This is a genomic window from Frankia torreyi (genome assembly GCF_000948395.1).
GTDB classification, from domain to species: domain Bacteria; phylum Actinomycetota; class Actinomycetes; order Frankiales; family Frankiaceae; genus Frankia; species Frankia torreyi.
Genome location: NZ_JYFN01000050.1, coordinates 1 through 47902 on the forward strand (window position 1 = coordinate 1; position 47902 = coordinate 47902).

Below are 47902 nucleotides of genomic sequence, written 5' to 3' on the forward strand. Positions count from 1 at the left end.
CCGCTGCATCTTCTGCGGCCCGGACTCACGGCTGAACTCCGCCAGCGTCCACCCGTTCTTCCGCTCGGTCCGAGACAACAACCCCGCCACATACGCCCGCGCCTGCGCCCGGGGCTGATCAGACCGGAAACAGCCTTCCACCCGGCCGAACAGCTCCTCCAGCCCNGCCTCCCACATCGCNACATCCACCTCGGATACACTCTGAGCCGCGGCCACCGCGGTCTCTCCCTTTGTTCTCACAAAACATGGAGAAACACACGGTGGCCGCTCTTCCGTCCACNCCACNCCGCACTCGAAGCAAGAGATCACACACCGACCACTGTCGCTGTAGTACTAGCGTCCGGACCATGACGACGGACCACATCGCGGGGCATCTGCGGGCCGGCGGTCACCCGCCCGGCGGCGTGCGCGACAGCGCTGACGTGCGGGTGGAGCAGCACCGCCTGCCGCAGACGTACGCGGCGTTCGCCGCGCTGCGCGACGCGACCGGCGAACAGACCGCGGCGGTGCTGCAGGTTCTCGCGCTCTACGGCCACGCGGTCGACAACGGCGACCCGGACCTCCTGGCGCGGGTGTTCGTCGACCCGCCGGCCCTCGACGGTGCGACGTCCCCCTCGCACCACACCGTCAACACGGAAGTGAAGCAGGTCCCCGGCGGCCTGGCCGCGTGGAGCCGGCTGGTGACCATCGCCGGCGACGGCAGCGTCGCGAGCGCCGACGTCGTCGACGTGCTCACCGAGACGCCCGCCGGCTGGCGCGTGGCCCGACGGACCGTCCACCCGCGCCACGGCGGCCCGGTCGTCGTCACCGACGGGGAGGCCCCGTGGGCGTGAGGATCGTGCCGGTCGACGCGGCCACCTACGCCGAGGTGTGCAGCCTGCTCGCCAAGCATCCGTACCTGTTCGACAACATCGCGCTGGAAACCGCACCGGCGGCGTACACCGACGATGCGACCATGGGCGGCACGCCGCTGGCGCAGGCCGCGAGCGGCCTCCCGTACGGGCGGGTGATGTTCCCGCACCACACCACCGACATCGCCGTCCACCGGATCGACGACGACACGCTGCGGGTGTGGGCGAAGTACTTCGTGATACGCGGCGACGGCACCGCGGGATCGGGCGACTACCAGGACACCGTGGTCCGTACGCCGCACGGCTGGCGGATCGCCGAACGGTCCGTCACCCGCGGCAACCGGCCCGACAACGACCCCGACGGCCCCTCGGCACGGACCCTGACCACCACCACCTGGCTGCCGACCGAGGACTGACCGACGCCGTGGTGGTCGGCGCTGGTCAGCACACACGGATCGTCGTTGCCGAGGATCCGTCGCTGGTCGGCGTGGATGGCCGTGGTGGCGGTGCCTGAACGCGCCGCTCAGGTAACCGATGTTCGCCGGGGTGCGCTTCTCGACGCCACGCCTAGACAAAGTCGACATGACGGGCTACCTTCGTCCAGGTCAGTCACCTGACTGAAGATCACAACTGTCACGAGTGCCAACGTCCAGCCCCGGCTTGTTGGCCGGCAACCCTCCACCGCGAAGGGGTGCCCCGGGTGAGGACACGGCCGCATCCAGTGGATGCGGCAAAGCGCGGGCCCGGTCTCCTGGGCCTCGGCCGAGGGAGCAACGACATGCTGGGAGCGACTCGCCGCGCGGGTGGCCGCTCCACGACCGCAGGTCGCGTCCCGGGCACGAACACCGTGCCCGGCCCGCGGGCCCCCCGGTCACCACAGGTACGGCTTACCCGCCGCCTGTCGATCGACCTGCGTCGTTCGTCCAGCTGTCTCTGTCCGACGACCTGACTCCCGCTGCCGGCCGGCCCGGCCGGCCGGCTCCCGCGGTTCCGCCGCCTCCGTCGCCCCACCCGCCCGAGTTCACCCGACTGTCGCCGTCCGTCGGCTGAGTGCCCGGACGGGGCTGCTCGGCTGCCCGGGTTCGGTCAGGCCGGCAGCCTCGTTCAGGTCGCGTCCCGGGCCGGCCGGCTCATCCAGCAGGCCTGCCGGAATCCCGATACCGAGCGCGGCAGGAAGCGCCGCCGGGCCGCCGGGCCGCCGGGCCGTCGGGCCGTCGGGCCGTCGGACCGCCGGGCCGTCGGACCGCCGGACCGCCGGGCCGGTTTCCGATCGCCACGACCAACGCGGCTCGGTCCCGACGCGCCTCCACGACCAACCCCAACCCCGTCGACCACTCGATCAGGAGAACGGAAACCCGATGTCCAGCAACGTCTTCGGCGTCAGTAAACGAGTCTCGCTGACGCTCGCCGCCGGATCCGCAGCGCTCGCGCTCGCGGCCTGCGGCTCCAGTGGCGGCTCCGCGGGCAGCTCTGCCGGCTCGACCGGCACCCCGGTTCGGGGCGGGACGTTGACGTTCGCGATCAACTCCGACGGCACCTGCCTCGACCCGCACCAGAGCCCGGCCGACGTCGACGGGTTCTTTGCCCGGTCGATCGTCGACTCGCTCGTGGCCCTGAGCGACGACGGCACGATCTCCCCCTGGCTCGCCACGAGCTGGACCGTCTCGCCGGACCAGAAGACGTACTCGTTCGTCCTGCGCGACGACGTCACCTTCAGCAACGGCGAGAAGTTCGACGGCGCGGCCGTCAAGGCCAACCTCGACCACATCGTCGCCCCGGCGACCAAGTCGCAGCTGGCGGCCGGCACCATCGCGACCTACACCGGAACCACGGTGACGGACCCGACCCACGTCGAGGTCCACTTCAGCGCGCCGAACTCGGCGTTCCTGCCCTCGCTGGCCACGGCCTACCTGGGCATCGAGGCGCCGAGCACGTTGACGAAGCCGCCGTCCGAACTCTGCTCGAAGATCGTCGGCAGCGGTCCGTTCATCAGCTCGGGCGGCTACGTCAAGGGCAAGGGCATCGACTACGTCCGCAACGCGAAGTACAACTGGGCGCCGAAGAACGCCAAGCACACCGGCCCGGCCTACCTCGACGCGTTGTCGATCCGCAGCCTCCCCGAGGACTCCTCCCGGTACGGCGCACTGACCAGCGGGCAGATCGACGCGATCGCGAGCGTCCCGCCGGTGAACGTGGCGCAGCTCAAGTCGACATCGGGCTTCCGGATCCAGACCGCGTCCGCGCCGGGCGGCAACTACAACTACTACCCGAACACCGCCAAGGGGCCCTTCGCGGACGTCAAGGTCCGGGAGGCGTTCCGGGCGGGCATCGACTGGGCGACGATCGTCGACAAGCTGTACTTCGGCGTCTTCCCGCCCGGCAAGGGCCCGCTGTCCCCGTCGACCGTCGGCTACGACACGTCGATCGAATCCGCCTACCGCTACGACGCCGCCAAGGCGAACCGGCTGCTCGACCAGGCCGGTTGGACGGGTCGGGACGCGCAGGGCTACCGCACCAAGGACGGTAAGCGGCTCACCATCGTCCATCCCTTCCTCAAGCAGTTCGCCCGGGAACAGCGCGACGTCGTCGCCGACCAGGTCCAGGCCGCGGCGAAGCAGATCGGCATCGAGGTCAGGACCACGAACCCCGAGTACACCTCGTACATCAAGGACGTCGCGGCCGGCAACTACGACCTCATCGACTTCAGCTGGCAGCGGGCCTCGCCCGACGCGCTGCGCACCCTGTTCGGCAGCGCGGCCATCCCGAAGGACGGCTTCGGCACCAACGGCTCGCGGCTGTCCGACCCGGCCCTCGACAAGGACTTCACCGACGCCCTGGGCACCACCGACCTGACGAAGCAGGGCGCGCTCTACGGCGACGCGCAGCAGCGGATCACCTCGGCCGCCGCGGTGTTCCCGATCTACGTGTTCAACTACGTCCTCGGATCGAGCACGAAGGTGCAGGGGCTGCGGTTCGAGCCGCAGGCGTTCCCGCTGTTCTACGACGCCTGGACGAGCAAGTGACCATCGCCCTCGCGGCGGACGAGCGGCGCGGAGGGGGCCGTGCGGCCTCCTCCGCCCGCTCGATCGGGCTCGCCGTCCTGCGGCGGGTCGGGTACGCGGTGGGTGTGCTCTGGGGTGCGGTCACCGTCACCTTCGCGGCCCTGCACCTGAAGTCCGGCGGCATCATCGATGCGATCATCGGGCAGGCGGCCGTCTCCCCCGAGGTCAGGGCGCAGATCATCTCCGACTACGCCCTGGACAGGCCCTGGCTGGTCCAGTATTTCGACTACCTCGGGCACCTGCTGCGCGGTGATCTCGGCCATTCCTACAACCAGGGGATGGACGTCACGACCGCCATCGGCGACCAGCTTGCGCCGTCGTTCGAGCTGATGGCCGCCGGCGTCGTGCTCGCGCTGGTCGGGGCGATCGTGGTCGCGCTGCTGACCGCCAACCGGCCCCGCTGGATCCGCGGCCCGTTCGCCTTCCTGGAGATCGTCGGCGTCTCCGTGCCGGCGTTCTGGTTCGCGATCCTGCTGCTCACCGTCTTCTCCTTCCAGCTCCACTGGTTCCCGGCCATCGGATCGAACAGCTTCCGGGGACTGGTGCTGCCGGCGATCGCCCTGGCCGTGGCCCCGGGCGGGACTCTCGCCCAGGTGCTGCGGGACGGTCTGGAACGCGCGCTCGACGAGCCGTTCGTGACGACCGCCCGCAGCCGCGGCATCCGTGAGACAGCCGTGCTGGTGCGGCACGCCCTGCGGCACGCCCTGATGCCGGCCATCACCATCGCCGGCTGGCTCGCGGGCGCGTTCCTCGGTGGCGCGATCGTGATCGAGAACGTGTTCTCCCGGCAGGGGCTCGGGACGCTGACGGTCGGCGGACTCGGCCGCCGGGACTTCCCGCTCGTCTCCGGGGTCGTGCTCGTCGCGGCGGCGTTCTACGTCGTCATCAACCTGCTCATCGACGCCGTCTACCCGCTGCTGGATCCCCGGCTGCGTCCCGTCGCCCCGACCACAGCCGGGCCCGTGAACGCGGCCGCCGCCGGCATCACCTCGACAGCGAGCCCGTCCGTCTCCGCGACCGGGGCTGACCAGAAGGGCGAAGGATGACCGTCACACCGGTCGATCCGACCGGGCTCCCGCCCGGCGGCGCATCACCGGGCACGCCGGTCGGGGCCTCGGCCTCGACCTCGACCTCGACCCGCGGACGTTGGCCCTGGCTGCGCGTGTCGCGGCCGGGGGTGGTCCTGAGCTTCGCCTTTCTCCTGGTGTTGGTCCTGGCCTCGTTCTGGCCGCACCTGTTCACCGGCACCGATCCGAACGCCGCCGACATCTCGCAGACGTTGCGGGGACCGGGTTCCGGCCACCTGCTGGGCACGGATCAGAACGGCCGGGACATCTACGCCCGGATCGTCCATGGCACCCGGCTCTCCCTCTGGATCGGTCTGAGTGCGTCGGCGCTCGCGCTCGTGGTGGGAGCGGCCGTCGGCGTCGCGGCGGCGCAGGGCGGGCGCGTGCTCGGAGCGGTGACAGACTGGCTGCTGAGCGTGTTCCTCAGCATTCCGGGGCTGCTGCTCGCGCTCCTGGTCATCGCCATGCTCGGCCCCGGCACCCGCAACTCGATCATCGGTCTGAGCCTCATCTTCACCCCGGGCTTCGCCCGGGTGGTCCGCGGCGAGGTGATGCGCATCCGCGCCTCGGTCTATCTGGAGGCCGCGCGGGCGCTCGGCTGGCCGAAGCGGCAGGTGATCATCCGACACCTGGTGCCGAACGCGTTGGGTCCGGTCCTGATCCTGGCCACGATCAACGTGGGCGGGGCGATCAGTCTCGGCTCCACCCTGAGCTTCCTCGGGCTCGGCCCGCAGCCGCCCACCGCCGAGTGGGGCGCGATGCTGTCCAGCAGTCGCACCTACTTCTCGGTCGCCTGGTGGCCCGCGATCTTCCCCGGGATCGCGATCACGCTCGCCGTCCTGGCCATCACGGTCGCCGGACAGTTCCTCCAGGCACGACTCGAAGGTCGGAACGCACGATGACATCCGACAGCGACCCGACGACCGACAGCGACCCGACGACCGGTGACCCGACCACCGGCGACCCGGCCATCGGTGATCCGACCATCGGTGATCCGACGGCGCCGGACCCGGCGACGCAGCCCGGCGATCCCCGAACCCTCGTCGACGTGGCGAACCTGCGCGTGCGGTTTCGGCTGGGTCGACGCTCGGTGGACGCCGTGCGCGGCGTGTCGTTCCGGATCGACGCCGGTCAGAGCATCGCCGTCGTCGGAGAGTCGGGCTCGGGGAAGAGCGTCACCGCCCGCAGCCTCGTCGGGCTGGCGGGACGCGGGGCCGAGGTGCGGGCCGACCGCCTGGTCATCGCCGGCACGGACACCCGGACGCTGCCGGAACGCCGATGGCGGACCCTGCGCGGCCGGCATATCGGCTTCGTCCTGCAGGACGCGCTCGTCTCACTCGACCCGGCCCGCCGGGTCGGCGCCGAGATCGCCGAGACGCTGCGGGCCCATCGGGTGGTTCCTCGGGCGGAGGTCGACGCGCGGGTGGTCGAGCTGTTGCGGGAGGTCGGCGTACCGGAGCCGGAGGCCCGCGCGGGCCAGTACCCGCATCAGCTCTCCGGCGGGCTGCGGCAGCGGGCCCTGATCGCTTCGGCGATCGCGGCCGACCCGGAGCTGCTCATCGCCGACGAGCCGACCACCGCGCTGGACGTCACGGTACAGGCCCAGATCCTCGAGATGCTCGCCGCGCGCAAGCGGGCCGGGACGGCGCTGCTGCTCATCAGCCACGACCTGGCCGTCGTGTCCCAGGTCGCCGACCACGTCTTCGTCATGAAGGACGGGATCTTCGTCGAGCACGGCCCGACCCGGCAGGTGCTCGACGACCCGCGGCACCCCTACACCCGCCAGCTCCTCGCCGCCGTGCCGGTCGCGCACGCCCGCGGCACCCGACTGTCACCGCAGCCCGGTGGCCCGGTCGCGCAGCCTCGGGCGGTCGTCGGCGACGGGGTCGTGCTGGCGGCCAGGGACCTGGTCAAGACGTTCGCCCTGGACGGGCGCCGCATCCTGACCGCCGTGGACGATGTGTCGTTGGAGCTGCGGGCCGGGGAGACGCTCGGCATCGTCGGCGAGTCCGGTTCCGGCAAGACCACGACCGCCCGGCTGCTGCTGGACCTGGAGCGGGCGGACTCCGGCGCGGTCGAGGTCGACGGCACGGCCTGGGGCGAGATCGACGCCCGGACGGGTGCGCGGCTGCGCCAGCACATCCAGGTGATCTACCAGGACCCGCTCAGCTCGTTCGATCCGCGATACCCGGTTCGGAAGATCATTGCCGAGCCGCTGGCCGTGGCCCGGGTCTCCCGCGCCGAGCGCCGGACCCGGGTGCTGGAGCTGCTCGACCAGGTCGGGCTGGCGCGCGACGTGCTGGACCGGCGACCGCGCCAGCTCTCCGGCGGGCAGCGCCAGCGGGTGGCGATCGCCCGGGCGCTGGCCCCCCGGCCTCGCGTCATCGTCTGCGACGAGCCGGTCTCGGCCCTCGACGTCTCCATCCAGGCCCAGATCCTCGACCTGCTCGCCGATCTCCAGGCCCGGCTCGGCATCGCCTACGTGTTCATCTCCCATCATCTCGGCGTGATCTACCACGTCAGCGACCGTGTGCTGGTCATGAAGGACGGCCGGATCGTCGAGTCCGGCGATGTCGAGCAGGTCTTCCGGGAGCCGCGCCACGACTACACCCGCGGTCTGCTCGCCGCGGTGCCGACCCTCGACGGCGCCGCGCTGCGCCCCCCGGCGGAACCACGGGCGACGACCGTGCCGGAAAGCGAAGGAGCGGTGGCATGACCGTCCACAAGGTCGACGTCGTCGTGCTCGGCGGCGGGGCGATGGGGTCGGCGGCGGCCTGGCAGCTGGCCCGCCGCGGCGTCGACGTCGTGCTGCTCGAACGGTTCGCGGCCGGACACGTCCGGGGGGCCTCCCACGGCGCGTCCCGGATCTTCCGGCTCGCCTACCCGGACCTCGGCTACATCCGCCTCGCCCAGCAGGCCCGGGTGCTGTGGCGGGAGCTGGAGGATCTCACCGGCACCGCGCTGCTCACCGTCACCGGGGGGCTGGAGCACGGCGGCGACCCCGTGTTGGACCAGGTCGCCGACGCCACCGCCGCGGCTGGCGTGGCGTCGGAGTGGTTGACGCCGCGCCAGGCCGCGCGGCGCTGGCCCGGCCTGCGCTTCGACACCCGGGTGCTGGTCCACCCGGACTCCGGGCGCCTGCACGCCGACAACGCCGTCACCGCGTTGCAGGAGAGCACGGTCAAGCACGGCGGGGTGGTCCGGCACGAGGTGCCGGTGCGCTCCCTCGCGGTGCGCGGGGACGACGCCGTCGAGATCCACACCGACGACGACCGCTACCTCGCCCGCCGCGTCGTCGTCGCCGCCGGGGCCTGGACGGAGAAGCTGCTCGGCGGCCTCGTGCCACTGCCGGCCCTGCGGGTCACCCAGGAGCAGCCGGCGCACTTCGCGCCGGTCGGCCTCGGCACGTCCGCCGGAGCGGATCAGGACCGTTGGCCCAGCTTCGTGCACCTGCTGACAGCCGGAACCCAGGAGGCCATCGCCTTCCACGGCGGGGTCTACGGGCTGGAGACCCCCGGCGAGGGCGTCAAGGTCGGCTTCCACGGGGTCGGGCCGGTGGTCGACCCGGACAGGCGCGACTTCGCTGCGGTGCCGGCCCAGCTCGCGGCGTTGCGGGAATACGTGCGGCGCTGGATCCCCGGCGTGGACCCGGACCGCTTCGCCCCGATCAGCTGCACCTACACCACGACCCCGGACTGGCACTTCGTCCTGGACCGGCACGGCCCGGTGGTCGTGGCGGCGGGATTCTCCGGCCACGGCTTCAAGTTCGTGCCCGCCATCGGACGCATCCTCGCGGACCTGGCCGTCGACGGCACCCGTCCCGACCCCCGCTTCGCCTCCACCCGCTGACCACGACATCCATCCGCCGACCATGACGTCCACTCGCCGACCATGACGTCCACTCGCCGACCACGACGTCCACCCGCCGACCACGACATCGTGCCGTCGCCCTCGATGGCGCAGGAAGGGCCTGCACATGACCAGTCCACGCAAACAGATCATCCTGGGTCACTACATCGGCGGGGTCAATCACACCACGGTGTGGTCGGATCCGGCCGCCGGCAGCCAGATCGCGTTCTCGTCGTTCCAGCACGCCGCCCAGGCGGCGGAGCGCGGGAAGTTCGACTTCTTCTTCCTCGCCGAGGGGCTGATCCTGCGCGAGCGGCTCGGACAGATCTTCGACCAGGACATCGTCGGGCGCCCGGACACCCTGCCGGTGCTCGCCTCGCTGGCCGCCGTCACCGAGCATCTCGGGCTCGTCGGCACCCTGAACGCCACCTTCAACGAGCCGTACGAGCTGGCCCGCCAGCTCGCCTCGCTGGACCATCTCTCCGGCGGACGGGCCGGCTGGAACGTGGTGACCTCNTTCGACGCCTTCACCGGGCAGAACTTCCGCCGGGGCGGCTTCCTGCACCGCGACGACCGGTACGTGCGGGCCAAGGAGTTCGTCGCCCTCGCCCGCCAGCTGTGGGACTCCTGGGCCGCCGACGCGATCGTCGCCGACGCCGAGCACGGCCGGTTCCTGCGCGACGCGGCGGTCGGGACGTTCCGCCACTCCGGTCGCCAGTTCGACGTGGCCGGTCAGTTCACCGTGCCGCGCAGCCCGCAGGGGCGGCCGGTGATCCTGCAGGCCGGGGTCTCCCCGCAGGGCCGTGACTTCGCCGCCGCCACCGCCGACGCGATCTTCTCGCCCTACCGCGAGCTCGGGCCGGCCCAGGAGTACTACCGCGACATCCAGGCCCGAGTCGTCCGGGCGGGCCGGCCGCCGGGCTCGGTGAAGCTGCTACCCGGCGGGGCGTTCGTCCTCGGCGACACCGCGGCCGACGCCGTCGAGCGGCAGCGGGAGGTCGCCCGCGCCCAGGTCAGCGGGCGGACCGCGCAGATCCTGCTGGAGACCGTCTGGAACCGGGACCTGTCCGGCTACGATCCGGACGGCCCGCTGCCCGACGTCGATCCGGACCCGACCGGCCCGCCGGTGATCCAGGGCCGTGCCCGGATCGCCGAGGACCCGTTCGAGACCGTGCGGACGTGGCGGGCGCTGGCCGAGGCCAACCGGTACTCGCTGCGCGACCTCGCCATCCGCGTGTTCAGCCACACCGAGTTCGTGGGCACGCCGACCCAGATCGCCGACCGGCTCGACCACTTCGTCCAGAACGACGGCTCGGACGGCTTCATCCTGGGCTCGCACGTGACCCCCGGGGGAATCGACGAGTTCGTCGACAAGGTCGTCCCGTTGTTGCAGGAACGCGGCTCGCTGCGCGCCGAGTACAGCGGGACGACGCTGCGGGACAACTTCGGCCTCCCCCGGGACTCGGCCGCCCCGGACCGGACCCCCCAGGGTGCCCCGACGTGACCGAACGCCATCCGCTCGACAACCCGGCGCTCGCCTCGCTGCTGGGACCGCACGCGCACCTCGCCGTGCGGCAGGGGAGCGTGCTGCGCTACCCCGAGGACGTCGCACCGTTCATCGCCCTGCCGGACGATCCCGACGCCGGCACCTGGCGGGACGCCGCGACGCTGCTCGGCCCCGGGGCGATCCTGCCCCTCGCCGGCTTCGACGACGTGCTGCCGACCGGATGGGAGGTGGTCGGACACGGTGCCGGCGTGCAGCTCGTGGACGAGGGTGTCGCCGCGGCGCCCGACGACGAGGCCGTCCGGCTCGAGCCGGACGACGTCGAGGACATCCTCGCGCTGATCGACCGCGCCCGGCCCGGGCCGTTCCGGTCCCGGACCATCGAGCTCGGCACCTACCTCGGCATCCGGCGCGGCGGCGTGCTCGTCGCGATGGCCGGGGAACGGCTGCACCCGCCGGGCTGGACGGAGATCAGCGCGGTGTGCACCGAGGAGGCCTACCGCGGGCAGGGACTGGCCACCCGGCTCGTGCACGCCGTCGCCGCGATCATCCGGGCCCGGGGGGAGACGCCGTTCCTGCACGCCTCGGCGGACAACACCGGCGCGATCAGGCTCTACGAACAGCTCGGTTTCCGCCTTCGCCGGCGGGTGACGTTCACCGCCATCCGGGTGCCCGGCGAGCCGGCGGGCGGCGTGCCCGCCCCGAACCCGTTCGCCGCCGCGGCCACACCCACCGCCGCGGCCGCACCAACACCCGCGCCGCGAAGCGGTTCGGCGACCGAAGCCGCGAGCGGAGGTCCGGTCGGGTGACCGACGTCGTCGCCGAGCAGTCAACGCATGGCCGACCAGATCCAGATCACGGCGGTTCCCGGCGCCGACCAGGCGCACGTGATCGCCCACGGGGTAGGACGATCGCCCATGGGGTAGGAGGCAGGGAATATCAGTCCGGGGCTCCGAACTCGCGCGCGGCACGGCGGCCGATGCGGCGGTCAGGGACGATCCAGATCAGCGCGACGACGGTGTAGCAGCCGGTTGCGATAATGACGCCGACCTTGCCGTGGGTGTCCACGAACTGCGCGGACAGTATTCCGGCGAGATAGAACAGCGGCGAGATCCTGCCCTCCACCGTCATGCGCGCAGCCGCACGCCTCACCCCTGTCCCCATGCCGTCATCAGACCATCCCCCGGCCAGGAGCCGCGGCGTCGCACCGGAGGTGTATCTACGCCGGTGCGGGAACGCCGCGCCGAGACCGGGATGCCCGCCGCGGCGCGCTCCGCCTCAGTGGCCGGGCCGTCCCCGGCCGTCGTGGATCACTGCCCACCGCCGTCTCGGCCTGGCCGCGGGCAGGTAGGCATGGCGTGCAGGTGGTCCCAGTAGTAGGCGGCGGCGGAGGGATGGAGCTGGACGGCACAGTAGAGCTTGTTGTCCTGGATTTCGGTCTTCAGATCGAGAAAATGCCGGTTGTGCGGGTCGTTCTTCCACAGGGCGGCTTCGAACTCGCTGCGGTCGTCAACCAGCAAGCCGGCGACGAAGGTGACCAGGTCACCGTCAGCCTTGGCGTTCGCCAGCACGACGTTCGACGACGCGATCGTGTCCGTCGCGTCGATCCGTGTGTAGTCGTCACGTCGGAGCGTCCACTTCCGATAGTCTCCGCCGTGCAGAAAGGGATACTTGGCATCCCATTCGGACTGCATTCTCACGAGATAGTCCGTGCCGAGCGGCAGCAGCGTCAGCGTGGCCCCTTCCGGGTCCTTCAGCGCATCCGCGATGGTCGGCGTCGGTGCTCCTCCCGACCACAGGAGGGCGTCGGCACGGTGGCTGCGGACGGCGTCCACCGCGTCGGCCAGCGTACTGTGCGCCATCGTCGGGTTGCAGTCCGGGATCTGGGCCCGGAGCTGGCGAAGGAGAATCGTGCCGGTGCGTTCCGTCCCCGACTCGACCAGCCCCGTCTCCAGGGTCCGGTTCTGCTGGCAGAGATCACCGAGCGCGGTAACCGGCCGGTCGTCCGGACTGCCCGGGTTCGGCGCCCGGACGACCACCTGGATGAAGTCCAGCCACAGCGGGCCGATGGTCCGCACCGTGGTCACGGGCCGCCCCTCGAACTGGTAGACGGCCTCGTGCGCGTCCACCGCCGTGCTCAGGCCACTGATGGACAGCCAGCAGGTGGCGGCCTTCGGGTCGGCCAGCACCCCGACGTTGAAGGCGCTCCCCTGTGTCGCCACGACGTTCACGACCGACCCGGGAAACCGCTGCGTAATGTTTCTGCTGATGACATCCGCATACTCGTCATAAGGCGTGGTCGTCGAATCATGCGCGGCGCCGCCCTGCCCGGCGAAAATGTCGATGACCGGGCACCTGCCGAGCACTCGCGGAGCGGCCGGCCGCGTTCGCGCACCGAGGACGGCGGCCAGCATGCCCACGACGACAACCGCTACGCCAATGGCCAGGTAAACACCGCGTTCACCCCGCGAGAATGACCCCGCACTGGACACAGAGCAACAGCCCCCCACCATGCTCCACGCCGTCCGGATAGACGGCAGGCGGCTATGTTACCCGTCCCGGTTCGTCGCCTTCGGAAGCGGCCGTGGAATATCCCGGCGGCGGGCATTCCTGCTGACGCCACGCGAGCGCGTACACCAGCATTCCGGCGATCCCGGCCTGCAGAGCCACCGCGCCCGCCGAATGGTCCGCCGAGACGAAGGTCGCGACCTCGGCCCCGCAGGCCGCCCCGAGCAGGGCCAGCACGACGGTCCGGGCCAGCTCACCCGCGGTCGGCCGCCACCTGGTCGCGAGCAGACAGCGGATCACGGCGGTACTCGCAACGCCCACCGCGACGACGCCCAAGGCGACCCCGGCGAGACCACCGCCCCCCGAGGACTGCCACGCGATGCCGCCGGCCTCGAGGCCCAGCCCGGCCAGGACGGCGACGCCCAGGGCGACCGGCCGCGCGGATGCGGAGAACCCGGGCATAGGAAGCCCGGGCGTTCGGCGCCGATCCCGCGGGCGGCCCCGATCCCGCGGGCGGCCCCGATCCCGCGGGCGGCCCCGATCCCGCGGGCGGCCCCGATCCCGCGGGCGGCGCCGATCCCGCGGGCGGCGCCGATCCTGCGAAGCCTCGGGTGGTCGCGCCGGTTCACCCTGCTGACCGTCCGGGCGGGCGATCGGCGCCGGTGGGCGCGCGCTGGGCAGGGGCGGTGGTTGGGACGGTCGAGGCACCCTGCGGACCGGGGACGGCGGTGGCTGCGCCGCCACCGCGCTGCCGTCGGCGGCCGGCTCCCGGCGTCGGGTCGGGTAGTCGGGGGCGGTCCGCGGCCGGTTCTGGCCCGCCAGCGCGGCCCTGACCTGCGTGACCAGCTCCACCCGGGCGGCGCCAGCCGCCAGCCCGAACAGGTCGATGAAGACGACGGACCCCAGCGGGTCGGGAGGCCGGCAGTCGGCGACCCGGATCGGAATGAGCTTCCGGTCGGTGCCCGCGAGATCGGCTCCCCACGCGGCCCGCCAGTCCGTGCCGCCCTGACCCGAACGCAGGTAGGCGCTGGAAACAATGGCTATCGTCCGGGCGGAGCCGACGATACCGTTCTCGAAGAACGCCTGCCGGTTCATGCCTGGGACGAGATACCAGTCCTCCAGGAGCACCCGGTAGCCGGCCTCCTCCAAGTGCCAACCGACCCAGATGGCCCACTCCCTGTCCACCGGGGCACGGGAGATGAAGAAATCCCACCGGGGGCCGGTGACCTCATCCGCGTTCTCCGCGGCATCGAGCATGAACCGATCATCGCACGGAGCCGCCGCCGGTCGGAAAGCCCTCGACGTCGCCACCGACCACGCGCACCTTGCAGGGCAGCCCCGAGCACCGCACCCGCCGAGGGCAGGCCGACCTACTCCGGGATGCAGGCTCGCGGCGGTAGAGGCGCCCCCCTCCCTGTCAGACTCGTGTGAGACACCCCAGCGGGCTTCCCGGTCCTTCGCGTCCGGCGTGCCGATCACCGTCACCGGCTCACGCAGACGCTTCCACTTCAGGCCGGTCGTGATCGCCTCAACCCCGCGGATTGCGCCGGTCGTGTCGGAGTTGCCGTGAACGTAGAGGGCCTATGGGCGACCAATGGTCGCTTCAATCACGGGATAGTAGATCTGGTCGCACAACTTGCGGAAAGTTGCATACGTTGCGCAACCACGCTACGTGTGCACGGATCGGGCCGCCATGGCAGGGCGGGCCAGGAGACGGCCGGCGCGGCCCTGCCAGCTCGACACCCAGACGTCGAGGATTTGCTAAACTTTTCGCTGTGGACGAGTGGGAGGTCCGCGTCACCGACGAGTTTCTGGCCTGGGTCGACGGGCTCGATCCGAGATCGAAGGCGCTCGTGGTCGACGCGATAGACCGGCTGGCCGACGCCGGGCCAGGCCTGGGGCGGCCACTGGTCGACCGCCTGGTCGGCTCGGAGATCCACAACCTCAAGGAACTCAGGCCAGGTTCCGCGGGTTCCTCGGAGATCCGCGTCCTGTTCGTCTTCGATCCCTGGCGCTGCGCGATTCTGCTGGTGGGGGGCGACAAGTCGGGCGACTGGTCCGGCTGGTACCGCACAGCGATCCCACGGGCGGAGACGCTGTACGTCGAGTACGTGAAGGAACGGGAAGCCGAGGAAGGCAGCTCATGACCAGATTTCCCCGGTGGAACGACGTCCGCGCCGGCCTGGTCGCCGACGCCGGCGGCGAGGAGGCCCTGGCCGAGGCCCACAGGCGCAACCAGGCCTACATCGACGGCCACCGGCTCGCCGATCGCCGCAGACTCCTCGGCCTGACGCAGACCGATGTCGCCGAACACATGGGCGTCAGCAAGAGTCGGGTCTCCCAGATCGAACGCGGCGAAGTCTCCACCGTGGACGTCATCGCCCGCTACGTCCGAGCCCTCGGCGGCCAGCTCCAGATCACCGCCGTCTTCGGCGACGACCTGTACATCCTGCGCGGCACCGACACGCCTGCCGCGTGACGAGGCAGTTCCCGCCGCTGGGTGCTCGATCTCCGCGAGATCGACCTTGGTGGCCGTCGAGGTACCGAGGGGCGGAACGGCAGTCGAGGTACCGAGGGGCGGAACGCGCGAGACGGGCGCCCCCGGCCCGGCAGGCCCGCGTCCCTGGGCCGAGGCCCGCCCGCGACACTCGCACCGACTCGCCCGCGGTCCCGCGATGCTCGCCCAGCGGCCAGCGCACAGAGCATCCGCCCCCACTGCCGCGTCGACAGCGCCGGGTCAACCACCTCCTGGATCACCGTCCTCACGCGTCGCCCACCACGGCGTCGACGTGCGCCTGCAGGTGCGTGAAGAAATCGACGATCGCGCCGGCAACACCGCCGCGCGATCATCTCGACACGGTCCTGGCGGCGCTCAATCTCTCCGCGATGCCCTGGGCACAGGGCGATCATGAGGCAGCCTGCGGCCTGGCCGCCGCCCACATAGCCTGGCGTTCCAAGCGGATGACCTGCGCGACACACTGGGCGCGCAGTACTCGCCGCCGAGGCATCCGGGCACTCCCGTTCGTCGGCCTGATCGAGATCGCCGGCCAGTTCCGGCCCGCCCAGATACTTTCGCGACCGTCGCCCCGAGCTCCCAGCAGGCCTCTCGGTCGGCGGCTGACAGGTCACCAGGGACGGTAAACGGGTCGCGCAGACGTTTCCATTTCAGACCCGTCGTGATGGTCTCGACTCCGCGGACCGCGCCGGTCGTATCGCTGTTGCCGTGGACGTACAGCGCATACGGCCGGCCAACGGTCGCGTCGAGACACGGATAGTAGATCTGGTCGCAGAACTTGCAGAAAGTCGCGTCCGTCGCGCGATCACACTACGTGGTTCTCGGAACGCTGTGGTCCGCGGCCTCAAGAACCGCGGGGCGTCCTGACGCCACACTTCCCGGCCGGCCTCCGGCAGGCAGGACGAGAGAAATCCGCCCGTACCTGCTACCGCGTGACGATGACCGTCGCGCGGTGTCCGGCAGCGTTCTTGAGCTTGGTGTCGCCTGTGAGCAGATTGCAGCCGAGTGCTTCGGCGAGCGCGATGTAGGCGGCGTCGTAAGCACCGAGGTTGTGCCGCAGCTCCCACATCCGGGGGTGGTAGGGCCAGACCGGATGACGGGTAATCCGCAGGCGCGCGTAGTCAGCCAACATCTGCTCGCCACGATGAGCAGTGATCTTCTTTCCGGCGGCAAGCCGACGGACTGTTGACGCGACCTCGACGTCGAGATGGTGCGGGGCGTGCAGTGTCCGCGGGGCGGACAGGCGCTGCCGGAGCACCTCGTCGCCATCGCGGACCGACAGCACATCGATGACGAGCGAGCAGTCGACCACGTACGTGAGGGTCAACGCCGCCCCTCGTCGCGCGCCGCGAGGATGTCGTCCATGGTGAGCCCCACAGGTTCCCTGTCGCGGACCATGCGGGCGATGACCTCGGCGTTGGTCTCCGTGGCCGCATCGGCATCCATCAGGTCCCGCAGGTACCCGGACAGCGACTGACCGAGCGATCTGGCCCGCTCGCGGAGGACCGCGAGCGTCGTCGGATCGACATCGCGCACCTGGATGATGCCCCCGTCGGCAGACTCGCTCATCTGTCCACGCTACCATGATTCATGCATCACGCATGAATCCTTGCGTCAACCTCGCCAGGAGCGTTCGTGGGCACCTCACGACACCTCCGCCGCTCGCGCGCTGTCCCGCCGGAACATCGCCGTGAGCCGGCCACCAGCAACGCGGCAACGGTGGCGCCGAGCTCCCAGCAGGCCTCGCGTGTCGCAGTATCCATCTCGCCGACGATCGACAGCGGCTCTCGCAGTCGCTTCCACTTCAGGCTGGTGGCGATGGTCTCGACCCCCGGATCGCGCCCGGTCGTGTCGCTGCCACCGTGCACATACAGCGCGTACAGCCGTCCTACCGAGGCTTCGAGCACGGGACAGTAGATCTGGTCGAAGGACCTGCGGAGAGTCGCGTGCGTCGGGCGATCACACCGAGTGTCGACCAGGCTTTCTGTCGTGGTGATGCCGGGATGCGCACGCAGCCGGGCCTCCGGACACCCAGTGAGCGCTACGGACCGTAGTGGACGAAGGATGCCCAGGCGGACGGTCGGTCGGGATCTCGGGCGCGGGCGGCGAGGGTGGCGTCGTACAGCGCCTGCGCCGAGGCGGCGGCAGGGCCTAGGGCCGAATCCGCCTCGGCGTCTCGCAACTGGCGGTACACCGAGCGGGCGACCCGCAGCGCCGCGAGATCCCACACCGTCCACAGGGTGGCGATCACATGGCGGTAGCCCGCGGCTTGGAAGGCCGAGGCGAGATGGATCGACTCGTCGAGCAGCCGGACGCTGGGCTCGGCGGTGCCACATGCCGACAGGTACGCCAGGCCACTGACGTCAACCCGTCGCCGGACGATGTCGGCCACCGTCAGCGGCTGATGTTGGTGGTCGTAGACGAGGAGCGCGCTGTTTGACGGCTCGTCGATGTCCGTCACTCCGTGACACGCCAGATGGATCCAGGGCCGGGCGACCATCGCGGCCAGAACACGTTCCCGCGACGCCTGCGGACCGGTCAGGGTCTGAACGCGGCCGGGAAATGCCTCGGCGATCATGGACGCTTCCCGAGTCGCGTTGGGCAGGGGCTTGCGTTCCGGTGTTTTCGGTAGGGCTACCGCGGTGATCTCGGGCGCCCACGACCCGGAAGCCGCCGAGCCGACCGCCCCATTTGGCGGCCGGCGGGAATCCAGCAGTGCGCGGATGGTCGGCGTGTAGCTGGAGACGACTCGGTCCAGCACGGTCCGGGGCTGCCCGCCAACGGCGTCCGTCGCCGGGTCGGCGATCTGGTGACCGGCGGCGTGCAGCGGCAGGAACGCCAGCACCCCGGTCGGGCACCACCACAGACGTCGTACGCCGCCGTACTGGTCCCAGACCCGGCGCTGGTCCAGCAACGAGAGAACCGGTTCCGCGATGCTGTCCCACAGCCACCGCAGCACCGCGTTGATCCGCTCCTCCGCCGCGGTGCGCAGATTGAGATCCACGGTGGAATCAGTGGCCGTCGCGACGGCAGCCGTCAGCGCCAGCACCTGGTCGCCGGCGGTGGCCGCGGACAGGTGCGCCAGCCTCACCTGGTGGACGCCCGCTCGGGTCAGTACGAGCGCGTCGCAGCGGATGCGGTGCGGGTTGATGATGACGACCGGGCCGGCCCCGGCAGCGTCACGCATCTGGCTGAGGTCCGGCGGGAGCAGGAAGCGGGCGTAGCCGGGCAGCTGACGGGCCTCAGCCAGCAGGGCTTCGAACTGAGCGGCAAGGTCACGTCGATGTTGCTGAAGCTGAGCGTCGTCCACATGGAGCCGGCGGGGCGCGCCGGCCTCACGCGCCAGGTCGTCGGTGGGCGCGTCGAGCGCACGGCGTACCGCCTCGATCCGCCCGGCCAGGTCCGGATTGGTCTGTGCGAGCTGCCCTACGTCCGTTCGCAGTTCGCCGATCCGCCCGAGCAGAACGCCCCGGGCCTGATCCAGCAGCTCCACGGCCCGCTCGGGCATGCCGTCGGCCAGGGCGCAGGCCGCGACCAGGGATCCCAGTCCCTGTACCGACGTGAGCCGCCGTTGCTGGTCCGGCCGAGTCAGCCCACGTCCCACTGTGCGCGACAGCATCTCGATCGCCAGTTCACCGGCCTGCGTGGCCGTCGACCAGTCGGACATCTCAGCCGCGCCGATCGCCCAGGCGCGAGCGGCACCCGCTCGGGCCGTCGGGGTCGCCGTGTCCAGCCGGGCCGCGGTGGCGTAGGCCGTCTGCGCCGCCGCCTGATCGGCCTGTTCGCCGGTCCTCACGAACCGGGCGTATCGCGCCCGCCCCAGGTTGGACAGGTACACCGCCAGGTCGGGATGGCCGGGTGGAGTCAGCTCCACCGCGCGTTCGACGAGGGCGAGGGATTCGTCCAGATCAGCCATCGCCCCTGTACGTTCGAACAGCTGGAGCAGCAGGCCCGCCTCGTTGGACAGGCGTCCGAGGTAGGACGGGCTGGCCGGCGACGTGACCTGCACGGCCTCGCCGACCAGTTCTCGCGCCTCCCGGAGAACGGCCGCCTCCGCCCGCGCCTCGGCGCGCAGCCCGGTGCGCCCCGAATAGGGGACGCTGTCTGCTGGCTGGTCGGTCGCGCCGCCGAGTGAGGCGGTCAACGCCAGGCTGAGTTTGGTCAGATAGGAAGCGCGATCGACGTGGTGGGCCGGGATGGCTGTGAGTGCGGCCCGCGCCGACGCGACGGCGGCGTCGGCGTCGGCGCGACGAGCGCCGATGAGGTAGCGGGCGCGCAGGGCTCCGGAGAGATTCGCCAGCCGACCCGCCCGCCGGGTGTCGCTGGCGGCCGTGGCATCCACCGAGGCCTCCAGCACCTCCACCGCCGCGTCGAGATCAACCGCCGCCCCGGTCAGCTCGAACCGGGTGTGCAGGACCCCTCCGTGGTTGGACAGATGCCGGGCCCGGTCCGCACGCCAAGTCGGGCTCTCGTCGACGGCGGCTCCCAACTGGCGCGCGGCCTCATCGAGGTCCGCCGTCCGGCCGGTCAGCTCGTATCGGGTCGCCAGCGCCAGGCCAAGGGCGGAACTCGCCTCCGAACGCAGCGGGCGCCCCGGGACGAGCAGGTCGCGGGCCTCACTGGCCCACCGCACCGCGTCGTTGACGTCGGTCAGTGCGGCACGGCGTTCCGCGCGGGCCCGTGCCACCACCGACAGGTTGACCAGCCGGGACGCACGGAGCTCGCCGGGCCGCGGAGTGGCGTCGACGGCATCGCGCGCGTAGCCAACCATCTCGTCCGACAGCCCGGAATCGCCAGAGGTCTCGACCTGGAGCCGGATCGCGCTGACCAGAGCCGACACAAGACGGGGATATGCCAGGTCACCGCGAGAGGTCATCATCACGGCCTCACGGGCGCATTCCGCGCCCCGCTCCAGATCCGACTCCTGGCCGCCATACTCGTACCGGGCCTGGAGGGACGCGCTCAGGTTGGCCAGGGCACTCGCGGTGGAGGCGCCAGCCCGGGTCACCCGCAGGAGATCTACCGCCGTCTGGCTGGCGCACACCGCCCGCTCCACATCCTCTGGATGCCCTTGGCGGTCAAAGCGCAGCCGCAGCGCGACGCCGAGACCGTTGTGCAGCAGCCCCAGGTGCGGATGCCCCGGCGGCAGGGCGTCTATCGCCTCCGCCACCAGCGCGGTAGCTTCGTCGAAGCCATCCGCCGAGTCGGTAGCCTCCGCCTGTGTTTGCAGCGCGTTTGACAGCGCAAGCAGAGCTCCTGACCTGGCCGGATGCCCTTTCGGGGCAGCGGCGAGAGCTCCCCGCGCGGCTTCGATGCCGAAGGTGAGGTCGGTGGGGTCGCCGGTCGCCTCGAAGCGCAGTATCAGGCAGCCGGCGAGACACGCCAGCAGCGCCACGGGATTGCGACTCGCGGAGGGCAGCGTGGCCGCCCGCGCGGCCAGGTTCAGCGCCCGTTCGAGATGGGCCAACTCGCCGGTGCGTTCATACAGGTCGGACAACATCGAAGCCACGTTCGACAGCCGCCCGGCGGCGTTGCCGTCGTCCTCGGTCAACGCCGCGGTCAGGGCGACGCACTCCTCGCCGGCCTCGACGGCCGCGAGGAGATCGTCGAGGTTTCCGGTGGCACCGTGGCGCTGCTGCCGCGCGGTACTGAGGTTGGACAGTACCGCCGCGCGCTGCGGGTGCCCGGCCGCCGCCAGTGATGCGCCGCGTTGACCGATGGTGATCGCCTCGTTGAGGCTGGTCCGGCTGCCCGTCCTCTCCCAGTGCTGTCGCAGCGCGCTGCACATGTTCGACAGCCGGCCCGGCAGTCTGGGGTCGACCGGTTCGGTGACGTCGAGAATCCGCCGGCCCTCCGTGATCGCCGCCACGAGGTCGTCGAGATCGTGACGCAGCTCGTAGCGGGTGGTGAGTGCGGCGGCGAGGTTGCTCGCGTGGATGGCGAGGTGCGGGTCATCCGCGGTGGTCACCGCCAGCGCACGCCGGCCGAACGCCACCGACTCGTCCAGATCCGCCTCGCCACCCCAACGGTTGTGACGCTGATGGAGTGCCCCCGCCAGGTTCGAAAGCCGTCCGGCCAGGTCAGGACTCGACTCGGACGTCATCTCGACCGCGTCGCGTAACAGCCGAACCGCGTGATTCACCTGCTCGGAGTCCGCCATCGCGGCAGGTTCCTGCAGGATCGCCACGGCGGCACGGGTCCACTGCGTCACGTCGGCCTCATCCCCGGAACTCTCCGGCTGTGGACCTGGACCGCGCGCTCTTCGGCCGTGTGCCCGCCACACGCCGACCGCGGCTGGGTCCTCCTTGCGGCGCGCGGTCCCGACTACGGACGTCCACCAGCGCCCAAACACGGCTAATCCGGCCTATTTGCCGAGTTTGTGAATGGTGTCGGTCAGCCGTTCACGAACGACGCCCGTTGCCTTCGTCCCCGAATCCTTACCCGCGTCGTTGCCACGGCCGGAGTCGAGCCGAAGGTCTTCCAGCACCCGCGTCAACTCCTTGACCGCGCCCGAGTCCTCGGCGTCCACAGCCAACTGAAGCGACTGGAGAGTGCGAGAGACACGACTCCAGATGCCCGGAGTTGTCTCCCAGTCCAGGGCACTGTGCAGGACGTCCAGAGCCTCCTCCCGAATCTGCTCGTCGATCATGCCGCCACCGAAATGCACCCGCTGTCCCTCGCCATGCGCACGATTATGCTGGTATCTCGGGAGTCCTGATCAGGGGCATCCGGATCGGAGGCAGTCCAGATCGTGCGGAGGGACATGTCCCAGCACAGTGCCGAGACGTTGACCGCTCACGAGTTCGTCGCGCATCTGTACGCGCCCACGTCAAGCCCGCGGGCTGTCGAACTTTACACGTACCTGCGCGGTCTCTGGTCACGCTGCCAGGTCGAACTCGGCATGACCAGCCCCATTCCGGCCTTGGGGGTCCCACCGGATCCGCCGGCGCACAGCGAGCCGGATGAGACCGCGGTCTTCACCCCCATCGCCGCCGCACGCCGCGAGGGCGACGGGGTGCATCAGGTTCTGCTACGGCGGGTGCATGACGTGCTGTGCCTGTCGGTGTCCCTGGCGCCGCGCCACGGCAGCGATCTGACCTGGGCACGGCTGCGCAGCGACTGGGCGAGCATCAGCGAGCCGCTCCCCGACGGGCTGCTGGGCACGGCCGAACTCTACCTCGCACTGTTCCCGGCGTCAGGACTGGAACGGACCGAAGCAGGAGCCGATCTCAGTGCGGCCTGCCGCGCGCTGCTGCCAGCCCCGGCAGCCGCCGATTTCGATGGACGGGGTGTGTCGACGGCGGGCGGCTTCATCGCCTGGGACGCGGACACCGGTCCGGACGACCGCCTCACCCGGCGCATCGTGGCCCTGGCCCCGGCCGACCACGCCGCCGAGCTCAGTTCCTGGGCCTGGAGCCGGGGCGGGCCCGCCGAGGGCATGGTGATCACACCGCTCGCGCGGTACCTGATGCAGGCGGCGAAGCTCCGCTACCACCTGCGCGTCTGGGCGGCGGGGGCGCCGGTGCGGGCGGCCCGCCGAGACACCGAGTCCGCGCTCGCCACGGTCACCGCCCTGCTCGATGAAAGCTCACTGTTGGCCGCCAGACCCGTTCCCTTCAACTCCGCGGCACACTCTGGAGCTCTGCTCGACTCGAACCAGACCGCGCTTGACCGCGCCGTGGCGTTGCTGCGGGCCGAGATCGTGCACCTGGCCGGCACCGCCACGGCACTGCGCCAGATGCGACGGTCCGTGGAGGCCAGTGCCGCGAACATGGCCGCCTTGGCCGACCAGATCCCGGCGAGCGCCCGCGATCGGGCCGATGCGGACCACCATCACCTTTATGCCGACGACGACGCCCTGGCCACCTGGTTCGCTCGCCAACTTGACGATGATCTCTTCTCGGTCGAAACCACCGTTGACCGGGCCCGCGCGGCGATCGGCGACATCGTCCCGACATCAGTGCCGCCCACGCCGCCAGCCCCACCGGAACATCCGAAGTGGACATATTCGCCGACGGTTCCACCTATTCCCGCCAGCGAGGCATGGCCGGTATCCACGGACATCGACCTCACCGCCCCAGACCGCGCGGCCTTACTGGATACCGTGGCCAGCCTCTTCCCAACCGAAAATCACGCGGGCCACCTGCTCCACCAGGTGGGTTTACCCAGAGAAAGACGAGTCGGCTTGGAATCCGTGGCGCCAATAGTCGGGTGGAGTCAAATTTTCGCCGAGTTCGACAACGGAGTCATTTTCAACCCATACCGGCGCCTGCTCGCCGCCGCACTCGCCCTCTACCCTTACAACCCGACCTTACGGAACCTCGCTCGCGCCAACGGCCTGAAAATCGCACTTGAAGAGTCCCAGAAAGCCTCGACCACTCCTGACTACGACCCCGTTCGGAACGTAAGGCGCCTAACCTGATCTTGATCGCGCGTGCCGGCAATGACCTGCTCGCGATTTTCGCGGCGCGATGGAATGATCGCGCCGGGACGGGTTTGTCACAGGCGGACAATGGGAGATCTCGCCGCTATCCTCCGGACAGGTCGGACGCGGAGTGGGCATACGCGGCGCTCTTTCTGCCGCCGGCCCCGAAGGAGGGCCGATCAGCCATAGACCGCGTACGGCTTCCCGGGCCAACAATTGTTTGTCACCTTAACGGATACAGGGTCACGCAGGCGTTCCACTTCAGGCCGGTCGTGATGGTCCCGACGCCACGGACAGGCTGATGTCGCTTCCGCCGTGGACGTACAAGGCATACCGGCGGCCGACGGTGGCTTCGAGGACCGGGCAGTAGATCTGGTCGCGGAACTTGCGAAAAGTCGCATGCGTCATACGGTCACGCCACGTGTCGCACGAGGTTCGCCGGCACGGGCCGCGTGGCAATCGTCCAGGTCGGGCGCGACTACCCACGGGCCCCGGCTACGCCCCCGCGGCAGACACGTACACCGCTATCTGCCGGACGAATTCGTCAAGGTCGTCGAGGGCATCCAGTCGAGCAACGACGATCTCATCGTTGACCGCGATGTAGTCGTGGACGAGGACGTTTCGGAAACCGACGGACTTGCGGAGCGTCAGTGCGAGCGTTGCGGCCAGCGCTCCATGGTCGCCGAGCAGACGGATCGCGTCACCGTTGTCCGCCGGCGGTCCCCAGCCCTGCGCCGCGCAGATGTGCTGCGCGACGTCGACACAGGCCTCGATCGCTGTCACAAAGGTGTACTTCACCCCGCGCAGCCAGATCGGGTCCGCACGGCGCTCGTCGTCGGCGCCCGACTCGCGGCGGAGCACAGACAGATCGTCGGTGACCGCGCGCAGGAGGCGTAGCACCCGGACTTCGTCGACCACCGGCTACGCGTTCCGGTCCAGAACAGCCGCGGCGAACTCGCGGTGCGCCCGAGTGATCCGCGGAAGTTCGTCGAAGTAAATCTTTCTGGTCATCGCCTCCCAGCGCACCCGCGCGGCCCGGTCGTCCTCGAAGAGCAGCCGCCCGCCGGCCGCGACCCTGCCGGCGAGCTCGAGCGGCGCGCTGTCAAGGACGAGGAGGTCGACGCCGGGCGGCAGGAGTATGTCGAAGGCGCTCGGAGGCCGCGGGCCGCCGAAGAAGGCGGCGATATCGATGTCCGAGTCCGCCCGCTGGCACCCGACGGCACGGCTGCCGTGCAGATAGGCGAACTGCGCGCCCGCCTGCCGCAGCACGGCGACAGCGTCGCGCGTCGCGATGGTAGCGAGCGTCTCGTCCATGCCCCGATCATCCCAGACGCAACGGCCGCGCGGCACTCGGCTTCCGCCCGCGTCGCCGGCCCGCACAGAGGTCTCGGGCCAGCGGACTACGTGTGCACGAGATCAGGCCGCCATGGCAGGGCGGCCCCAGCAGCCGGCCGGCTCGGCATCCATGTGTCGAGGACTTGCTAAACCTCTCGCCGTGAACGGGTGGTGAGGTCCGCGAGCTATGGCATCAGGCTCGCAGCCATGGTCCCGCCGAGTTCTCGGCAGGACTCGCGGGCGGCGGGGTCGAGCTCGCCGATGATCGACAGTGGGTCGCGCAGGCGCTTCCACTTCAGGCCGGTGGTGATCGTCTCGACGCCGCGGACCGCGCCGGTCGTGTCGGAGTTGCCGTGTACGTAGAGCGCGTACGGATGGCCGATGGTCGCGTCGAGGCACGGGTAGTAGATCTGGTCGAAGAAGTGCTTGAGCGCGCCGCTCATGTAACCGATGTTCGCTGGGGTGCCGAGCAGGTACCCGTCGGCGGCGAGCACCTCCATCACCGTCGCGCTCAGCGCCGGCCTGACGACGACGTCGACGCCCTCGATCGCGTCGTCCCGGGCCCCGGAGAGCACAGCCTCCAGCATGGCCTGCATCGTCGGCGACGGGGTGTGGTGCACGACCAGCAACGTCGTCATGCACGCCATCCTCCCGGGTGCCGTCGGAACGGCGGCGGCCGGCCGCACCGGGCGGGGGCCCTCGGCCACCGGCCGCCCGGTCGTCCAGTTCCCGTCGAACGCCGCACCTGATCCCGACACGTCGATGATTCCCGACACTTCCGACCGGCTCGCCGGGAGGCCGCCCGGGCGGCGCCTGAAGCGCGGTCAGCCGACGACGGCGACGGCGCGCACGGGGAAGGTGCCCATGCCGCGGACGGGCGCGGGCAGCACGGTGAGGCGGACCGGCTCGCCGTCGGGCAGCTCGTCCAGGGCGGTGAGGTGCTCGACGATCGGGATGCCGGCGCCGAGCAGACCCTGATGGGCGGGACGGGCCAGGTCATCGACGTCGTCGATGTTCAGCGAGTCGATGCCGACCAACAGCGCCCCGGCGGCGAGGAGGGCCTCGACGGCCGCCCGGGTCAGATGCGGCGCCGGGCCGAAGTACGCCTCGCTCCCCCAGTGCCGGGCATGGCCCGTGTGGACGAGCACAGCCCGCCCGGCGAGCTCGGCGGCGACCGGCAACCGCTCGGCGCCGACGGCCCGTGCCCCGCCCGCGCGGACCACCACGGCCGGCACGTCGACCAGCCGCGCCAGGTCGAGCGCCGCGACGTCCGGACCGTCGGCGTGGAAGTGGAACGGGGCGTCGAGGTAGGTCCCGGTGTTCGCGACGAGGTCGATGGCGGCGATGTGGAACGACACCCCGGGCGCGAGCCGCTCCCCCGAGGCGGCCCGGCTGGTCCACGTGGAGATCCGCGGACCGGGCAGGCCCGGATAGGTCACCATGCCGTCGACGATGGGATGGGACAGGTCGACGATGCGGCGGTCCCCGACGGGCATGGCGCGCTCCTTGCGTCCACGGCACGGTTGCGGTGCCGCCACGCTACCGGGACCATGCTCGGCGCAGCCGGCGAACCGTCCCTGCCCGGCGCGGGCGGCGGTGGGGTCGCGGGAGCGACCCGGTCCGCCCGCCCGCGCCGGGGGGTGCCCAGCGGTCAGCCGTCGGTGCCGGTCACCGGCGCGGGCGGCGGGCCGGCGGGCGACGAGCGCCCGCGCGGGACGAGCGTCGGCCGGGGGCATGGCGGCCGACGCGCGAGGGGTGACCGCTGGGCCGGAACCCGCCTCGGGACGGCGCCCGGCGGCGTGGACTCTGCCGGAAGCCGTGGAGGCGGAGCGGACGGCGACGGATGCCGCGGCCATCCCGCCGGAGCCGACGGATGGCGCGGCGCTGGCGCGGCCGGCGGAGTCCGTGGCAGCGGGAGCTGCGGGGGCGTCGCCGGCCGAGAGGACGGGGGCACGGTCCTCGGCGCGGGGGTTCTTTCGGGTTCGGCGGCCGGGTCCTCCCGCCCGGCGTCGCCGGGGGCATCGTCGGGGGCGTCGTCGGCCGTCGGGGCGGGCACGCCCTCGTCCGGGGTGGGGGTGCTCGGCTCGCTCGCCACCGCGTCGTCCCCGGATGCGGCGGCGCCAGCCGGCACCGCGGATGCCCTCCGGGTTCCGGCGGTCGCGAGGTCCTCCGCGGCGACCACAGCCGCCGCCGGCCCCGCCGAGACGGTGGCGGGCGGAACGGTGGCGGGCGGAACGGTGGCGGCCGGCGGCTCGGCCGGACGGGGTCGCGGAATGGCCGTGAACGTGGGCGTGGGAGTGGGCGTGAACGTGGGAGTGGGCGTGCAGGTGGGAGTGGCAGTAGGTGCGGCGGCGGGCTCGTCGGTGTCGGGGTGGTCGGCACCGGCGTCCTTGCGGGTCCGCTCGGGCAGCGGTCCCCAGGCGTCGACGTCGACGGTCGACGTCGCCCACTGCTCGTATGGATCTCGGTCGGGTGGGAACGTCTCGGGGTCGGGCGTGTGGCGGGTCAGACCCACCGCCGCCGCGAGCACGAGTACTAGTCCCCCCAGAATCAGCACCGGCGTCAGCATCGCCGTCCTTCCCCCCCGAACAGGTCACCGCGGGCCCGCCCCCCTGCCTGGAAATCAAGGGCGGGAAGGCCCGATCAGTCCCGCATTCCTGTCATGCGCGGGCAAGTGACAACGTACGGGTGACCAGCCCGGACGGGGCCCATATCGATGACACGCAGCGAGGTAGCCGGTTCGGGTGGTAAGGCCGCTCGATCGGTGCCATGGCCGCAGGTCCGGACCAGGCTGGACCGGTACATTACGGGCCATCGACTCCAACGCGCCCGGCCCGGATGATCATCCTCGGTCGGTCGGTCCCGGGCTCAGCCGCGGTCTGGGCGCAGGCGCCCGCGACGGCAGCGTGACCGCGACGCGACCGCCGCACCGCCCCGCGCCGGCCGCCGCCGGCCAGGGCCGCACCCACTGATCGCCCGCACCGCCCGTGCCGCTCTTCATCCCGCTCGCGCTGCTCGCCGCGTTCCTGTTGGCGTCGTCGGCCGCTCTCCAGCAGCGCGCCGCGGGCCGCAGCCGGTTCGCGGCCCGCGACGACCACGACCTGGCCGTGCCCGGGTTCGGACACCTGCTCGACCTCGTCCGCGAGCCGTTATGGCTGGTGGGCTGGCTGACGAACCTGGCCGGCTTCCTCACCCAGGCCCTGGCGCTGCATCTCGGATCGCTCGCCGAGGTGCAGCCGCTCATGGTCACCCAGCTACTGTTCGCGCTCCCCCTCGGCCTGGTGGGCACCCGCCTGCGGATGGCCCGCACGGCCTGGTGGGCCATCGCGGCGATCTGCGCCGGGCTCGCGCTGCTGCTCGGCGTGCAGGATCGGCTACCCACCCGCCCGCCGCTCGACCAGGAACGCCTCGTGTTGGCGATCATCGCCATCGCCGCGCTGGCCGCGGCGTTGGTCATCGCATCGCGCGGGCGGCGGCCGGCGGCACGGGCGGCGCTGTTCGGCGTCGCCGCCGGATTGTTCTTCGCGCTCAGCGCGCTGCTGCTCAAGCAGGCGACCGACGAAACCCTCGACAACGGGTTCGACACGACAGTGACGCACTGGTTCGCTTATGCCCTCTGCGGGGTGACACTGACGAGCCTGTGTCTAGGTCAAATGGCCTACGCGGTCGGTCCGCTGACCGCGGCGGTCACCGCCATGAACATCACCAACCCGACCGCCGCCTACGCGCTCGGCGTCCTGGTGTTCGGGGTCCCCGCTCCGAGGGGGTCCGGGGTCATCGCGGGCGTCGCGGTCTCCGCCGTGCTGGTCGTGGGCGGGGTGTTCCTGCTGTCGCGGCCCAGTGCGCTGCCCCGGCCCCGACACCGCGCGCCCTGACGGACCCGGTGGACGGGTTCTTCCTGTCGCATATTGCGTCATCTCGGCGCCAGGCGGACACTCAGGGTATTGAGACCGATCGCGGCGACCGGCGCCGTTCGGGGCGGAGGCTTCCGCATGCCCCTGGCAAGGAGCGAGGTGCAGCCGGAATCGCGCGGCGACGCGGCCGCCTACGACGCAGTCCTCACCGACCTGGTGGACGTTCTCGACGGGGAGCCCGGTTTCGGTCGCGAGTCGGCCCGGCGGCTGCTGCAGGACCGCATCGCCCACCACCTCGGGCCGGGCCACCGGCTGCATCTCGTCGAGCACGATGTGCGCTACCAGTGGTTCGCCGCCCTCGTGTACCGGCTCGGCGAGGAGTCCGGCGGGCTCGCCGCGCTGGGCCGGGCCGTCAACGATCTGCAACCGGATTCGCGGGTGGCCGCGGTGGTCGCCCGCCTTGTCGCGGCCGCCGATGAGGGCGTCGGCGAGAGGTGGGCCGAGGACCACGGGGCCGCGATGCCGCGGGTGACGGCATCCCCACCGGCGGACCCGCCGTCAGGACGCGCGGCGGCGGAGGTCGACGGGCCACCACAGCCGCTGCGCCCGGTCGAGATCCGGGAACTCGCCTCGGCGTTCGGCCAGGGTGGGGGCGCACGGCGGTTCCTGGTCGACGCCGGGGTGCCGGCGGAGCGGATCCCACCGTCGGACATCGACGCCGCGACGTTCTGGGCGGAAGTGTCGGCGCTTCTCGGCCACGGGCTGCTTCGCGATGGCCGGCGGCGAGTGCTCGCGGCGGCTGCCTTCCGCTTCCCCGCGAACGACGTCTTCGCTGCGGGCCGGCCCCGATAGCCAGCGGCCGGTCATGACGACTCCGCCCGCTCCGTCGGCTGGACCTACGGCATCCAGTCGGGGTCCGACGACCTCCTCCGCGCCGGCCATCGGGCAGGTTACGCTAAACACCAGATTCGGTGTGCTGAGTAACAGAGCCCGCCGGCCGTCAAGCGCGTTGGGATCCGTCGGGGGAATCGTGACCAACCGCGATCCGTCGTCGCCACGACACGACGCATGGCGGTCCGACCCCGTCCTGGAGTCCGACCCCGTCCTGGAGTCCGACCTTGTCCTGGAGATTGTCGGCTGCCTGGAGAGCACCGCCGATCTACTCAGCCCCGCCACCCGAGATCTGCTGGTCAGGCGCTTCGAACGGCGCGCCGGCAGGCGGCTGTTCGTCCCCCAGTTCGATGTCGCCCGGGACTGGTGCTTCCGTTTCGTCGAAAGCTGCGTCGAGCTGGACAACGGAGCCGAGATCCTCGTGGACGCCGTGTCCGACCTGCGGCCCGACTCCGCCGTCGCGCACCGGCTGGCGCACATTCTCGCCGAACAGGGGGCGGCGGAGGTCGCCGAGGGGGCCGGCGAGCTGTGGGATCTCCTGCGGCGGGAGCTCAGCGCGTTGCCGGCGCAGCGGGTCGCCCATGCCTTCCGCCATGCCTGCCACCCGGCCCAGCCACCACGCCACTGCACCACGGCGTGGCAGCTGTTCCTCTGGGTTGCGAACCGTCATCCAGAACCCGCCCGACTCCCGCAGCATGCGGTGTTCCTCATCCGGTGCGCCGACGTGCTCGCCCCGGGCACGTTCGTCCGGGTCGAGGCGTGGCTACGCGGCGAGGCGCACCGGCGCGACCTGACCCACCAGCTGCAGCTGGCCCAGCTCGCCGCGGCCCCGGTGCCGCGGCGGCGCACGGGGATCGTCTCGCTGCAGTTCCAGCCAGTCGGGCCCAGGTCCGAGGATCATCTCGCGTCGTGGTGGCTGCACTGGGCCGACGCAGCGACGCCGCACCAGGGTGGGGCGCGGCCGGCCCGGCCGGAGCTGTTCGAACAGATCGCGGCCGCGGTCGTCGAAGACGCGGAGGAGATCCTCGGCGCGGAGATACCCACGGGTGAGTCCGCCGAGCTGGTCGTGGAGATCTTCCTGCCGTTCGCCTACATGGACCTGCCCGTCACCAGCTGGCGCCGGCAGATCCACGGAACGCCGCGCCTGCTGGTCGAGGACCACCCAGTCGTCGTGCGCAGCTTCGAACGCCTGCACCGACGTGGCTCGCGCTTCCTGTGGCTGCAGCGCTGGGCCGCGCTCACCGCCCCCGACCCGAGTGGGATGGTGGTGGCGGACGCCGCGCGCGTCGGGCGACATGGGCTGGCCAAGGACGAGCGGATCGCCGCGGTGACACTCAGCGGGCCACCGACGCAGGGCTCGCCGGCGCAGCGGCAGCTCGCCGAGGCGCTGAGCGCGGGCCTCGCGGTCGCGGCGTGGCAGGTCGACGACCCCGACCGGCCCCACACCGACAGGCCGCTGCTCGAGCTGCTCGCCCATGGCGATCCGTTCCGCCTGCCCCAGCGGTTCCGGCGGGAAAACCTCACCCGACTGGAACCACGCGGTGACCGCCACGCGCCCGGCCCGACCGCCTGCGATGCGCAGGCGGCGGCGCGACGCACCGCGATTCTGCTGTGGGACGACCCGCGCCGCGCCGCCTGGCGAGCGATCGCCGGATCGGCACGGCTACCGCGGCGCCCGACGCAACTCGGGCAGGCGACGCCCTCGGCCGGGACACAACCGGAGGGGCCCGCGTGAGCTTCGACGACGGGAGAATCATGCTGGAGCCGGACGCCGAGGGACCGGGCGCCCGACGCTGGTGGCTGTTCCACGGCACCGGCGAGCCCCCCGACGCCGACCTCCAGTGGCCGCCGGCCCCTCCTTGGCGGCGGTTCGCCGGCCCCGTGGTCGACGGTCCACCGCCACCAGAGGACGACGAGGAGATCTCGCGTCTGCGCGGGGAGGTGTCGGCCATGCTGCTCACGCCCGCCCAGGTCTCGGCCGTCAACGTCGCGCTGCTGCTGCGACGACCGATCCTCGTCACCGCTGCGCCAGGCTCCGGGCAGGCGGGGCTGGCCCACCTGATCGCCCGGGAACTGCGCCTGGGGCGGGTCCTGCGCTGGTCGGTGAACCGTCATACGACGCTGCGCGACGGCGTCCACGACTTCGATGCGCTTGGCCTGGCGAGCGCCGCGATCCAGCTGCGGGCCGATCAGCCCGTGGTGGAGCCGGGCGCGCCCCCCGGCACGCGCAGGTCCGTCAAGGGCCATCTCGCCGACCTGCTCGGCCACGACGCCGAGCGCAGGCCGCCGGACTCGCTCCCGGTTCACCGGTACGTCAGGCTCGGCCCGTTGGGCACCGCGCTGCTTGGCCGCACTCGCCCCCGGGTGCTGCTCATCGACCGACTCGACCGCAGCGGCTACGACCTGCCCGACGACGTTCTCGACGTGCTCGACGAGGGCCGTGCCGTCGTGCCAGAGCTGGCCAGGCTGCCACCCACCACCGGGCCGCTCCCCGTGGCTGTGGACGATCCAGGCGCCCACGCGCTCCTCGATGCTGGGATCATCCAGTGCGCGGAACCGCCGGTCGTCGTGATCACGAGCAGCGGCGAACGGGATTTCTCGCCGACCTTCCACGGCCGCTGCGTCCACCTCCGGATGCCCGCGCCATCCCGCACGAGGCTGCAGACAGTGGCGGAATCCCGGTATGGGGCCGTTCCCGGCGTGGCCGCCCTGATCGCACGCTTCGACAAACGCCGCAGCGCGGGTGCCGAGCTGACGATCGACCAGCTCCTCGACGCCCTCCACCTGGCAGCGGCCGGCGTCCTGGACGACGACAGCACGGGACTCGCCCTCGACGCCGTCTGGGGCGGCGCGGCTGACGATCCCTCGGCGGGCCTGCCGTGACCCGACGTCACGCCGACAACGGTCACGCCGACAACGGTCACGCCGACGACGACGGCACCGACGGACTTACCGCCGGCGATCAGCCCGACAAGCCGAGCCGCGTCCGTTACCTGCCCGGGCCCGTCCACATCGACCTGGCGCCGGCGATTCGCGACGAGCGAGCCCTCGCCCGGGCACTGCACCCGCTCGTCGATCAGGTCCCGGCTCCGCAGTCCCGCCCGCTCGATACGCAGCGGACCGCACGCGACCTGCTGCAGAGCCGCATGGGGCAGGTCACGGTCAAGGGATCGGCCCCGCCGCGGTGGGAACTCGCCCTCGTCGTCGACGCGAATCCGACGTTCTTCGCGGCCTGGGGGGATGCCCTCCCCGGCATCATCCAGATCCTGGAGCGCCAGCTCGCGTTCCGTGACGTTATCGTCGCTTACCTCGTTCCCGACGACCGTCACGACGGTGCCCTGCGTCTGCGCGGCGGACCTGCCAGCTCGACCACACGGCCACCGTCCCAGCTGACGGAGCGCACCGGGCGGCGCGTCATCTGGCTGCTCACCGACGGCCTGGGCGAGGCGTGGCGTTCCGGCCGCATGGCGCAGGTGCTCGCCGAGTGGGCCGACGCTGGACCGGTCGCGGTGATCGACGTCCTCGCCTCGCGCACCTGGGACCACACTGACCTGGACGCCGAGCGGGTTCGGCTGCACGGCAGCGGGTTCGGGACGGGACGGGTGCGCTCCTGGACCTACCAGGGCGGCCTGCTCGACCAGGCCGGCGACGATCCCGACCACGGCGTCGAGGGCGTCGAGGGCGACAGGGCTGCTGCGGCGGGCAGCGTCGCCGGATCCGCGCGGACGGCGCGCGCCGTCCCGGTCCTGGAGCTGGACGCGGAGTGGATCGGCTACTGGGCCCGCTTTGTCGCTGCGGCGGAACCGACGTGGTTCGAGACAGTCGCCGTCGTCGCCGGGTCCGACCGCCGCTTTCCACCTGAATACGGGATCGAGTCGTCGCCGCCGGACGAGCGACTCGAGGATTTCTTCGCGCTTGCCACGCCGACATCAAGAAAGCTTGCGGGACTCCTGGCGATCCAGCCCCTAAGCCGCCGAAGCCTGCGCACGGTCGCCGGCATCGCAGGCGCCAGCCGCCGGGATTTGTCCGAGATTTTTGCCTTCGGTTTACTTGTGATCGATTCGTTGTCGACAACATTCGATATCATTCCGGAAATCCGCTCGAAGCTTCGCGCGCAGGTGAGCAGGAGCGACGTCGAGCGGATTCGCCGGGCGGTCGGATCCGACGCGGACAACGCGGGGACGGAGCCACTCGGCATGCCCATGGCCACGCCCTCCGACCAGCCGCCCGTCCGTCCACCCGGCGAGGCGGACACGCCCGCGCCGGTGTGGGACGCAGCCGCGCCCCTCGACCGAACCCCCAGCGCACGGCCGCCGCGCAGCACGGGAGCTCCGGCCGGAGAGCCAAGGCCACCACGGACACCTGACACTGAGAGCGAAGATTCCCTTACGATGAGTAGTATCGCTGGAACGAGTCGGCCGAGGTCCAGCGCGGGTGACGGCTCGATGGGAGCTGCCGGCGCCGAGGCGAACACCACACGAGGAGGACCCACCGTGACTGTGGGCACCGCCCTACGACCGGCGCTGGCCGCGGGTCAGCTCCCTCGTGTCTGGGGAAATGTGCCGCCGCGGAATCCGCACTTCACCGGGCGCGTCGACCTGCTCACCATGCTGGACGCCCGACTCCTCGAAGGCACGACCTCGGTCCTGCCCGAGACGCTGCACGGAATGGGCGGCGTCGGAAAGTCCCAGCTCGCGACCGAATACATTTATCGCCATCTTTCGGACTTCGACATCATCTGGTGGATTCCCGCGGAACGGACGGTCCAGATCAGCAGCGCTCTCATCGAGTTGGGCGCCCGGCTCGGGCTGGACGTCGGCACCGAGGCCAACGTCGCCGTCCGCCAGGTCGTGGAAGCGCTGCGGATCGGTCATCCCTACGAGCGCTGGCTGCTGGTTTTCGACAATGCCGACGACCCGCAGGCGGTGCGGGAGTACTTTCCGGCGAGTCCGACCGGTCGGGTTCTCGTCACCTCCCGCAATCCGGGCTGGGCGAACGTCAGCCATCCCCTCGAAGTGGCTGTCTTCCGGCGCGAGGAGAGCGTCGCGCTGCTGCGCAGCCGAGGTGGTCCACTGGACGACGACGGCGCGGACCAGGTTGCATCTGCTCTCGGGGACCTGCCGCTCGCGGTCGAGCAGGCGGCGACCTGGCGGGCGGAGACCGGGATGTCCGCTCAGGAATACCTGCGGCTGTTGGAGGACAAACTGACCGAGCTGCTGAGCACCGCGCCGGCGGACTACCCGCGCCCGGTCACGGCGGCCTGGAACGTGTCGCTGGATCGGCTCGCGGAGAGCAATCCCGCCGCCCTCGAACTCCTCCAGGTATGCGCGTTCTTCGCGCCGGAACCGATCTCCCGCCAGCTCCTCTCCCGAGCCCACAACGAGACGATCTCGCCAGCGCTCGACGAGGCCCTGCGCGACCCGGTCAAACTCGGCCAGGCAATCCGCGACATCAACCGGTATGCCCTGGCCAGAATCAACCACCGGGACAACTCCATCGTCATGCACCGGCTGGTCCAGGCCGTCCTGATCGGCCGGATGACCCCGGACCAGCAGCGGACGATGCGCCACGGAGCCCACGTCCTGCTCGCCGCGAGCGACCCCAACGATCCGTTCAACCCGGGCCTGTGGCCCACCTACGCCGACCTGTACCCGCACATGATCGCCTCGCTCGCCGAACGTTCCGCGGACCCCCGCGTCCGCCAGCTCCTGCTCAACGAGGTCGACTACCTGTGGACCTGGGGAGACCACCAGGTGAGCAACGACCTCGCTCGCGGCGTGCACGCCGAGTGGCAGGCGAGCTTCGGCGAGGACGACCCCTACACCCTGCAGATGGCGCTGCGCTCCGGCTGGGGCCTCGTCGTGATCGGCCGCTACGCCGAGGCCGCCGAGGTCAACCGACGAACCTTCGAGCTGTCGACCCAGGTCAACGGGCCCGACGGCGAGCTGACCATCGTGCTCATGGGCAATGTCGCGGCCGACCTGCGCTGGCGCGGCGACTTCGCCGCCGCCTACGACGTCGCCGAGGACGCCTACCGGCGGGCCCGCCAGGCCTTCGGCGCCGACGACCCGCAGACCCTGGACGCCGCCCACAACGTCGCCGTGAGCCTCCGGCTGCTGGGACGCTTCGCCGAGTCGGCCGAACTGGCCGAGGACACCTGGCAACGCTCGATCCAGCTCTACGGCGAGAACCACGACCGCAGTCTGAACACCTTCACCGGGCTGACCCTCGACCGCCGGGAACTCGGCGACTACCTCGGCGCTCGGGCCACCCAGGAGAACATCGACGCGCGCTACCGGCACCTGTTCAAGGATTCGGAGAACCATCCGGCCCGGCTGCACGCCGGGCGGAACCTGGCGGTGGCGCACCGCAAGGCCGGCGACCACGACAAGGCGCTCGCGCTGTCCCGCGACGTCGAGGAACGGTTCTTCCACCGCTACGGTGGCGAACACCCCGCGTCGCTGGCCGCCGCCCTGAGCCTGTCCATCGACCTGCGCCATGCCGGCCAGCTCCACGAGGCCCGCAAGATCTGCGTCCGGACCCAGCAGCGGTACGCGACGAAGATCGGTGAGATGCACCCGCACACCCTCGCGACCTGGATCAATCTCGCGATCATCGACCGGCTGTCCGGCCAGTCGGATGTCGCGCTCGACCGGGACGAGCGGACGTTGGCGGCCTTCGTCGAGCGGCTCGGCGACCGGCATCCCTCGACCCTCGCCTGCGCCGCGAACCTCGCCAGCGACCTGTATGCGGTCGGACGGTTCGAGGAGGCGCACGCGCGTGACCAGGTGACGCTCGCGACCTCGACCGAGGTGCTCGGCGAGGCGCACCCGACGACGTTGGCGGTGGCCGCGAACCTCGCGATGGACCTGCGCGCCCTGGAGCGCAAGGAGGAGGCCCTGGAGCTGCAGGCCGCGACGCTGACCCGGTTGGACCGGGTGCTGGGCCACGACCATCCGGCGACCCGCCAGGTCGTCGCCGGGATCCGTCTGGACTGCGACGTCGACCCCATGCCGATGTAGCAGGCCCGCTGTGAGCAGGCCCGCCAGGCCCCGCGGTCTGCCCGCTACTCCCGGATGAGGCGAGCGGCCGCCGCGGCGTCGTCCCGCGCGAGCCGCTGGCCCGAGACGTCCGGCTGGCCCGAAGCGTCCGGCTCGTCCGGCTGGACGGACGCGGGAAGCAGCCAGGCGGCGAGTGCGGACGGGTCCGGCGCCTCGCCACCCCGGTCGACCGCCGCGGCCGCCACGGCGCGGACCAGCTCGGGTCGCCGCAGCAGGGTCCACCCCGCCGGCTCGCCGTCGCCGATCGCGAGTCCGAGCCCGACGAGGGCGCGGCGGTCGTCGCCGTCCCGTTGCACGTCCGCCGCGTAGCCCTGCCGGGCACGGGCCCGGTCGCCCGCCACGAGGGCGCAGTCCGCCGCGCTCGCACCGCGGTACTCCCGGCCCGGCCCGGCCCGCTCGGTCCGGCGGAACGCGTCCCGATCCGCCAGCCACAGCCGGGCCAGGGACGCCCTTGTATCCAGGGCGCGTGCCCCCGGATCGGGCACGAGGCGGGCGGGGACCGCGGCCGGCGGGGCGGCGGCGCCGGCCGCCCAGGCCGCGGCGAGACGCTCGACGGCGGCCGAGTCCGGTTCAAGGTGGTGGATGCGCCACAGTGCGCGGCTGTCCGCCGTCGCCAGCTCGGCCAGGCGCCGCGTCTCGACGGGGACCGGTTCCGGCAGCCAGCCCTGCACGGTCGTGCGGATCCCGGTGACGAACCGCCGGCCCAGCGCGGTCAGCGGACCGGTGCGCAGCATCTCGGTCGCCGTGTCGAGAACCTCACCGCGCCACAGCGCGAACTCGAAGTGGGCCAGCATCGCGTCCGCCCCGACCGCCAGCCGGCGCTGCCGGCGCCAGAACTCCGTGACGCCGAAGAACGCGTAGATGCCGTGGAGCACCCCGTGCGGTGGGCGCGGGTCGTCACGCCACGGCGCGTACCGCAGGACGGGCGGGGCCTGCGGGTCGATGAGGTCGCACAGGTGCAGGACCGCGCTGAGCACGGTGTGCCGGAACTCGTGCGCCAGGGTCGCGGCGCCGTCGACCGGGTCCGGCGGTTCGGTGAGCTCGACGCTGCCGACCGCGTCGCCCGACGTGGCGCTGAACGAGCGGAAACGCTGCGCCACGGGCAGCGGGACGACGGCCGAGACGGCCGCGTCGACTCCCGCCGCGAGCTGGGGGTGCCCGTCCCGCAGCACCTGCCACGCGCCGGCCAGGCGCCCCTCCCAGCGGGCGACGTCGGCGTCGGCGAGCCGCACCGGCGGGACGACCCGGTCCACCAGGCGGTAGGGGTCGGCGTCCTCGATGACGACGCCGACGGCTCGGGCCGCCCGGGTGGGATGCCAGACCGTGACGTCGCGCGTCGGCGCGCCGCCGCCGTCACCGCGGTCCACTCGGACCCGGCCGGCGGATCCGATCACCTCGGCGTCGCCGCCGGTGCCCCGCACCACCGCGGTCTCCCAGATCTCCCAGAACGGCAGGCGGGCGTGGCCAAGCGAGGGCAGGTGCACGACGCCACGGTGGGCCGGCACCGCGAGCTCGACCGGTTCGCCGGCTCGGACTGCGGCGGCGGCGGCCATGGCATGCAGGTAACCGACCTCCACCCACAGGGGCACGTCGTGGTGGAGTCGCCCACGTAACCGGCGGAGCAGCCGAGTGGCCCATGCCCCCGCGAAGGGCCGGTCGATCACCGCGCGGACCGCCGCCGGATCGCGCTGTTCCACCTCGACGAGGAGGTCCCACGCCTGGTCCACGGGCGCCAGTGGGTCCGTCGCTGCCGGCTGCTCCCGTAGGGCGTCGAGAATCGCGCGCAGCGCGAGCCGACGGAAGCTGATCTCGGTCTCGAGGAGCCTCTCGACGACCTCGGCGTCGATCACGCCGAGGGCGAGGGCGTCGACATCACGCGCCGCCAGCCGGTGGATGCCGATGCCCGGCACGGTCGCGGCCGCCGGAGTGGACGGCATCAGACGCGCCGACGCGGATTAGCGCCGCCGCTACCGTTTTCAATCCGCCCCGCGGGCACGTCGATGGTGTGGAGCAGCCTTTGTACGCCCGCGCGGAGCCTGCCGTCCGGGCTGTCGCGGAGCCGGTCGAGCCCGATCCCGCGCACGTCGGCGAGCTCTCCTTCGATTGCAGCGTCAGCCATGGCGCCCCGTTCCCTCCTGACGATTCCTTCCCGGGAACGGCCGGAGCCGCGGGCCGCGGTTCCGCTCCCGGGAAAGAAAAGGAAGTCGCACAGGAAGTGTTGCACATCCGCGGGCGACAGGGCACCGTCATGGCCGCTGGCGCAGCGGATCCGGGCCACGGGTCGCACCCGGGCCAGCGGACTCGGGCCGTCCCGACCGAGCGCGCTCCTGGCGCTGCCACCGACCGAACGTGACGACGGAACGAAGGGCGGCGGAGCCTTACCGAACTCGAATCCGCGGGTCTTACCGGGAAGGGCCGTCGAAATGCTCCGCTCCGCGGCAGTGGTTTCCCGTGAACGTACGCCCGGATCAGACCCGCATCTTTCCACGCCTGGTTCGGCGTGCTCACTCCCGCCATATTCGCTCGCCGTCAGGATTGGCGGCGTCGGGCATTGACGCGGCCGGTCGCGGGGGTCAGCGGTTGCCGAACAGTCCGCCCATGCCGCCGCCACCGAAACCACCGAAACCGCCGCCGCCGAAGCCACCGCCCGGCCCGCCCGGCCCGCCCGCCCCGCCCTGGCCGTGGTGGCCGCCGAGCTGGTTGCCGGCGAAGCCGCCCTGGCCGAGGCCGAAGTGACCGGCCGCGCCGGCGCCGGCCAGCGCGTTGTACGGGGGCAGCAGCTCGCAGGGCTGCACGATGACGAAGCCCTCGCCGCTGAACTGCATCTGCCAGCTCTCCCCGGTGTTGCCGCGCGGCCGCCACACCGCCGAGGACGTCACCGCCGCCTGCATCGACACCTGCAGGTTCGTCGACCAGCCGACGACGGCGTCCGCGTCGGCGAAGTAGTAGTTCTGGTGGGTGACGTGCATGACCAGCGGCGCGCCCGACGTGCAGACCGCGACCTTGCCGTTGCCACGCAGCTCCACCTGGTAGGAGCCGACGCCGGCGATGCCGACCTGGCTGTCGACCCGGACCAGGTCCCAGTTCAGGTCGGAGTTGAAGGCGAGGACGTTCTTGCCGTCGACGGTCAGCCCGTCGCCGGCCAGGTCGAGGATGTGGATGTCCTGCGCCTGGTTGGCGAGGAAGACCGAGCCGGAGCCGGAGACCTGCATGAGGTTCAGGCCCTCGCCGCCGCTGAAGAAGCTGCGGAAGTGCCCTCCCCAGCCCTCCCAGTGGGCGTCGAAGTTCGCGGCGCCCTGGTAGGCGACCATCGCGCCCTTGCGGGCGTAGAACTCACGCATCCCGCGGGCGCCGAGCGTCGCCCGCAGCATCTTGCTGTTCTGCAGGGAGAACGGCTCGTCGGAGGGCCGTTCGGGATTGTCGAGCAGGCTGCTGCGGATCCCGCCGGCCGGACCACCCGGACCACCCGGACCACCCGGACCACCGGGACCACCAGGCGGCATGCCCTGACCGCCGGGGCCGCCGGGATAGCCGCCGGGCGCACCGGGACCACCCGGGTAACCGCCGGGGCCGGGTTGACCGGGGGGATATCCCTGGCCGGGACCGCCCGGGTAGCCGCCCTGACCGGGACCGCCGGGACCCGGCGGGTAGCCGCCACCCGGACCCGGATAGCCCGGGCCGGGAGGCGGGTAGCCGGGGCCGCCCGGACCGCCGGGATAGCCACCGCCGGGACCGCCCGGATGACCGCCGTACGCCCCGCCCTGCGTCATGTCGCAGTCCTCTCCGCCGTCCGCCGCGCCCGGCGCGTGCCGCCGCCGTTCATCCCGTCCACGAACCGCCCGCCGTCCAGGAGCCGCATACCGTCACCGGATCCCATGTCGCGTCAGCCCCGCAGCGACATGGTCGGCCGCTCGTCCTCGCTCGGCTGGACGACGACGAAGCCCTGCCCGGAGAACCCGAGCTGGAAGGCCTCCCCGGAGCCGCGCCCGATCAGGCCGCCGAGACGCGCCGTGCGCCGGGGCTCGACGCGCAGGCCGTCGGTGTAGGCGACGAGGGCGTCGGTGTCGACGAACGTCGGCGCCTCCCGGGTGTCGAGCACGATCGGGTTGCCCTTCGCGGTCAGGGCGACCCAGCCATGGCCGCGCAGCACCACGTTGAACATCCCCATCCCGGACAGCATCGTGACGCCGCGGACGCGTTCGATGTTCCACTGCAGCGCGGCGTCGAAGGCCAGGATGTTCTTGCCGTTGACCGAGAGGCCCTCGCCGGCGAGCTGCGCGACGATGACCTCCTTGCCGTAGTCGGCGAGGTAGAGCAGGCCCTGGCCGGTCGCCGTCATCAGGGGCACGCCCTCGCCGGTCGCCCAGGACGACGCGATCCGGCCGAGCTGCGGCGGCTGCGGGTTGAAGTCGATCAGCCCCTCATAAGCGATCATGGAACCGACCCGGGCGAACAGGTCCTGGCCGGGGTTCATGACCACCTTGGCGATCTTGGAACCGTGCTTGCTCATCCGCTCGAAGACGGGCGTCGGCCCGTAGTGGTCGATCAGGCTGCCCTGCACGGCCCGCTCCCTCCCGCCGGCGGGCGACCCGCCGGGCCCGCTCCCACGACCGTCGCCACGCTCAGACCTCGTAGGGCTGGACGACGACGAAATGACCGGCGAAGCCCATGAACTGCAGGGCCAGGGCCTCCCCGCTGCTGCCCGCGTAGATCTGCCGGGAGATCCGCACCTGCGTCGAAACGCTGACCCGCATGCCGGTGGTCCACGCGACCAGCGCGTTCATGTCCGCGAACGTCGGGCCCTGCACGGGCAGGGTCATCGGCGACCCCTTGGTCATGACGACCACCGAGCCCGGCCCGGAGACCTCGAAGTGGAACAGGCCGCCCCCGGGGATGCCGGCGCTTTCGATCCGGCGCACCTCGGTACGGACGGTGGCGTCCATCGCCAGCAGGTTCTTCGCGTTGATGCACAGCGACGAGCTGCCAAGCTCGACGATGTGCAGGTCCGCGGCGTCCTGGGCGAGGAAGACCTCGCCTGACCCCTTGCAGGTCATGAGCTTGAGGCTCTGGCCGGTCAGCTTGCCCTCGATGAGGCCGCGCAGCCCGCCGCCCTTGTAGTCGAACTCGACGTTGCCCTGGTAGGCGACCATCGACCCGCGCAGCGCCAGCGCGTCCGGGCCGAGGGTCACCTTGACCAGCTTGCCGTTCTGCTGGGTCCAGCGCCCGGCCGTCGGCACCTCCCGGTACGGGGCGAGGCTGTTCATCGCCCCCGGCGGGGTCGGCTGGACCTGCGACGGCAGCGGCTCGGGACCACCGAAGGCGCCCACCGGCGGCTGGGCGCCGGGCATGCCGCCGGGCACCGGCGCGCCGCCGAACCCGGGGCCGCCGGGGGGCGGCCCGCCGGCCGGGAACGGCTGACCCGGCACGGGCTGGCCGCCGTACCCTGGCGCGGGAGGCTGACCGCCGCCGTACGCCGGGGCGGGCTGCCCACCGCCATAGGCCGGGGCGGGCTGACCGCCGCCGTAGGCGGGAGCCGGCTGACCGCCGCCGTAGGCCGGCGCGGGCTGGCTCGGCGGGCCGGGCGGCGGGGTGGGCGCCTTGCGCTGATCGTGGCGGGGCGGGGCCGCCGGCGGGGCGGCGAAGCTCGGCGGCGCCGGTGCGGCGGGGGCGGGGGGCGGCTCCTCCTCGGCGACCTCGCCGCCGTAGGAGCGGATGAGCTCGGCGAGGCCGCCCTGGAAGCCCTGGCCGACCGCGGCGACGCGCCACACGCCCTTGCGGTAGATGTCGCCGATCATCACCGCGCGTTCGCTGGTGAAGTCCGCGCCGGTGAAGGAGTAGCGCAGCACCTCGGCGCCGCCGACGACGATGCGCAGGTAGCCCGACGTGATCGCCGCGGCGCTGCCCGCGCCGTCCAGCGCCGCGCAGAACGACAGCCGGCCGATCGAGGCGGGCACCCGGTCGAGGCTGACCCGGAACGCCTGGCTGTCCCCGGACTGCGGGCCGAGGAGCTCGACGGACTTCTCCGGCGAGGCGGGCTGGTTGAAGAAGACGAAGTACCGGTCGTCGGAGAGGCGGTCGTCGCCGTCCAGGCCGAAGCAGGAGACGTCCCACTCCCCCGGCGCGTCGATCCGGATCCCGACGTACAGATCGGTGCTCTGGGTGACCGCCGAGAGCTGCGCCTTCTGCCCGCGGCTGAACTGGGTGACCAACGCGCTCCCTCCACTCGCCTGCCGCCGTCCCGGCGCCTGCCGGGGCGGCCGGCGGCCCGGCCCACCACCTGCGCCCGCATCCGCACGAATCGGACTGCGGGCAAGGTAGCAGCTACCCACCTGCCCAGCCGAACACGCCGGGCGCGCGGGCGCTGTCGCCCAGGGGACACCACACGCGCGTCACCGTGGCAGGTCACCAGCGTGACACCTCCTCTCGCGTCCCGCGGGGAGGAGGGCGTTCACTGGGCGAATGCGCTACGTGGAGGGCTCCGTCACCACCAGTCCGAAGAGGATTTCGAAGATCGGCCTGGGCACCTGGCAGTTCGGGTCCGGACAGTGGGGCTACGGCAGCCGCTACGCCGACACCGACGCCGCGCTCATCGTCCGCCGGGCGCTCGAGCTCGGGATCACCCTGTTCGACTCGGCGGAGGTCTACGGCCTGGGACGCAGCGAGCGCATCCTCGGCGCCGCGCTGGCCGCGGTCCCCGGCGCGCTCGACCGGGCGTACGTGGCGACCAAGCTCCTACCGGTCGTGCCGGTGGGCCCGGTCGTCGAGCAGCGCGCGGTCGCCAGCGCGCATCGCCTCGGCGTGCGCCACCTCGACCTCTACCAGGTGCACCAGCCCAACCCGGCGATCCGGGACCGCTGGACGATGCGGGGCATGGCCGCACTGCGGTCCGTGGGCCTCGTCGGGGACGTCGGGGTCAGCAACTACTCGCTGGCCCGCTGGCAGGAGGCCGACGCGGCCCTCGGCGTGCCGGTGCTGTCCAACCAGGTGGAGTACAGCCTGGCCCGGCCGCGCCACGGCGCCGCGCTGCTGGACTTCGCCGCCCGCGAGTCCCGGATCGTCATCGCCTGGAGCCCGCTCGCTCAGGGGCTGCTGTCGGGCCGCTACGACGTGACCAACCGCCCGAGCGGCCGGGTCCGGGCCGCCAACACGCTGTTCGGAACCGAGAACCTCGCCCGAGCGACGCCCCTGCTCGACGTGCTGCGCGAGGTCGCCGCCGCGCACGGGGCGAGCCCCGCCCAGATCGCGCTGGCCTGGGCGATCCGCCATCCGCAGGTCGTGGCGATCCCGGGGGCGTCCGGCGTCGCCCAGGTGGAGAGCAACGCCGCGGCCGCCGACCTCGACCTCGCCGCGGACGAGTACGCCGCGCTCAGCGCCGCCGCCGACCGCTTCACTCCGGTCACGGGACCGGCGGCGTTCGTCGCGCTGGCCGCCGAGCGCCTGCGCCCCTGACCCACCGCGCCCGGCGTTGGCCTGGCCGGCATTGACCTGACCGGCGTTGGCCTGACCGGCGTTGGCCTGGCCGGCTTTGGCCTGGCCGGCGTGACCTAGCCGGCGTTGACGGAGCCGTCGGGGGCGTAGACGTCGTCGGAGGAGATGATGTGGAACGGCGGGCAGACGCCCGTCGAATGGTGGGCGGCGGCCTCCAGCGCGAGCTGCACACGCTGTTCCGCGTCGAGGCCGCGGGTGCTGTGCAGGGAGCCGCAGGCGTACTCGTCGCCGCTGCCGACGGCGTAGTAGTCGTCGACGCTGCGACCGATCTGGTAGTCCGAGTCGATGCGGTAGAGGTGCCCGCGGATCCCGACGAGGAACAGCCCGCCGCTCTCGTTGCCGGAGTCGTTGCGCGCGAACCCACCCTCGCGCAGGCAGTCGCGGACGACCGCGATGAAGTCGGTCGCCATGAACCGGTCAAGGTCCCAGTCCTGAGGCACGGGCGGGACGAGGCTGTAGCGGAGCAGCTGGCCCATCCGGAACGAGTCGGTGAAGCCCATGATGAACTCACCGTTGCGGAACACCTTGGTGTCCGCGCGCACGGTGATGGACCAGCCGGCTACACCGGCACTGTCCCCACCGATCACGACCCGGCCGTCCTGCTGAACCCCGACGATGCAGGTCACGAAGCGGAATGGTACCGGTTCGCCCCGCCGGCGGATGCCCCACCCCGTCGGCGTCCTCCACCTTCGTCACGGACTGTCCCGAGCGTCCTGACCGATGTCACCTTGCCGACCTGCGACTGTTTCCCTCGATCGGGCTGTCGTAGAGATGTGAGAGCGTGTCCGGCGGTCGCACCAGCACGCGGCGGCGGTCGCGCCAGCACGCCGCGGCGGGCAGGCACGGCCCGACGACGGCGCCGGGATCATCGACGAAGGGGACGGACGCACGATGGGGACGAACGCACGATGGGGATGAAGCGGTTCATGTCGCGGCTCGGCGTGGGGGCCGCCGAGGTCGAGACCGTGCTGGACCGTCCGGAGACGCTGCCGGGTCAGGTCGTGACCGGCACGACGACGATCACCGGCGGCAAGGTCGACCAGGAGGTCGAGAAGGTCCTCGTCGCGTTGGAGGCGACGGTCGAGGTCGAGCGGGACGACTCGACCTGGTACGAGCAGGTCACCTTCGGCACCCAGCAGGTCGGCGGGGGCTTCACCATCAACCCGGGCCAGCAGATCAGCGGCCGGTTCGAGCTGCCCGTGCCGTGGCAGACGCCGATCACCGACGTCGGCGGCTGGCACCTGCACGGCATGAAGATCGGCGTACGGACGAAGCTGGCGATCTCCGGCGCGGTCGACCCGGGCGACCTGGACCCGGTGAGCGTGCATCCCCTGCCGGTGCAGGAGGCGGTGCTGGCGGCGCTCGGCGACCTGGGTTTCCACTTCCGGTCCGCGGACGTCGAGAAGGGCCGGCTGCACGGCTCTGATCTGCCCTTCTACCAGGAGATCGAGCTCAAGCCTGCCGGCGAGTACGCCCGGCGGATCTCCGAGCTGGAGGTGACCTTCCTCGTCGACGGCGCCGGGATGGACGTCGTGCTCGAGGCCGACCGCCGCGGCGGGCTGCTGTCCTCCGGTCGCGACGAGCTCAGCCGCTTCCGCCTCGCCCACCACGACACCGACCGGCACGCGCTCGCCGGCCTGCTTCACCAGCAGCTCGAACACCTCGGCCGCCGCCGCGGCTGGTTCTGAGTCCCGCTGGCCGAACGAGGCCGTGCCCGCGGTAGTGGGGCCGGCCTCGCCGTCACCTCCGTCGATTGTCGCCTCGGCCGAAAGGGCCGTGACGGCACCGGCCTCTTCAGATGCCCTGCTGTCCGGAAGCCAGGACGGGCCACGGTAAATGACCGCGATGCCCCCGAAGCACGCCATCGCCCGCAGTCGAGAGCGGGCGTGGGTGCTGTCGATCCGACCCCAGCCGGTCTGGGAAGGTGACAGCATGGCATCGGGGGAAAAATGACATTGTTTGCGGACGGGTCGCGTCAGCGAGTGTTCATCAGTGTCGCGGGCCCGGACCGGCCGTGGGCGCGGTGGATTGCGCAACACCTGCGCCGTGCCGGGTACGAGGTCGAGTACGACGAGTGGACGTGGCAGGCGGGCACCAGTTTTCTCGCGCGCATGGACATGGCCCTGGCCAGAGCCGACCGCATCATCGCCGTGATAACTCCCGCGTACCTCGATCGGACCTCCTTCGGCCGGGAGGAACGCGAGGCCGCGCTGCAACTCGCGCACGAACGAGACGGCCTGCTGGTGCCGGTGATCGTCGCACCCACCGCATTGCCGCCACTCCTTGCCCGGTTGTCGAACATAGATCTGACCGGATTGAGCGAGGAAGAGGCCGCCGCCCGCCTACTCGATCGGCTCGCGGTCCGGGCGCCGCATCTGGACGAGCGGGTTCCCTGGCCCGGAGCGACGTCCACCGGATCCGCGCAGCGGCGGGCAGACCGTGCCCGGCAGATCCCGTTTCCCGGTTCGATACCGCCGATCTGGAATGTCCCGCCGAGACTCCCCACCTTCACCGACCGGGTCGAGGTCCTGCACCGGATCGAGGTGCTGTCTCGGCAGCCGGTCGGCCGATCGGGCCCCGGCGGCAGCCCGGCCATCACCGTGCTGCGCGGCCTCGGCGGCGTCGGCAAGACCCAGGTGGCAGTCGAGTACGCCTGGCGCCACGCATCCGAGTACACCCTGGTCTGGTGGGTCAACGCCACCCAGTCGGCGCTGATCACGGAGAAGATCGCCGCCCTCTCGAGCCGACTCGACCTTCCGGAGAGCGGTATTCTCGCAAAGGATGCCCAGGCCGTCCTCGCGATGCTGGCGCGCCGCCCCCGCTGGTTGCTGGTTTACGACAACGTCGAAAATCCCCGCGACCTGCGCCCATGGCTGCCCGGGGGAGCCGGTGACATCCTGATCACCTCCCGCAGCCCGAGCTGGGGGGACATGGCGACGAGAATCGACGTCGATGTTCTGCCGCGAACCGACTCCATCACCCTGCTGCGAAGCAGGAACGCGGGCAGCGACGTGAGTTCGGCCGCGGATCTGGCCCGTGAACTCGGTGACCTGCCACTGGCCCTCGAACAGGCCTCGGCCTACATCGAGCGGACGGAGATGGGGCTGTCCACCTATCTGAACAAGTTCCGGTCCCGCCGGGAGCGGATGCTGCGTAAAGGCGAGGACCTGGCCTACGGCGGGAATCTGCACACCGCCTGGTCGCTGTCCCTGGAACGCCTGGAGGCGACCGAACCTGCCGCCGTGCAGTTGTTGCAGATCGTCTCGGTCCTCGCCCCGGATCTGATCCCGTTGACGTTGTTCGAGGAGGCCTCGGCCATCCTGCCGGAACCGCTGCGTTCCCGAGTCAGCGGTGAGGATCCCGGGGAGGATCTGGACGACATCATCGCCGCGATCGCGGGCGTGTCATGACGACTGTGTAAGCCGGAGGTGGACCAGGATCGATCTACCTTGATCGGGTAGGTTGGAAAGGGACACCGAATGACACAGAGCA

Annotated in this window: 39 protein-coding genes, 2 pseudogenes and 1 riboswitch; of the genes and pseudogenes, 21 read left to right on the top strand and 20 right to left on the bottom strand. The window is 71.6% G+C overall.

Features of this window, described 5'->3' with window-relative positions; all coding sequences use genetic code 11:
- Positions 1 to 165 (bottom strand): annotated as a pseudogene (locus FF36_RS23665) (IS701 family transposase); the annotation flags it as partial.
- Between the two features lie 182 nt (positions 166 to 347).
- Here FF36_RS23665 and FF36_RS23670 point away from each other — a divergent pair.
- From FF36_RS23670 to FF36_RS23710, 10 genes and pseudogenes are all read left to right on the top strand, one after another.
- A complete protein-coding gene (locus FF36_RS23670) occupies positions 348 to 833 on the top strand; it encodes a nuclear transport factor 2 family protein (RefSeq protein WP_044887366.1) in 486 nt (161 codons plus the stop codon).
- Complete coding sequence (locus FF36_RS23675) at positions 824 to 1267, top strand: nuclear transport factor 2 family protein (protein ID WP_044887367.1); 444 nt, start codon at positions 824 to 826, stop codon at positions 1265 to 1267. The genes FF36_RS23670 and FF36_RS23675 overlap by 10 nt, the downstream gene beginning before the upstream one ends.
- 215 nt (positions 1268 to 1482) lie before the next feature.
- A riboswitch (SAM riboswitch) is annotated at positions 1483 to 1595 on the top strand.
- Between the two features lie 614 nt (positions 1596 to 2209).
- Complete coding sequence (locus FF36_RS23680) at positions 2210 to 3874, top strand: ABC transporter substrate-binding protein (protein WP_044887368.1); 1665 nt, start codon at positions 2210 to 2212, stop codon at positions 3872 to 3874.
- Positions 3871 to 4959 (top strand): ABC transporter permease, encoded by a 1089-nt coding sequence (locus FF36_RS23685; protein ID WP_044887369.1) that lies wholly within the window; start codon positions 3871 to 3873, stop codon positions 4957 to 4959. The genes FF36_RS23680 and FF36_RS23685 overlap by 4 nt, the downstream gene beginning before the upstream one ends.
- Positions 4956 to 5882, top strand: coding sequence for an ABC transporter permease (locus FF36_RS23690; RefSeq protein WP_236706466.1), 927 nt, complete (start codon positions 4956 to 4958; stop codon positions 5880 to 5882). Before FF36_RS23685 ends, FF36_RS23690 begins: the two co-directional genes overlap by 4 nt.
- Entirely contained in the window at positions 5879 to 7696 is a 1818-nt protein-coding gene (locus FF36_RS23695) for a dipeptide ABC transporter ATP-binding protein (protein ID WP_082122175.1), read from the top strand. The genes FF36_RS23690 and FF36_RS23695 overlap by 4 nt, the downstream gene beginning before the upstream one ends.
- A complete protein-coding gene (locus FF36_RS23700; RefSeq protein ID WP_044887370.1) occupies positions 7693 to 8829 on the top strand; it encodes an FAD-dependent oxidoreductase in 1137 nt (378 codons plus the stop codon). Before FF36_RS23695 ends, FF36_RS23700 begins: the two co-directional genes overlap by 4 nt.
- 127 nt (positions 8830 to 8956) lie before the next feature.
- Positions 8957 to 9345: LLM class flavin-dependent oxidoreductase (locus FF36_RS38865; RefSeq protein WP_242422786.1), on the top strand; the 389-nt coding region annotated here is incomplete at its 3' end.
- A gap of 1 nt (position 9346) precedes the next feature.
- Positions 9347 to 10333 (top strand): annotated as a pseudogene (locus FF36_RS23705) (LLM class flavin-dependent oxidoreductase); the annotation flags it as partial.
- Positions 10330 to 11142, top strand: coding sequence for a GNAT family N-acetyltransferase (locus FF36_RS23710; RefSeq protein ID WP_082122176.1), 813 nt, complete (start codon positions 10330 to 10332; stop codon positions 11140 to 11142). The pseudogene FF36_RS23705 and the gene FF36_RS23710, both read left to right, overlap by 4 nt.
- Before the next feature lie 130 nt (positions 11143 to 11272).
- Here FF36_RS23710 and FF36_RS23715 read toward each other — a convergent pair whose 3' ends face one another.
- The 3 genes from FF36_RS23715 to FF36_RS35560 form a co-directional block, all read right to left on the bottom strand.
- Positions 11273 to 11464, bottom strand: coding sequence for a hypothetical protein (locus tag FF36_RS23715; RefSeq protein ID WP_052681378.1), 192 nt, complete (start codon positions 11462 to 11464; stop codon positions 11273 to 11275).
- Positions 11465 to 11643: 179 nt separating this feature from the next.
- The gene (locus FF36_RS23720; protein WP_082122177.1) at positions 11644 to 12846 is read right to left on the bottom strand and encodes a TAXI family TRAP transporter solute-binding subunit; all 1203 of its coding nucleotides are present in this window, start codon (positions 12844 to 12846) and stop codon (positions 11644 to 11646) included.
- Between the two features lie 31 nt (positions 12847 to 12877).
- The gene (locus FF36_RS35560; RefSeq protein WP_052681379.1) at positions 12878 to 14098 is read right to left on the bottom strand and encodes a toll/interleukin-1 receptor domain-containing protein; all 1221 of its coding nucleotides are present in this window, start codon (positions 14096 to 14098) and stop codon (positions 12878 to 12880) included.
- 518 nt (positions 14099 to 14616) lie between these two features.
- On the opposite strand from FF36_RS35560, the gene FF36_RS23730 reads away from it, so the two are divergent.
- Both FF36_RS23730 and FF36_RS23735 read left to right on the top strand, forming a co-directional pair.
- On the top strand, positions 14617 to 14988 hold the full coding sequence (locus FF36_RS23730) for a type II toxin-antitoxin system RelE/ParE family toxin (protein ID WP_044887373.1): 372 nt from the start codon (positions 14617 to 14619) through the stop codon (positions 14986 to 14988).
- Positions 14985 to 15320, top strand: coding sequence for a helix-turn-helix domain-containing protein (locus tag FF36_RS23735; protein ID WP_044887374.1), 336 nt, complete (start codon positions 14985 to 14987; stop codon positions 15318 to 15320). The genes FF36_RS23730 and FF36_RS23735 overlap by 4 nt, the downstream gene beginning before the upstream one ends.
- Positions 15321 to 16281: 961 nt before the next feature.
- Here the strand turns inward: FF36_RS23735 and FF36_RS23740 are convergent.
- From FF36_RS23740 to FF36_RS23755, 5 genes are all read right to left on the bottom strand, one after another.
- Positions 16282 to 16683 carry a type II toxin-antitoxin system VapC family toxin gene (locus FF36_RS23740; RefSeq protein WP_044887375.1) on the bottom strand — a complete coding sequence of 134 codons (402 nt, stop codon included), beginning with the start codon at positions 16681 to 16683 and terminating at the stop codon, positions 16282 to 16284.
- A complete protein-coding gene (locus FF36_RS23745; protein ID WP_044887376.1) occupies positions 16680 to 16925 on the bottom strand; it encodes a hypothetical protein in 246 nt (81 codons plus the stop codon). The genes FF36_RS23740 and FF36_RS23745 overlap by 4 nt, the downstream gene beginning before the upstream one ends.
- Positions 16926 to 16951: 26 nt before the next feature.
- Positions 16952 to 17263, bottom strand: coding sequence for a hypothetical protein (locus FF36_RS33245; protein WP_242422789.1), 312 nt, complete (start codon positions 17261 to 17263; stop codon positions 16952 to 16954).
- 134 nt (positions 17264 to 17397) lie between these two features.
- Positions 17398 to 21567, bottom strand: a complete 4170-nt coding sequence (locus FF36_RS31720; RefSeq protein WP_052681380.1) for a CHAT domain-containing protein — start codon at positions 21565 to 21567, stop codon at positions 17398 to 17400.
- Positions 21568 to 21720: 153 nt separating this feature from the next.
- Complete coding sequence (locus tag FF36_RS23755) at positions 21721 to 22005, bottom strand: CATRA system-associated protein (RefSeq protein WP_055409975.1); 285 nt, start codon at positions 22003 to 22005, stop codon at positions 21721 to 21723.
- A 114-nt stretch (positions 22006 to 22119) separates the two neighbouring features.
- Here FF36_RS23755 and FF36_RS23760 point away from each other — a divergent pair, with 114 nt between their 5' ends.
- Positions 22120 to 23778 carry a CATRA conflict system CASPASE/TPR repeat-associated protein gene (locus FF36_RS23760; protein ID WP_052681381.1) on the top strand — a complete coding sequence of 553 codons (1659 nt, stop codon included), beginning with the start codon at positions 22120 to 22122 and terminating at the stop codon, positions 23776 to 23778.
- A gap of 498 nt (positions 23779 to 24276) precedes the next feature.
- Here FF36_RS23760 and hepT read toward each other — a convergent pair whose 3' ends face one another.
- The 5 genes from hepT to FF36_RS34475 all read right to left on the bottom strand — a co-directional run bounded on the left by hepT (position 24277) and on the right by FF36_RS34475 (position 27685).
- Entirely contained in the window at positions 24277 to 24699 is a 423-nt protein-coding gene (hepT, locus tag FF36_RS23765) for a type VII toxin-antitoxin system HepT family RNase toxin (RefSeq protein WP_044887378.1), read from the bottom strand.
- Between the two features lie 3 nt (positions 24700 to 24702).
- Positions 24703 to 25095: a nucleotidyltransferase domain-containing protein gene (locus tag FF36_RS23770; protein WP_044887379.1), complete on the bottom strand. Its 393-nt coding sequence runs from the start codon at positions 25093 to 25095 to the stop codon at positions 24703 to 24705.
- Between the two features lie 206 nt (positions 25096 to 25301).
- Entirely contained in the window at positions 25302 to 25763 is a 462-nt protein-coding gene (locus FF36_RS23775; protein WP_044887398.1) for a flavodoxin family protein, read from the bottom strand.
- Between the two features lie 177 nt (positions 25764 to 25940).
- Complete coding sequence (locus FF36_RS23780) at positions 25941 to 26612, bottom strand: cyclase family protein (protein WP_044887399.1); 672 nt, start codon at positions 26610 to 26612, stop codon at positions 25941 to 25943.
- A 155-nt stretch (positions 26613 to 26767) separates the two neighbouring features.
- Positions 26768 to 27685, bottom strand: coding sequence for a hypothetical protein (locus FF36_RS34475; RefSeq protein ID WP_044887380.1), 918 nt, complete (start codon positions 27683 to 27685; stop codon positions 26768 to 26770).
- Between the two features lie 418 nt (positions 27686 to 28103).
- Here FF36_RS34475 and FF36_RS23790 point away from each other — a divergent pair, with 418 nt between their 5' ends.
- The 5 genes from FF36_RS23790 to fxsT all read left to right on the top strand — a co-directional run bounded on the left by FF36_RS23790 (position 28104) and on the right by fxsT (position 36883).
- Positions 28104 to 28991, top strand: coding sequence for a DMT family transporter (locus FF36_RS23790; protein ID WP_044887381.1), 888 nt, complete (start codon positions 28104 to 28106; stop codon positions 28989 to 28991).
- Between the two features lie 138 nt (positions 28992 to 29129).
- Positions 29130 to 29822, top strand: a complete 693-nt coding sequence (locus FF36_RS23795) for an effector-associated domain 2-containing protein (protein ID WP_044887382.1) — start codon at positions 29130 to 29132, stop codon at positions 29820 to 29822.
- 178 nt (positions 29823 to 30000) lie between these two features.
- The gene (locus FF36_RS23800; protein ID WP_044887383.1) at positions 30001 to 31596 is read left to right on the top strand and encodes a VMAP-C domain-containing protein; all 1596 of its coding nucleotides are present in this window, start codon (positions 30001 to 30003) and stop codon (positions 31594 to 31596) included.
- Positions 31593 to 32744 (top strand): MoxR family ATPase, encoded by a 1152-nt coding sequence (locus tag FF36_RS23805; RefSeq protein ID WP_052681382.1) that lies wholly within the window; start codon positions 31593 to 31595, stop codon positions 32742 to 32744. The genes FF36_RS23800 and FF36_RS23805 overlap by 4 nt, the downstream gene beginning before the upstream one ends.
- Positions 32741 to 36883, top strand: coding sequence for an FxSxx-COOH system tetratricopeptide repeat protein (fxsT, locus tag FF36_RS23810; protein ID WP_082122179.1), 4143 nt, complete (start codon positions 32741 to 32743; stop codon positions 36881 to 36883). The genes FF36_RS23805 and fxsT overlap by 4 nt, the downstream gene beginning before the upstream one ends.
- A gap of 44 nt (positions 36884 to 36927) precedes the next feature.
- Here the strand turns inward: fxsT and FF36_RS23815 are convergent, their stop codons facing one another.
- From FF36_RS23815 to FF36_RS23835, 5 genes are all read right to left on the bottom strand, one after another.
- Positions 36928 to 38859, bottom strand: coding sequence for an HEXXH motif domain-containing protein (locus tag FF36_RS23815; protein ID WP_063925344.1), 1932 nt, complete (start codon positions 38857 to 38859; stop codon positions 36928 to 36930).
- Positions 38859 to 39041 (bottom strand): hypothetical protein, encoded by a 183-nt coding sequence (locus FF36_RS35065; RefSeq protein WP_128423376.1) that lies wholly within the window; start codon positions 39039 to 39041, stop codon positions 38859 to 38861. The genes FF36_RS23815 and FF36_RS35065 overlap by 1 nt, the downstream gene beginning before the upstream one ends.
- A gap of 454 nt (positions 39042 to 39495) precedes the next feature.
- Positions 39496 to 40692: an AIM24 family protein gene (locus tag FF36_RS23825; protein ID WP_044887385.1), complete on the bottom strand. Its 1197-nt coding sequence runs from the start codon at positions 40690 to 40692 to the stop codon at positions 39496 to 39498.
- Between the two features lie 113 nt (positions 40693 to 40805).
- Complete coding sequence (locus tag FF36_RS23830; protein ID WP_044887386.1) at positions 40806 to 41483, bottom strand: AIM24 family protein; 678 nt, start codon at positions 41481 to 41483, stop codon at positions 40806 to 40808.
- A gap of 61 nt (positions 41484 to 41544) precedes the next feature.
- Positions 41545 to 43131: a TerD family protein gene (locus FF36_RS23835; RefSeq protein WP_044887387.1), complete on the bottom strand. Its 1587-nt coding sequence runs from the start codon at positions 43129 to 43131 to the stop codon at positions 41545 to 41547.
- A gap of 250 nt (positions 43132 to 43381) precedes the next feature.
- Here FF36_RS23835 and FF36_RS23840 point away from each other — a divergent pair, with 250 nt between their 5' ends.
- Positions 43382 to 44371: an aldo/keto reductase gene (locus FF36_RS23840; protein ID WP_044887388.1), complete on the top strand. Its 990-nt coding sequence runs from the start codon at positions 43382 to 43384 to the stop codon at positions 44369 to 44371.
- A gap of 95 nt (positions 44372 to 44466) precedes the next feature.
- On the opposite strand, the gene FF36_RS23845 is transcribed toward FF36_RS23840, so the two are convergent.
- On the bottom strand, positions 44467 to 45036 hold the full coding sequence (locus FF36_RS23845; RefSeq protein WP_044887389.1) for an Ntn hydrolase family protein: 570 nt from the start codon (positions 45034 to 45036) through the stop codon (positions 44467 to 44469).
- A 282-nt stretch (positions 45037 to 45318) separates the two neighbouring features.
- Between FF36_RS23845 and FF36_RS23850 the strand changes: the two genes are divergently transcribed.
- A complete protein-coding gene (locus FF36_RS23850; protein ID WP_044887390.1) occupies positions 45319 to 46098 on the top strand; it encodes a sporulation protein in 780 nt (259 codons plus the stop codon).
- 294 nt (positions 46099 to 46392) lie between these two features.
- Complete coding sequence (locus FF36_RS23855; RefSeq protein WP_052681383.1) at positions 46393 to 47820, top strand: tetratricopeptide repeat protein; 1428 nt, start codon at positions 46393 to 46395, stop codon at positions 47818 to 47820.
- Positions 47821 to 47902: the final 82 nt, after the last annotated feature.

Bases quoted from the DNA above. Each gene is read 5' to 3' on its own strand.
- FF36_RS23670 (WP_044887366.1), top strand. From the start codon at position 348: ATGACGACGGACCACATCGCGGGGCATCTGCGGGCCGGCGGTCACCCG.
- FF36_RS23680 (WP_044887368.1), top strand. From the start codon at position 2,210: ATGTCCAGCAACGTCTTCGGCGTCAGTAAACGAGTCTCGCTGACGCTC.
- FF36_RS23690 (WP_236706466.1), top strand. From the start codon at position 4,956: ATGACCGTCACACCGGTCGATCCGACCGGGCTCCCGCCCGGCGGCGCA.
- FF36_RS23695 (WP_082122175.1), top strand. From the start codon at position 5,879: ATGACATCCGACAGCGACCCGACGACCGACAGCGACCCGACGACCGGT.
- FF36_RS23700 (WP_044887370.1), top strand. From the start codon at position 7,693: ATGACCGTCCACAAGGTCGACGTCGTCGTGCTCGGCGGCGGGGCGATG.
- FF36_RS23715 (WP_052681378.1), bottom strand. From the start codon at position 11,464: ATGACGGTGGAGGGCAGGATCTCGCCGCTGTTCTATCTCGCCGGAATA.
- FF36_RS23720 (WP_082122177.1), bottom strand. From the start codon at position 12,846: ATGGTGGGGGGCTGTTGCTCTGTGTCCAGTGCGGGGTCATTCTCGCGG.
- FF36_RS35560 (WP_052681379.1), bottom strand. From the start codon at position 14,098: ATGCTCGATGCCGCGGAGAACGCGGATGAGGTCACCGGCCCCCGGTGG.
- FF36_RS23735 (WP_044887374.1), top strand. From the start codon at position 14,985: ATGACCAGATTTCCCCGGTGGAACGACGTCCGCGCCGGCCTGGTCGCC.
- FF36_RS23745 (WP_044887376.1), bottom strand. From the start codon at position 16,925: ATGAGCGAGTCTGCCGACGGGGGCATCATCCAGGTGCGCGATGTCGAT.
- FF36_RS23755 (WP_055409975.1), bottom strand. From the start codon at position 22,005: ATGATCGACGAGCAGATTCGGGAGGAGGCTCTGGACGTCCTGCACAGT.
- FF36_RS23760 (WP_052681381.1), top strand. From the start codon at position 22,120: ATGTCCCAGCACAGTGCCGAGACGTTGACCGCTCACGAGTTCGTCGCG.
- FF36_RS23770 (WP_044887379.1), bottom strand. From the start codon at position 25,095: ATGGACGAGACGCTCGCTACCATCGCGACGCGCGACGCTGTCGCCGTG.
- FF36_RS23775 (WP_044887398.1), bottom strand. From the start codon at position 25,763: ATGGCGTGCATGACGACGTTGCTGGTCGTGCACCACACCCCGTCGCCG.
- FF36_RS23780 (WP_044887399.1), bottom strand. From the start codon at position 26,612: ATGCCCGTCGGGGACCGCCGCATCGTCGACCTGTCCCATCCCATCGTC.
- FF36_RS34475 (WP_044887380.1), bottom strand. From the start codon at position 27,685: ATGCTGACGCCGGTGCTGATTCTGGGGGGACTAGTACTCGTGCTCGCG.
- FF36_RS23815 (WP_063925344.1), bottom strand. From the start codon at position 38,859: ATGCCGTCCACTCCGGCGGCCGCGACCGTGCCGGGCATCGGCATCCAC.
- FF36_RS35065 (WP_128423376.1), bottom strand. From the start codon at position 39,041: ATGGCTGACGCTGCAATCGAAGGAGAGCTCGCCGACGTGCGCGGGATC.
- FF36_RS23825 (WP_044887385.1), bottom strand. From the start codon at position 40,692: ATGACGCAGGGCGGGGCGTACGGCGGTCATCCGGGCGGTCCCGGCGGT.
- FF36_RS23840 (WP_044887388.1), top strand. From the start codon at position 43,382: ATGCGCTACGTGGAGGGCTCCGTCACCACCAGTCCGAAGAGGATTTCG.
- FF36_RS23850 (WP_044887390.1), top strand. From the start codon at position 45,319: ATGGGGATGAAGCGGTTCATGTCGCGGCTCGGCGTGGGGGCCGCCGAG.